The following is a 57,671-nucleotide window of genomic DNA, read 5'->3' as shown; positions in this document are numbered from 1 at the left end:
GTTGCACGTGACTCAAGAACACTGATCAATGCTGAAGGCGATGGTGTTGTTGAATATGTTGATGCAAATGAAATAACTATCAAATATGTAAGAAACGATGCAGATCGTTTAGTATCATTTGAAGGTGATAGCAAAACTTATAAATTAATTAAATTCAAGAAAACCAACCAGAATACTTGTATCAACTTAAAACCTATTGTTAAAAAAGGTCAGAAAGTTGTTAAAGGGCAAGTACTTTGTGAAGGTTATGCAACTGAAAATGGTGAGCTTGCTTTAGGCAGGAACCTTAAAGTAGCATTCATGCCTTGGCAGGGATACAACTTTGAGGATGCGATTGTAATCAGTGAACGTATTGTTCGTGAAGACATCTTTACCTCATTGCATATTGAAGAGTTTGAATTGGAAGTACGTGATACAAAACGTGGAGAAGAGGAATTAACACCGGATATCCCTAACGTTTCTGAAGAAGCTACTAAAGATTTAGATGAAAATGGTATCATTCGTATCGGTGCTGAAGTAAAAGAAGGCGATATCCTTATCGGTAAAATTACCCCTAAGGGAGAGTCTGATCCTTCACCGGAAGAGAAATTATTACGCGCTATCTTTGGAGATAAAGCTGGTGATGTGAAAGATGCATCATTAAAAACTCCTCCATCGATCAGAGGTGTGGTAATTGATACTAAGTTATTCTCAAGAGCTAAGAAAACTACTAAAGCTGAAGAAAAAGCAGCAATAGAGAAATTAGATAAGAGATATAATCTGGCTACAACCAATCTGAAAAATGAACTGGTTGACAAATTGTTCCAGATTGTAAATGGTAAAACTTCTCAGGGTATTTACAACGTTTACAAGGAATTATTATTCCCTAAAGGTGCTAAGTTCACTCAAAAAAGTTTGGCTGATTTAGAATTCGCTCACATTAATCCATACAAATGGACTACTGATGACGATAAAAATGATCAGATCAAAATTTTGATTCATAACTATGGTATCCGTGTAAACGAAGAACTGGGTGCGTACAAACGTGATAAATTCGCTATCAGTGTTGGTGATGAATTACCATCAGGTATTGTACAAATGGCTAAAGTTTATGTTGCTAAAAAACGTAAACTGAAAGTAGGGGATAAGATGGCTGGTCGTCACGGTAATAAGGGTATTGTTGCCCGTATCGTTCGTGATGAAGATATGCCGTTCCTTGATGATGGAACTCCTGTTGATATCGTGTTGAACCCACTGGGTGTACCTTCACGTATGAACCTTGGACAGATCTACGAAACTGTATTGGCGTGGGCCGGTAAAGAACTGGGTGTGAAATTCGCAACTCCGATCTTTGATGGTGCTAAGCATGATGAAGTTGAAGAGTGGATCGCTAAAGCTGGTGTTCCTGCTTCAGGAAGAACTTACTTGCATAATGGTTTAACGGGTGAGAAATTCGACCAGCCAACTACAGTAGGTATTATCTACATGCTGAAACTGGGTCACATGGTTGATGATAAGATGCACGCCCGTTCAATCGGACCATATTCATTAATTACACAACAACCATTGGGTGGTAAAGCTCAATTCGGGGGTCAGCGTTTTGGTGAGATGGAGGTTTGGGCATTAGAAGCATTTGGTGCGGCTAATATTCTACAGGAGATCCTGACTGTGAAGTCTGATGATGTAATCGGTAGAGCCAAAACTTATGAAGCAATTGTAAAAGGCGAAAACCTGCCGACTCCAGGTGTACCGGAATCATTTAATGTATTGGTACATGAGTTGCGCGGATTAGGTTTAGATATTACGTTAGACTAATGTTGAATTTTTTAATGTCGGAATGGGACCTGGTAAGTCCGGAGCCCATTCCGGCTTTTTAAATTTTCAAATTCAAACAACAGAGCTATGTCTTACAAAAAGGATAATAAATTAAAAAGCAATTTCACCTCGATTACCATTAGTTTGGCATCGCCGGAGGCTATTTTAGAGCGCTCTAGTGGTGAGGTGTTAAAACCTGAGACTATTAATTATCGTACTTACAAACCAGAACGTGATGGTTTGTTTTGCGAGCGTATTTTTGGTCCGGTAAAAGATTACGAATGTCACTGTGGTAAATACAAACGTATCCGTTATAAAGGTATTGTTTGTGACCGTTGTGGTGTTGAGGTGACGGAGAAAAAAGTACGTAGAGAGCGTATGGGACACATCAATCTGGTTGTTCCTGTTGCACATATCTGGTATTTCCGTTCATTGCCAAATAAAATCGGTTATTTATTAGGCCTTCCTACCAAAAGATTAGATTTGATCATTTACTACGAACGTTATGTAGTTATTCAATCTGGTTTAATGGAAGAACAGGGTATCCAGTACATGGATTTCCTTACTGAGGAAGAGTACCTTGATATTCTTGATAAATTACCTAAAGAAAACCAATACCTGGATGATAAAGATCCTAATAAATTCATCGCCAAAATGGGTGCTGAAGCATTAGAGGATTTATTAAAACGTATTGATTTAGATACTTTATCTTATAACTTACGTCACCAGGCTGCAAACGAGACTTCTCAGCAACGTAAAAATGAAGCATTAAAACGCTTACAGGTTGTTGAGGCTTTCCGTGGTGCAAGAACACGTATTGAGAATAATCCTGAATGGATGATTATCAAAATTGTTCCTGTTATTCCACCGGAATTACGTCCGTTAGTACCTCTTGAAGGTGGTCGTTTCGCTACTTCAGATCTGAACGATCTGTACCGTCGTGTGATTATCCGTAACAACCGTTTAAAACGTTTGATCGAGATTAAAGCACCAGAGGTTATTTTACGTAACGAGAAACGTATGTTACAGGAAGCTGTAGATTCGTTATTCGATAACTCACGTAAAGTAAATGCGGTAAAAACTGAAGGTAACCGTGCCCTGAAATCTCTTTCAGATATCCTGAAAGGTAAACAAGGTCGTTTCCGTCAGAATTTATTAGGTAAACGTGTGGATTATTCTGCGCGTTCGGTAATTGTTGTAGGTCCGAACCTTAAATTACACGAATGTGGTTTACCTAAAGATATGGCTGCTGAGCTATTCAAACCGTTTATCATTCGTAAGATGATTGAACGGGGAATCGTTAAGACAGTTAAATCTGCAAAGAAAATCGTTGACAGAAAAGATCCGTTAGTATGGGATATTCTTGAAAACGTATTAAAAGGACACCCTGTATTACTGAATCGTGCGCCTACACTGCACAGATTGGGTATCCAGTCTTTCCAGCCTAAATTGGTGGAAGGAAAAGCAATCCAGTTACACCCGTTAGTGTGTACTGCATTCAACGCCGATTTTGACGGTGACCAGATGGCTGTGCATTTACCTTTAGGTCATGCTGCTATTTTGGAAGCCCAGGTATTGATGTTAGCTGCCCACAACATTCTGAACCCTGCAAATGGTACTCCGATTACTGTACCTTCTCAGGATATGGTTTTGGGTCTTTACTATATTACTAAAGGCCGCAGAACTGATGAAAAACGTGTGGTTAACGGACAGGATTTCTCATTCTATTCTCCTGAAGAAGTTATCATTGCTTACAATGAGAAACGTATCGATCTTCATGCATTTATCAAAGTAAAGGTAAATGTTAAAGATTCTGACGGAAATATTGTTAATAAACTGACTGAAACTACTGTAGGTCGTGTACTGTTTAACCAAATGGTTCCGGAAGAAGTAGGATATATCAATGAATTGCTAACTAAAAAATCACTGAGAGATATTATTGGTGAGGTAGTTAAGGTTACTGGTATGGCTCGTGCATCAAGATTCCTTGATGATATTAAAGAGTTAGGTTTCCAAATGGCATTCAGAGGTGGACTATCGTTTAACTTACAGGATGTTAACATCCCTGCAGAGAAACAGGTTCTTTTAGAACAGGCTTCTGCTGAAGTTGAAGAGGTAAGGAATAACTATAACATGGGATTCATTACCAACAATGAGCGTTACAATCAGATTATCGATATCTGGACTCGTATCAATAACCGTTTAACATCATTCGTGATGACTCAGTTATCGAGCGATAACCAAGGATTTAACTCGGTATATATGATGCTTGACTCTGGAGCACGTGGATCTAAAGAGCAGATTCGTCAGCTTTGCGGAATGCGTGGTCTGATGGCGAAACCTCAGAAATCAGGTTCAGGTGGTGAGATTATTGAGAATCCGATTCTTTCAAACTTTAAAGAAGGACTTTCAGTATTAGAATACTTTATCTCTACCCACGGTGCGCGTAAAGGTTTGGCGGATACAGCGTTAAAAACTGCAGATGCTGGTTACCTTACCCGTCGTTTACATGACGTTGCTCAGGATATGATCGTGAACGCAACTGATTGTGGTACTTTAAGAGGTATGTACACTACTGCACTGAAAGACAACGAAGATATCGTTGAACCATTATATGACAGAATCTTAGGCCGTATTTCACTTCATGATGTATTCAATCCTCTGGATGGTAAATTATTAGTAAGTGCTGGTCAGGATATTGATGAAGATATCGCAAAAGCAATCGATGAGTCTCCTTTAGAAGGTGTGGAAATACGTTCTGTATTGACATGTGAAAATAAAAGAGGTGTTTGTGCGCTTTGTTACGGACGTAACCTTGCAACAGGTAAACGTGTTCAACGTGGAGAAGCTGTCGGTGTAATTGCTGCACAGTCTATTGGTGAGCCGGGTACACAGTTAACATTACGTACGTTCCACGTGGGTGGTACCGCATCAAACATTGCTGCTGAATCTCAGATCAATGCTAAGTTTGATGGTATCATCGAATTCGAAAATGTTCGTACTGTAGCAAATGATACAGGTGAGCAAGGTGTGAAACAAATTGTTTTAGGCCGTTCAGGTGAATTCAAAATCGTTGAAAAAGGTACTGGTAAAGTTATCATGACCAATAATATCCCTTACGGTTCATTCTTATATGTTGAAGAAGGTGCTGAAGTAACTAAAGGTGATAAGATTTGTTCATGGGATCCATATAACGCGGTTATTATCTCGGAATTTGCAGGTAAGATCGAATTTGATGCCATCATTGAAGGTGTTACCTACCGTGAGGAATCAGATGAGCAGACTGGTCACCGTGAGAAAGTAATTATTGATACACGTGATAAAACTAAAAATCCATCAGTAAGAGTATTAGATAAAAAAGGTGAGTTAATCAGACAGTATAACATTCCTGTTGGTGCTCACGTTTCTATCGATGATGGGGAAGCAGTCAAAACTGGTCAGATCTTAGTTAAAATCCCTCGTGCTACAGGAAAAACAAGAGATATTACGGGTGGTTTACCACGTGTAACTGAATTGTTTGAAGCACGTAACCCTTCTAACCCGGCTGTAGTAACCGAGATTGACGGTGTTGTAACTTTAGGTGGTGTGAAACGTGGTAATCGTGAGATGACTATCGAATCAAAAGATGGTGAGATCAAGAAATATCTTGTACCATTGTCTAAACACATCCTGGTTCAGGATAATGACTTTGTAAAAGCTGGTATGCCATTATCAGACGGATCAATCTCTCCTGCGGACATTTTAGCAATTAAAGGTCCGGCTGCTGTACAGGAATACCTGGTGAATGGTATTCAGGAGGTTTATCGTTTACAAGGTGTAAAAATCAATGATAAACACTTCGAGGTGATTGTACACCAGATGATGCAGAAAGTTCATATTGAAGATCCGGGAGATACTACATTCTTAGAAAATAACTCTGTAGATCGTTGGGATTTCATGATTGAAAATGATGATATCTATGACAAGAAAGTTGTTGTTGATGCTGGTGATTCAAACACGGTTAAACCAGGTCAGATTCTTTCTCTGCGTAAATTAAGAGATGAAAATTCTCAGTTAAAACGTAAAGATTTGAAACAGATCGAAGTTCGTGATGCAAGATCAGCAACTGCAAGTTCTGTATTGCAAGGTATTACACGTGCGTCATTGGGTACGAAATCATTCATCTCTGCAGCTTCCTTCCAGGAAACTACAAAAGTATTGAACGAAGCTGCGATTGCAGGTAAACGTGATAATATGCTTGGATTGAAAGAAAACGTAATCGTTGGTCACTTGATTCCTTCAGGTACTGGTGTTCGTGGATACGAACGTATTATCGTTGGCTCACAAGAAGAGTATGACAAATTATTAGCTTCGAAACAAGAAGAAGAAATAGAAGCGTAATTTAAATAGTTAATTTTTTTTAATCCCCCTGATCATTTTCAGGGGGATTTTTTTTGTTTATTATTTCACTGCTGCTTAAAATAAATCTAATTTGGCTACCTGCCTAATCATTTAAAAAAGTAGTTTTGTGCTATGGAAAACGAAAACAACGACAATCAAATCAATATTGAACTTTCTGAAGAAGTAGCGGAAGGTATATTCTCAAATCTTGCAATTATTACTCATTCCAATACTGAATTTGTACTGGATTTTATCAGGGTAATGCCAGGGGTGCCAAAGGCAAAAGTAAAATCAAGAATCATTCTGACCCCGGAGCATGCTAAAAGATTAATGATAGCTATGCAGGATAATATAGAGAAGTTTGAGTCAATTAATGGCCGAATTAAAACTCAGGAAGAACCATCTGGATTTCCAATGAATTTTGGTGGACCAACTGCCCAGGCTTAGTATTTTAAGACATTCCCTCTAAGAGAAACACCATATAAATTTTATCCAAAGCCGGATGTGATTTATATGGTATTATTAAAGAGGTAATTTATTTGTTTTATTGATTGAATCCGCCACAAAATTGATAATGGTATCAGATTGATCAGGACTGAACCAATGAATTTGTTCGTCCCTTCTGAACCAGGTTAACTGACGTTTTGCGAACCGGCGGGTATTTTGTTTAATCTTTTCTACGGCAATATCATAAGTAATAGTACCATCCAGATAGTCAAAAAGCTCAGCATAACCCACAGTTTTCAAGGCATTAAGCTCTCTGAAGGCCTGTAATGACTCTACCTCTGCTAAAAGGCCTTCCTGCAGCATGAGATCTACTCTATGGTTAATCCGCTCATAAAGTAGTGATCTTTCCATATTCAACCCAATCTTGATGATATTAAAGGGTCTTTGTTTTTTGCTGTTTGTTAAAAATGCAGAGACCTTTTTTCCTGTAGACAGGAAGAATTCCAGTCCTCTGATCAAACGCTGGGTATTTGCCTGATCTACTTTGGCATAATATTCGGGATCTGCCACTTCAAGCTGTGCTTTGATAGGTTCCAGACCTTCTGTTTCAAATAATAGATTCAGCTGATTTCTGATTTCCATATCGGTATCAGGTAACTCATCGAATCCTTTGGTTACAGCATCCAGATACAAGCCAGATCCACCAACCATAATGGCCAGATCATGTCGCGTAAATATTTCATCTAAAACCTCAAGTGCCTGTTTCTCGAAATCTCCTGTACTAAAAAGAGTAGTGATAGTGTGGGAATCAATAAAATGATGTTTAGCTGCTGCAAGCTCATCAGCATGAGGTTTTGCTGTCCCTATAGACATCTCTCTGAAAAATTGTCTTGAGTCAGCAGAGATGATTTCAGTGTTGAAATGCCGGGCCATCGTAATAGCTAAAGCTGTCTTACCTATTGCCGTTGGCCCTGCAATTACAATTAATGTTTTATTTTTTGCCATTATATGGCTTAATAATCTTCTTTGCTGTCATATTCGTCTTCATGGTAATCCTCGTCTTCAGAGAAGTCATCTGAATCTGATTCATCATCAGCGTCCTCATCTTTTTCTGAAGATGTGGTAATACCTCTGCCATCCATAGCTTCGATTTCCTCCGTATCTTCAGGAACAAAGTCCATTTCATTCAGGAAATCGAAATCATTTGAGATTGGATTATTAACTACAACCTCTGTAGGAATATTATTGGCATCGAAAATTTTAGGTGCCTCTCCAATACTTTTGAAAAGAACGGGATATTCAATATTGGGGTCTGTCTGTAAAATAATCTTGATCAGTTCTACATGGAATTCATAAGGACGGTCAAAATTGTATATATAGTAGAATTTCTGATGAGGATCTTCAATAAAAGCACTTAATTTCGCTTTTTCCATTAAAGCAACACCACGATCAACTTTCTTTTGAGTAGGGAGATAGGCGATTTCGTCTCCTTTGATCCAGTGATCAGAGCTCACATAAAAAGAAGAAGATTTTTCGGCACTATAACCGGTTGTGCGATGTAAAGCTTTATGTAAATCTTCAAAAGTTTGTGTTGATTTGATATCGATCTCTCTGATTACTTCATCGTAATCGTCAAAACTAAGTCTGAATCTGTAAATTGCCATTTGAGCTGTATTTCTAATAGTATAAAATTATAAAATAAAATATGGTTTTCATTTGAATATATTTTATTTTATGAGATATGACGCCACTATGAGCTGTAATTCTGCGAATTAGCTCAGCAGTGGTAACATTGTTTATTTAGGTTCTTTTGTTACGGGGGTTAGTCCAAACTCTTTTCCCTTACGCAGCATAAATGCTAACGCTTCATCAGGTGAATTTGTTATTTCGCCTTCCAGAATTGCTTCACGAATTGCGTTTTTGATCATACCTACCTCTTTACCGGCAGCAAGGCCAAATACTTCCATGATATCATTTCCTGAAACTGGAGGTTGCCAGTTTCTTATTTTGTCCCGCTCTTCCACATCTTTAAGCTTTTGCTTAACCAGCTCGAAGTTATTACGGTATTTCTTTATTTTATATTCATTTTTAGTGGTGACATCTGCGTTGCAAAGTAACATCAGACTCTCAATATCTTCACCAGCATCAAATAAAACTCTTCTTACAGCAGAATCAGTAACGACTTCCTGTGCAAGTACGATAGGACGCAAATGCAACTGAACAAGTTTTTGAACAAACTTCATTTTCTCGTTCAACGGTAGTTTCAGCTGTGCAAAGATCTGCGGAACCATTCTTGCACCCTTATCTTCATGACCATGAAAAGTCCAGCCATGATTTTCTTCAAAACGCTTGGTTGGCGGTTTAGCTATATCATGTAATATGGCTGCCCAGCGTAACCAAAGGTCTTCTGTTACTTCACAGATATTATCAAGGACCTGCAGGGTATGATAAAAATTATCTTTGTGCCCCTTTCCATTGATTACTTCCACGCCAAATAAATTAGCCATTTGTGGAAATATAATGTGCAGAAGACCTGTATCGAATAAATATTTAAAACCTATGGAAGGAACAGGAGAGAGTATAATTTTATTTAATTCATCAGTGACTCTTTCTTTGGAAACAATACTGATTCTTTCTTTTTGTTTTGCAATGGCAGCGAGTGCCTGCTCATCAATTTTGAAATTCAGCTGAGTAGCAAAGCGGATAGCACGCATCATCCGTAATGGATCGTCTGAGAAAGTGATCTCTGCATCCAGTGGGGTACGTATTAATTTGTTATTCAGGTCTTCAACACCGTTAAACGGATCAACCAGCTGACCAAAGTTTTCTTTGTTTAGTGAAATAGCCAGCGCATTGATAGTGAAATCTCTTCTCAGCTGATCATCTTTAATAGTTCCGTTTTCTACAATAGGTTTACGGGAATCAGCACGGTAGGATTCTTTTCTGGCTCCGACGAATTCAAGTTCAAGATCCCGGTATTTTAACATAGCCGTACCGAAGTTTTTAAAAACAGTTACTTTGCTTTTTAAATGTTTTCCGGCTAATTCAGCAAATTCAATCCCATTCCCTAAAACCACTACATCAATATCCTTTGATGGTCTTTTCAGAAAAATATCCCGTACGTATCCACCAATCACATAGGCTTCGATATGATTTTCATCGGCAATGCCAGCCAGCACTTTAAAAACTGGATGTTCTAGATTTTTTTTCACTAATTATATGTTGTTTTGAGCTTGTAGGCTCATGATGATTTTATTGAATCTGCAAAAGTAGTAAAACTTACTTTCTAATGAAGGAAAATTGACCAGATGGACTTAATTTCATAATGGTTGAAGGTTTTTTCTTAATTCTGAGTTCCTGCTCCCAGTCTACCACATAGTCTACGGCCGTTTTAATTTCTTCATCTATTTCATCAAAAAAAACTGGTGTCGGTTGTCCGGACAGGTTTGCGGATGTAGAGACTATTGGTTTTCTGAAACGTTGTAGTAATTGCTGGACAAAATCATGTCTGATCACTCTTATACCTACGCTTCCATCGGCATTAATCACATTTTTAGCCAGGTTTTTTGCCCCTGAAAAGATAATGGTTAATGGATGTTCTGCATATTCAATCAGATCATAAGCTACCTCAGGTACTTCATTTATATAACTTTGTATTTTTGAATCATTATCCAAAAGAATAATAAAACTTTTATCAGATGAGCGCCCTTTAATGGTATTGATTTTTTCAACTGCAGCCTCGTTCGTTGCATCACATCCTAAACCCCAGACTGTATCAGTAGGATAGAGGATTACGCCTCCATTTTTCAAGACGGTTAATGCCTTGTCAATTTCCGTTTTTAGCATGATGTAAATTTATTAAATAATCTTTGTTATTAAAGCTTTTCTTGACCGTGGGAGATCATGTTGCTGTAAGAATCCATCAGTTGACGGGCTAATATTGAAGTATTGAATTTCTGTGCGTATATTAACCCTTCTTCTTTCATTTTGGCGGCCAGATCCTGATCTCTTAAAATGGTGTTTACCGCATTTGCCAGCGCAGATGCATCATGTGGATTTACATACAGACTATGAGGACCACCAGCTTCTTCCAGGCAGGAACCTGTGGCAGAGACAACCGGAATTTTACCGTAAAGAGCTTCAATAACCGGGATACCAAATCCTTCATAAAAAGATGGATAAACGAATACTGTTGCTAACTGGTAGATAGAAGGGAGATCAGAGAATGGAATATCTTTCAGAAAAATGACTCTTTCGCTCATTCCGAGGTTTTCAATCTCTGCTATTACTTTTTTTGCATAAGCTTGTTTTTTACCAACTACCACTAACTTAAATTCAGGGTCGATTGCTGGTAATGCTTGTACCAGGGTTAATAAGTTCTTTCTGGGTTCGATAGTCCCTACATTCAGCAGGTATTTTTCAGGGAGATTATATTTTTTGCGTACACTATCTTTAAAATCCTGACCAATAAGCTGTTTGAAAGAGTCGTCACAGGTTTGATAAATGACTTCAATTTTAGAAGGATCAATATGATAAAACTCAATAATATCATTTTTTGTCTGTTCACTGATCGCAATAATATGATCTGCATTTTTACAGGCATATTTACTTTTGAAGTTGTAAATAGTACGGTCTATGAACTTATAATATTGAGGATAACGCAGAAAAATAAGGTCATGCATTGTGACTACCGTTTGAATAGAAGAAGGCATCCCAACCGGGATTTCATTACTTAATCCATGGTAAATTGCAATGTTGTCCTTTTTTAATTGCTTTTTGATCCCGAAAGTTCTCCATAAGATGGACGGAGATGATTTTTCAGGCAGTGCAAGATGAATATTCTTCCGTTTAAAAAAAGAAGAAATCTGTCCGGTGTTTTTGACCTTTGGACTGTAAACAAAGTATTGGTTTTGAGGGAAAAATTCTGATAACTGTAAAACAAGAGATCTGCTGTAATTACCTAAACCGGTCAGATTATTAGCCGCCCTTTTTCCGTCAAAACCAATATTCATTAAACTGCTACGTTATTTTCTCTTAATGCATCATTGAGTGAAGTCTTTTTATCTGTAGACTCTTTACGTTTTCCGATGATCAGTGCACATGGAACCTGATATTCACCTGCAGGGAATTTTTTAGTATAACTTCCTGGAATCACTACTGATCTTGCCGGAACAATACCTTTATATTCAACAGGACTGCTTCCTGTAACGTCAATAATCTTAGTTGAAGCTGTTAATACTACGTTTGCACCTAAAACGGCCTCACGTTCTACACGAACACCTTCTACTACGATAGCTCTTGAACCAATGAAACAATCGTCTTCAATGATAACCGGAGCAGCCTGAATCGGCTCTAATACACCACCAATACCAACACCACCACTTAAGTGTACATGTTTTCCGATTTGTGCACAAGAACCCACGGTAGCCCAGGTATCAACCATTGTACCACCATCTATATAAGCACCGATGTTCACATAAGAAGGCATTAAAATTACACCTTTACATAAGTATGATCCATAACGTGCACTTGCACCAGGAACAACTCTTACACCTAGTTCCTTGTAATTGGTTTTTAATTTCATTTTATCATGAAATACAAATGGACCAACTTCAATTTCTTTCATTTCTCTGATAGGGAAATAAAGGATAACAGCTTTCTTTATCCATTCATTGATACCCCATGAATTTAGAATTGGTTCTGCAACACGGAGTTCACCTTTATCAAGTTGCATAACAACAGTCTCGATCGCTTCACAATATTCAGTATACTCTAATAAAGTTCTGTCTTCCCAGGCAGCCTCAATTAACTTTTTCAACTCTTTTATCATTATCAATTTTATTTTTTCACAAAATAAATCAATTTTATGTATTGCGCGATCTTTTACTTATGTATTTTTGATTTTTTATGGCAGAGCAGGAAAAATTAAGGATAGATAAATACTTGTGGGCAATAAGATTGTTTAAAACAAGAACTTTAGCGACTGAAGCTTGTAAAGCTGGCCGCGTTAAATTTAATGGTCAGAATGTGAAGGCTTCTGTAGTTGTAAAGCCAGGTGATGTTTACCAGGTATCTAAAGGAATCGAGAAAAAAGTAATTGAGGTAGTTGAGCTCTTGTATACCAGAGTAGAGTCGAAGATCGCGGTTACCAAATATAAAGATATTACTCCCCTTGAAGAGACTCAGGGTTACAAGTCAATGTTTCATTCACCGGTTTTAATACGGGACAGAGGAGCGGGCAGGCCAACCAAGAGAGACCGCAGGGAAATCGATGATCTGACGGGCAGCCTTTTCGAAGATGATAAAAAAGATGATTAAATAAAAAAGGCCTCCGGATTCCGGAGGCCTTTTTTATGCGCTGTAACAGCTTATTTTTTGTCGGCTTTATAACCATCGTTAAGACCGGTGATAACTTCACTTGTAACGTCCAGAGAAGGATCAGCGAATAAAATTGCGCTGTTGCCTTTCTGGTAAGTCAATACCATTTTGTAACCTTTACCTTTAGCATATACTTTCAGGTAATCAGCAATTTTGTTATATAATTTTTCCTGTTCTGCACCTTGCTCATTCTGTAAAGCTGCACCAGCATTTTGCTGATAGGCTTGTAATTCCTGTTGTTTACGCGCTAATCTTTGTTCAGTTGTAGCTCTCTGATCAGCAGGTAAAGTGTTTTGAGTTTGCTGATATTGTGCAACCTCACGTTGAAAAGCCTGTGTTTTAGCAGCAAGATCAGTTTGAGCAGCTTTAGATTTAGCATCTAATTTAGTCTTAAGATCTTTGAAGTACTGGTATTTGGTTAATAAAGAATCCGAATTTACATAAACGATAGGCTCGTTAGCTTTAACTGCTGTTGCAGCAACGTCAGTTTTTACCGCAGTATCAGTCGCAGTTTTGTTGTCTTTATTCTGGCATGAAGCCATTACTGAAACTAATGCTACAGCGGTAGCCAGTGTGCTTAGTTTGAAGGATGTTCTGTTCATTTATGCAATTATTATTTTGTGGTTTTTAATTCTTTTTCAGCATTAATACCCGTTTCAGGTCTAAACTGAAGGGGTAAATTTTAGCAAATATAAAATTTCCAATTTAGTATCCTAAATAACTTGTTTTTTTTGGGTCATTAATACACTTTTTAAATCAAATAGTTATCCACATTTGCCTTTAATTGGCCATAATTGGTTATTTTTGAATCTTATTTTTTATTAACATTTATGAGCGAAGAAAAAGATCCAAAGTCAAATTATTCGGCAGATAATATACAGGTATTAGAAGGTTTAGAAGCGGTGCGTAAGCGCCCTTCAATGTATATAGGTGATACAGGTGTTAAAGGATTACACCATTTGGTTTATGAGGTAGTAGATAACTCTATCGATGAGGCTTTAGCCGGACATGCCAATACAATTACCGTAAATATTCTTAAAGATAATTCTATCAGAGTTGAGGATAACGGTCGTGGTATTCCGACAGGGATCATGCAAAAAGAACAGAAATCGGCATTAGAGGTTGTAATGACAGTATTACATGCCGGTGGTAAGTTCGATAAAGACACTTATAAAGTTTCCGGAGGTTTACACGGTGTGGGGGTAAGTTGTGTGAATGCACTATCAACACATTTGAAAGCAGAAGTACACCGTGAAGGAAAAATCTGGGTACAGGAATATGCTCAGGGTAAACCGCAGTATGAGGTTAAGACTGTTGGTGAAACTGAGAAAAGAGGTACTGTAATCACTTTTACTCCTGATGATACGATCTTTACGCAAACTACAGAATATCGTTATGATACACTGGCTTCACGTTTAAGAGAGTTATCTTTCTTAAATAAAGGAATCAGTCTGACACTGACTGACGAACGTGAAGTAGATGAGCAGGGAAATTTCCTTTCTGAGCTTTTCCTTTCTGAAGGCGGATTAAAAGAATTTGTTCAGTTTCTGGATGGGGGTCGTCCTTCATTAATTGCTGAGCCTATTTATGTAGAGGGACTTAAAAATGGTATCCCTGTAGAGCTTGCTTTGCAGTACAATGACAGTTATGCTGAAAATGTACACTCTTATGTAAATAATATTAACACCCATGAAGGTGGTACACACATTGCCGGTTTCAGAAGAGGTTTGACCCGTACTTTGAAAGCTTATGCTGATAAGTCTGGTTTATTGAAGAATGTGAAATTTGAAATTACAGGTGATGATTTTCGTGAAGGTCTTACTGCAGTAGTTTCAGTAAAAGTACAGGAGCCGCAATTTGAAGGGCAGACCAAAACCAAATTAGGTAATACTGAGGTAATGGGAGCAGTGGATATTGCAGTTGGTGAGGCATTGGGTATCTATCTGGAAGAATATCCGAAAGAGGCCAGAATGATTGTCAACAAGGTAATCCTTGCAGCAACAGCGCGTGCAGCAGCACGTAAAGCACGTGAGATGGTTCAGCGTAAGAGTGTAATGGGCGGATCTGGTTTACCAGGTAAACTTGCCGATTGCTCAGACAGTGATCCGGAAAAATGTGAGTTATATCTTGTCGAGGGAGATTCGGCGGGTGGAACTGCAAAACAAGGTCGTGACCGTAACTTCCAGGCTATTCTTCCGCTTAAAGGTAAAATCCTGAACGTGGAAAAAGCTATGGAGCATAAAATCTACGAGAACGACGAGATTAAGAATATGTTTACAGCTCTTGGCGTAAGTATAGGTACTCCTGAAGATGATAAAGCATTAAATCTGACTAAACTTCGTTATCATAAAATCGTGATCATGACGGATGCTGATATTGACGGATCACACATTACCACACTGATCCTGACATTCTTCTTCAGATATATGAAAGCATTGATTGAGGCTGGTTACGTTTATATCGCAGCGCCGCCGCTTTACCTGGTTAAAAAGGGGAAAGAGCAGGAATATTGCTGGAATGATCAGCAGCGTGATGCAGCTGTACAACGTTTAAAAGGACAGGGTAAAGAAGAAAGTGTTCATATTCAACGTTACAAAGGTTTGGGTGAGATGAACGCAGAACAACTTTGGGATACTACGCTGAATCCGGCTAACCGTACTTTAATGCAGGCTACAATTGAGAATGCTGCTGAGTGTGATCATACCTTCTCTATGTTAATGGGTGATGAAGTAGCACCAAGAAGAGAGTTTATTGAAAGAAACGCTAAATACGCGAAGATTGACGCTTAAGAATTTCTTCGTTTAAATAAAAAGGAGGTGTCTGTAAAAGACACCTCCTTTTTTTATGACCTGATTATATTTTATAATATATAATAGGTTTTCGAATTGTGTACTGGCTCCGCAGCCATTTTGTCTTCATGATAATGTGCATCATTCAACATCTGTGATAAATCACGCTCTATGGTTTTTGAAATAGTAGTAGTCGGTGTATCCGTTGGTTTGTTTTCAAAAGGATCCTGCAGATGAATGGCCATCTTTTCAATTAATAAAAAGGCTGCTGCAATGGCAATGACTACCGGTACTTCAATATATCCGAAAAACTCAATCAGTCCGAAAGGCAGCATGATAATAAAAAGATAGATCGTCATATTGATATACTTACTGTAAGTTACAGGAAATACAGTGTTCTTAATTCTCTCAGAACCACCCATACGGTCACACAGATTTGATAAGGTAGTATCAATCTGTACCTGCTGATAAGTATTAATCCATCCCTCTTTTACTGCCATTTTGATATCCCTGGCATGAAGCTCGAGGATAGACATCGGTACATTTTTATATCTGCTGATAAATTCCAGTTCATCAGGTTTCATAAACTTATCAAGTCCAAGCATAGGGCTGGTGTTTCTAAGTGACTGACTTAACCCATAAGCCCAGGCAATTTGTCTTTTGACAAAGCGCTCCTTAAATAGTTGTATTTCTGCTGAATAATATGGATCATCAATAAAGTACAGGATCTGTCTTGTTAAAGACCTCGAATCATTTACAATTGCACCCCATAGAATACGGGCTTCCCACCAGCGATCATAAGCCTGGTTAGACCGAAAAGCAAGTAAAAGTGAAATTACAGTACCTAAAAGTGCAGGAACGGCAATTGGAATTGAGATCCTGGTGAAATGAAAGTTTTCATAGAGAACTACAATACCAACAGCATATAGTGTTACCCAAATAAGATCTTTAGCTATTTTGCCAAAGATGTAGGTAAGCGGAACGTTTTTCTTTAATAACATATAATGTGTTTTAAATAGTAATTAACTAGACTAGCTGGGCATTCTCATGCTCCAGAGAAACGGTGGTGTTTGTTTTTACTGCAGGTTTTTCTTCCATAACAGTATTGATGACCGGAATACCGGATTTATTTAAAAATACATCAGGATTTATGCTGTATTTTGAGATCTGACGGAAACTGTATGCCTCAGGACAATAGATGAAATCGACCTCATGTGCTTCTGCAAAGTTCCTGAAAGCCGCCATTGTACTACCATAGAAATATTCTATTCCGATAGCGGCGATTTTCCCCTGATGAGTTTTTTTGAAATCATAACAGGCTCTGTGAAAGGATTCGGGGATTTGTCCGTATTCCGTACTGCGTCTGGAGAGCATTAATAAATCAGAGATAGAATCTGTCAGCTTGTAGGCATGAAAGAAAATGATTTTAACAGATTCATTTTTGAAATTCTTTAAAATATTCTCTGAAAGATAGACTGATGCTTCGTTGAAATCTGTGGGAATTAAAATGGTTTTCATATTGTATCTTTGATTAAGTTAATGATACAATAGTACGGCCCGCAGATTGCAGCCGTATAAGAGTGAGATTAGAATGAGATTAGAATTGCAAGGTTCAGGTCATTAAAAGAACAGCCGCTGATTAATGAGAGCGGGGTAATAAAATACTCATTTCAGTACCTGATTCCTGAACGGTTTTGATTGCAATACTACCCTTATGGAGACGGATGATATTTAAGGATAGCGGCAGCCCTACACCATAACCATTATAGCGTGTCGTGTTAGAAGCGCGGAAAAAGGGTTCAAATACATGCTGCAGTTCATCTTCCGGAATTCCGATACCCTGATCCTTTACACTGATGACGATATTAGTACGGGTTACCGATAAGCCCAGTTCAACAACGCGGTTGTCAGAATATTTACACGCATTATTTACAATATTGGTTACTGCAAGCTTAATCAGGTTTAAATTACCATGAAGGTTAATACTTTCAGGGTTTTCCGGAAGTTTGGAAAGATCTATCTGAATCTGGTTGTCCGGGTTCACCAGGTCAATTGATGCTTTTACATCCCAGATCAGTTCATCCAGACGTATTTCTTCCCAGCGTTGCTTTTCTCCGTCAAACCCGGATTGTGCTAAACTGAGTAAACTGGTGAGTATGTTTTCCAGCCGTTCCGCTTCAGTTTGAATAGTTGCTATGGATTTCTGAAGTTCGGGATCAGCATTCGAAGATCTGAAAACAGCTAGTTCCGCTTCCCCGCTGATTACCGTTAAAGGAGTTCTAAGTTCATGAGAAGCATTGCTGATAAAATTATTCTGTGTTTCAAATGCAGTTTCCAGTCTGTCCAGCATATCATTAAAGGTCTGGGATATCTCTGCAATTTCGTCATTACTTTTGATCTGTGGCAGGCGCTGATGGAGATTCTCCGCACTGATTCCTTTTGCCTGTTTAATTAAGGCTCTGATCGGTTTAAAAGTAAAATCAGAGAATTTTCTTCCTACAAAATAGGACAAAGCAACAGAAAGAAAGAAACCTGCAAATAAGATTCGCTGTAAATCCTTTAGTTCTCTGTATCCATAAGGATCTTTGGCAGAAATAATAACGATATAACCATTCGATCCTTCTTTTAAATATTTACCCGCATAAAAGGTATTGTCATTTCTGTATCGGGCAATCAGACCGGATTCAATATTCTTATAAAAGCTGGCAGGCAGATGCACTCTTTTGTCAAACGCTATCTTATTAGGTTTATCGGCTAAGAAAACATGTTCATTTTCCTGAGGCAGCCGTTCCAGGTATTTTTGTCTTGCTTCCCGGTATTCAGCGGTATTAGTTCCGGTAGCAACTTTGATCTGACTGGCAATATTAATCCTTGCTTCCAGTCTTTTGTAGAAATCCTCAAAAGCAAACTCATTTGCAAAATACCAGACAAATCCGCTCAATAAGGAGATAATGATTGCAGATAAAATGGCAAATAAGAAGGTGATACGGGTATTTAAACTCATTATATTGATTTTTCTTTTAGCAGGTAGCCCAGCCCAACCACGGTATGAAGCAGCGGCACACTAAAACCCTTGTCTATTTTCTTTCTCAGGTAATTTACATAAACATCAACTACATTGGTTCCCATATTGAAATCAATATCCCAGACATTTTCAAGGATATCAATCCTGGACAGGGTTTTGTTCTTATTGCGGGCAAAAAATTGAAGCAGACGATATTCAGTGGCTGTAAGGATAATTTCTTTTTGTGCCCTGATAACTGTTTTTGCTGAGATATTGATATGTAAATCACCAATAGTAATGATTTCGTCCGCCTGTTGGAAACCAGCATATCTTCTCAATAACATGCGGATTCTGGCACTGAGTTCAGCGATTTTGAAAGGCTTTACCAGATAATCATCCGCTCCGTTATCCAATCCGGTCACTATGTTTTCAGTACTCCCGAGTGCGGTAAGCATAATAATTGGAGTTTGCGGATGATTCTTTTTGATTTGTTTACATAAGTCCAGTCCATTAATTCCCGGAAGCATGATATCAAGAATAATCAGGGAGAAAGAATGTGCTGCAACCATTTCCAGAGCAATAAATCCGTCGGGTGCAAAACTTAACTCAAAACCTTCACTGCTTAAACCTCTTTTCAAAACTGACACCACATTTGGTTCGTCTTCAACAATAAGGAGTTTCATAAGCAGGTAGGTTATTTAGAAGCAAATTTAAGCAGAATAAGCAAATTTAGCCTGGTTTCGGATAAAATAGAATCTTTAGCTTTTTATAATTGATTTTTGCCTGGTATTTGTGAAAGATATCACTTCCAATAATCGCAGCAATTTTGGGATGCCCCATTAATACATAGGCATCATTCACCGTTTCCAGATCCAGTGCTACCGCAGGATAGGATTTAATAATCAGTTTACCGATTTTTAGTTTTGGAATAACGGCCTGTATAGTACTTGAGGTGGTAAACAGCGTAGTTGCATTGGTGTCTCCCATATCAGGAATAACAATGTTGTCGCTGTTCTGTTCAATGAACGTTTTGTTAAATACAGATCTTGAAGCACCAGTGTCCACTACGGCCCAGTGTTTCTCTCCAAAAACAACGATTTCCACCAAGAGGTGGAAACCGTCATCATTTAAGTTTATTAAAGTAAGAGGGACTGCAATTGTGCGCATTAAATAAGCTTCATTTCTTTAAGCACATTATTCATTGCTCTGACCGCATCAGCACTTTTATTAAATGCCGCTTTTTCTTCTTCATTCAGATTGTAATCTATAATTTTTTCCCAGCCATTACGACCTACAATTACAGGAACACCCAGGCAGATATCACTCTGGCCATATTCGCCATCAAGCGCTACACAACAGGTAAACAGTTTTTTCTCATCACGAACTATGCTTTCCACAAGCGCAGCACCGGCAGCACCAGGCGCGTACCAGGCAGAAGTACCCAGTAAACCTGTCAGTGTTGCACCACCCACCATAGTGTCAGCAGCAACTTTAGCCAGTACATCAGCAGATAAAATATCCGTTACCGGTAAGCTCTGATAAGTAGCATAACGGGTTAACGGAATCATCGTAGTATCACCATGACCGCCAATTACAAAGCCCTGAAGGTCGTTTGAATTACAGTTTAAAGCAACACTCAGGTAATACTTAAATCTTGCACTGTCCAACGTACCACCCATACCAATGATTCTGTTTTTAGGCAGCCCCAGTGATTTAAGAGACAAATAAGTCATTGTATCCATTGGATTACTGATCACGATAATAATCGCATCAGGAGAGAATTTTAATATATTTTCAGCAACGCCTTTAACAATACCCGCATTGATGCCAATCAATTCTTCGCGGGTCATCCCCGGTTTACGCGGAAGCCCCGAAGTAATTACAGCTACCGCAGAACCAGCAGTTCTGCTATAGTCATTAGTTACACCAGTGATTTTTGTGTTAAAACCCAAAAGTGCGGCAGTCTGCATCATGTCTATCGCTTTACCTTCGGCAAAGCCTTCTTTGATATCTAACAGAACTAGTTCTTCTGCTAATTCTTTTCTGGCAATATTATCTGCACAGGTAGCACCAACTGCTCCTGCACCAACAACTGTTATCTTCATGGATTCAATTTTTAAATTGTAATAAAATCTTCATCAGATCTTCCAGCCCAAGTTATAAAATTTAAGGCACTATTTGAAAATGCTTTTTAAAACTTTATCAGACCTTCTTGGTTTTATGAGAAAGAATTTACATTTGCTTAACGTCTGTTGAAATTTGTAAATTGATTATGGTCTATAAATCTAAATGGAAATCATCCATATTTAATAAGGGAACGCTATGTTAGAGAATAAGCCTGTTGAAAAAGTTGATATAATGTCTTACGCAGGTAAATGGTATTCACTATATTCAATACCCGCCTTTATGGACAAAAACTGGAATGAGACCACTGAAACCTATGTGATTCATCCGGATGGCTATTATGCTGTCTTTACCACCTATAAATTGCCGGGAGATAAAGAAACAAAATACGTAAGGTCAAAACTTATCGTCGTCAGGGGAACAAATAATGCGAAACTCAAAGCACAGTTTGTATGGCCGTTAAAGGTCGATTACTGGGTTATAGAGCTTGGAGAAGATTATTCTTACGTAGTTGTCGGGCATCCAAAACACAAGCACCTTTCCATTATGTCGCGTAAGCCGGAATTGCCCGCAGCGCTGCTGGATGAAATTATCGGCCGCTGCCAGGAAAAAGGTTATGATATTACAAAACTTGTCTCACAGCAACATAAAGCAGCAGTGAATAAGGGACATGCGCACTCTTCCTGAGATTTTATCATCTAAATTTCAACGGCCTCTTAAAAAACCGTAATTTTGTACCTCGATTGTTTGAGGAATAGTGTCCAGAGAACATAGATTCATAATTGCCCTTCTATGTATTTAATTTTTGATACCGAAACTACAGGTCTGCCGGCCAATTATAATGCACCCGTATCCGATACCAATAATTGGCCCAGGTGTATTCAGATTGCCTGGCAGTTACATGATGCGTTAGGAAACCTGGTTGAACACCAGGACTATCTGGTTAAACCCGATGGATTTAATATTCCGTATGATGCAGAACGTATACACGGTATCTCTACAGAGCTTGCTGCGGAACAAGGTATTGATATCCGGGAAGCCCTGGATAAATTCAACATTGCCCTTTCCAAAGCAAAATTCATAGTAGGACAGAATATTGGCTTTGATGTCAATATTATGGGGTCTGAGTTTTACCGGATGGGCGTAGAAAGCCCGATGGCTCAAATGCCGGTTCTGGATACCTGTACAGAAGTTACCGCTAACTTACTGAAGATTCCCGGAGGCAGAGGTGGCAGATTTAAATTGCCAACCCTGACCGAATTACACAGTTATTTATTTGGAGTTCCATTTGCCGAGGCCCATAATGCAACGGCGGATGTTGAAGCAACCACCCGTTGTTTCCTTCAGTTACTGAAAATGGAAGTTTTTACTCCCGATCAGCTTCAGGCCGATCAGGAGTATATCCGTTCATTTATAGCCCATCAGCCGGCTGTTATACCCAGTGCAGGTATTCAGCATATCAATCTTAAAGCCGCTTCTGATGAAATCCGGAAAAGACAGGCCAAAGCTGAAGGGCCCGGTGTTTCCAGACAAACTTTAAAAGACAATCAGCAGGAGCTTAAAGATGCGACTTTTGTTCACCTGCACAACCATACGCAATTTTCGGTATTACAGTCTACAATCAATATTCCAGGTTTGATAGCTGCGGCAGCGGCCGATAAAATGCCTGCAGTAGCGATGACAGATCATGCCAATATGATGGGTGCCTTTCACTTTGTGAATCAGGTGCTTAATCATAACAAAGGAGTTGAAGCCAGGAATAGTGCAGCAGCAGAAAAAGGAGAGGAACCTTCAGAAGTTCCGATTACTCCCATAGTAGGCTGTGAGTTTTTTGTCTGTGAAAACCATCTGGATAAATCCCGTAAAGACAACGGGTATCAGATCGTGTTTCTGGCCAAAAATAAGACCGGTTATCACAATCTGGCCAAGATGTCTTCCATTGCCTATACCAAAGGATTTTACTATGTCCCAAGGATAGACAGGGAGGTTATAGAACAATATAAAGAAGACATTATTGTGCTTTCAGGAAACCTGTATGGTGAGATATCCAGTAAGGTGCTGAATATGGGAGAAAACCAGGCAGAAGAAGCTTTAATCTGGTGGAAGTCACTGTTCGGTTCTGATTTTTATATGGAGATTATGCGCCATAGTCAGGATGACGAAAATGTCGTGAACAAGACGCTGATCTCTCTGGCCCAGAAACATGATGTTAAGCTGATTGCGACCAACAATACCTATTATATCAATAAAAAGGACGCCAATGCACATGACATTTTATTATGTGTGAAAGATGCTGAAAAGCAGGCAACTCCTATAGGCAGAGGCAGGGGCTACCGTTACGGTTTGCCCAATCAGGAATATTATTTCAAATCTTCTGAAGAGATGAAAAAGCTGTTTGCGGATCTTCCGGAAGCAATTTTGAATATTCAGGAAATTGTAGACAAAATACAGACCTATAAACTGGCCAGAGAAGTTCTCTTACCTAAATTTGATATTCCAGAACAATTTCTGGTTGCAGAAGATGAGCAGGATGGAGGAAAAAGAGGAGAAAACAAATTTCTGCGTCATCTTACCTACGTAGGCGCAGAGAAAAGATACGGGGAGCTGACTCCCGAAATTATAGAACGTCTGGATTTTGAGCTTCAGACAATAGAAAAAACAGGTTATCCCGGATACTTCCTGATTGTACAGGATTTTATCAGGGAAGCCAGAAACCTGGATGTTTCCGTTGGCCCCGGACGTGGTTCTGCTGCGGGTTCAGTAGTTGCTTATTGTTTGTGGATTACCAATATCGATCCAATCAAGTACGACCTCCTGTTTGAGCGTTTCCTGAATCCTGACCGTGTATCCATGCCCGATATTGATATCGACTTTGATGATGAGGGCAGGGGCCGTGTAATGGACTACGTAATCAAAAAATACGGTGCAAACCAGGTTGCACAGATCATTACCTATGGTACAATGGCGGCCAAATCTTCTATTAAAGATACTGCCCGTGTACTGGATCTGCCTCTTTTTGAAGCAGATAAAATAGCCAAGCTTATTCCCAATCTGAAACTCGCTAAAATATTTAACCTCGATGAAAAATCACTCAGAGGAGCCTTGCGTGCAGATGAATATGAGAAGGTGGTTGAGCTTAAAGATATAGCAGATTCAAAAAGTCTGAGTGCTGAAACTATACAGCAGGCCAGAATACTGGAAGGCTCGCTGAGAAATACAGGTATCCATGCCTGCGGAGTAATTATTACTCCGGATGACATTACCAATTATGTTCCTGTGGCTATGGCCAAGGATTCAGATTTGTATGTAACACAGTTTGATAACTCGGTAGTAGAAAGCGCCGGGTTGCTGAAAATGGACTTCCTGGGGTTAAAAACGTTAACCCTGATCAAGGATACCGTTAAGCTGGTACGTTTAAGGACAGGTATCCAGCTTGATCCTGATGATTTCCCTATTGACGATGTCAGGACTTATGAGTTGTTCCAGCGCGGAGAAACGATTGGTATTTTCCAGTATGAGTCTACCGGGATGCAGAAATACATGAAAGAATTAAAGCCTACCGTATTTGGAGATTTAATTGCCATGAACGCATTGTATCGTCCAGGACCTCTGGAGTATATCCCGAGTTTTGTCCGCAGGAAAAATGGGGAAGAAGAAATAAAGTACGATCTGGATGCCTGCGAAGAATATCTGAAAGAAACTTACGGAATTACCGTATACCAGGAGCAGGTGATGCTTTTATCGCAGAAGCTTGCCGGTTTTACTAAAGGTGAGGCCGACGTTCTGCGTAAGGCTATGGGTAAGAAACAGAAAGACGTTCTGGATAAGATGAAGCCTAAATTTGTTGCCCAGGCAGCAGAAAAAGGACATTCTCCGGCTATTTTAGAAAAGATATGGAAAGACTGGGAAGCTTTTGCTTCTTATGCCTTCAATAAGTCTCACTCTACCTGTTACGCGTGGATTGCCTATCAGACCGCTTATCTGAAAGCACATTACCCTGCCGAATATATGGCTGCGGTACTGACTAATAATATGAGCGATATTAAGCAGGTGGCCTTTTTTATGGAAGAATGTAAACAGATGGGCGTACAGGTATTGGGCCCGGATGTGAACGAATCCATTCTTAAGTTCTCTGTAAATCCGCAGGGAGAAGTACGTTTCGGGCTTTCAGGAATTAAAGGCGTTGGAGAAAAGGCGGTAGAAAGTATTATCGAAGAACGTAACAGCAATGGATTTTACCAAAGTATTTATGACTTTGCCAGACGCTCCAATACCAGGACGGTCAATAAGAAAGCCTATGAAAGTTTTGTTTATAGCGGGGCTTTCGACAGTTTTGGATTTCACCGGGCACAGTTCTTTTTTATTGGTATAAATGATAAGCTCAATGGTATCGAAAAGCTGATCAAGTATTCAAATGATTTTCAGAATAGTGAATCTTCTGCACAATCATCTCTTTTTGGAGGTACAGTAGCAGATATGATTAATGAGCCAACTTTACCGGTTGCTAATGAATGGACGCTGATTGACAGATTAAAATATGAGAAGGATGCCATAGGAATTTTCCTGAGCGGGCACCCGCTGGATAATTATAAATTAGAGCTGAAAGAATTTTGCCAGCACAGTGTCCGTCACCTGTCTATCGTGAATAAAATACGGATGGGTGATACCAATGAAGACGTATTGGCAGAGTTTGAGCAAATCAAAAACAGGGAGCTGGTAGTAGGCGGGCTGGTTGTTATTTCTGCTCAGCGAATGACTAAAACCGGAAAACCATTTGGGACCATTGTTTTTGAAGATTATAATGACAGTTGTGAGCTGGCCTTATTCGGAGAAGACTTTGTCAAATTCAAGCAGTTTATGACTGATGGTTATTTTCTGCAGATCCGCGGCAGGGTGGGTGAAAGATTCCGTAAAGAAGGAGACTGGGAGTTTAAGATCACTTCTATAGCCCTATTGTCTGATTTAAGAGATAAACTGGCTAAAAGTCTGACTATACAGATCCCGATTCATGGAATCAATGATCAGATTATTGCGCAGATTCTGGCTATGATTGAAGAAAACAAAGAAAATACAGAGCAGCAGAACTGTCAATTGAATTTTACGATATACGACAGAGAGCAGAATGTTTCTCTTGATCTTCCTGCTAAGTCGCTGAAAGTCAATCCTGATAACCAGTTTCTGGATCAGTTGAAAGCCTTGAATGTGGTGAATTATAAGTTGAACTAATGTCATTTTGGCATTAGAAAATATGGTGGCATTACAATTGATTATATCTTTGTGTAAATAAAAAAAAGAAATATGGCTATAGAAATCACAGACGCAAACTTCGAGGAAGTTGTGTTGAAATCAGATAAACCCGTTTTAGTAGACTTTTGGGCAGAATGGTGTGGTCCATGTCGCATGGTAGGTCCGGTAGTAGACGAGATCTCAAAAGAATACGAAGGAAAAGCAGTAGTGGGTAAAGTAAATGTGGATAACAACCCGCAGATTTCTACTCAGTTCGGTATCCGTAATATCCCTGCGTTATTATTCTTTAAAAATGGTGAAGTAGTTGATAAACAAGTTGGTGCAGTTCCAAAATCAGTATTGTCTGGTAAACTGGATAAACAATTATAATCAACCCGATATATATATCAGAAAAAGCATCCGCATTCCGGATGCTTTTTTTATGCGCGGATAATTTATTCTCCGGATAATTTATCTTCCTGATTTTCTTCTGGGATATTCTCCTCTGCGGTAAGCAGCTGATCGCTACGGAAGCAAAACAATGCAATAACAGTCAGTACAGCTATCTGGATATAAGAGATTTCTACCGGATGCCCCTTATTCAGATCAAACAGCCCTGCTTTTGCAGCTATGCAGATCATTACGGCCAATGTAAATAACCATTTAAAATTCCTGGTACTGCTGGTCAGGCGGCTTAAATGCAGATGCTTTAATGTCAAAGCTCTCAGTGCAGTAATTAAAAGCACTAAAAAAAGAATGCATAACAATATATACTTAAGAAAACTCACCATTGGTATAGGCTTGAGCTGGATAATACCACTAAAAAAATAGGCTGAAGAGACCAGACCGCTAAGAAACAGCAATGAATAAAAGATAACAATGCCCCTTAACAGAAGACGGTGAATAGTGGCCGGAGAACCCGGTGGATCAGTATATTTATTCATGTTGTTTATCGCTGGCAAGTTAGTTTCTTTTGTTAAATTTACAAAATGGCCTCCTTTACCAATCAATCTGAATATCAGTTTAACAGTAATCTGGAATTACTCGCCAGGCAGGTAGTGGAAGGATTTATCACTGGTTTGCATAAAAGCCCATTTCATGGATTCTCTGTAGAATTTGCAGAGCACAGGGCCTATAACAGCGGAGATAATGTCAGAAACATTGACTGGAAACTATATGCCAGAACAGATAAGCTATATACCAAAAGGTACGAAGAAGAAACAAATCTGCGCTGCCAGTTTGTAATTGATACCTCCTCTTCTATGTATTTCCCTCAGGGTGGTTATAATAAGCTGACCTTTTCAGTACAGGCGGTTGCCGCATTGATTGAGCTGCTTAAAAAACAAAGAGATGCCTTTGGTCTGAGCCTGTTTACCGACCAGCTGATATTAAATACACCGGCAAGATCAACAACAGTGCATCAGAAATATTTATTTACGCATCTGGAAGATGTGTTAAAGGCACCTGGGATGAACGTAGGGACAGGATTGGAACGTTCGCTACATCAGGTAGCAGAATCTGTTCATCAACGCTCTATGGTCGTTATTTTTACTGATCTGCTAACCGCGGGCCCTGAAGATACCAATCAGGAAGCTTTATTTTCCGCTTTGCAGCATTTGAAATTTAACAAACATGAAGTGATCATTTTTAATGTCACTGATAAGGCTAAAGAAGTGAACTTCAATTTTGAGAACAGGCCATATCAGTTTGTTGATCTGGAAACCGGTGAATTGATAAAGGCAAATGCCGCCACGGTCAAAGAAGCTTATTTGAAATCTTTTGGAGATTATCGTAAAATGCTGATGCTGAAATGTGCCCAGTATAAAATAGACATGGTTGATGCAGATATAGCGGCTGGTTTTTCAGCCGTACTGGCGGCTTATCTGATCAAAAGACAGAAGATGAATTAATTATTTTTTTCCGTCCCTGTATCTGCTCAGTAATTCTCTTTTGAAGGTCTGTTCAGCTCTGTAATATTTACCTACTACTTTTATTGGCAGGCTGCTTTTGAATTTATTGTAATACTTGCGGTCAATATTCAGGTCTTTCTGTTTGAAGTTGAGTTCGTTATTGATCAGGCTTTCTACTTCAGTATCCGAAAGATTTTCAATTTCCGTGCTCTTTCTGAAACTGATCATGTTTTTTCTGCGCTCCTGGCGTAATTCGGCCTGTTCACTCTGCATAGAATTGTAGATTGGCCAGAATATCTTTGCTTCCTCGGGAGTGAGTTCCAGTTTTTCTTTCAGATAAGTGCTTTTATAAGCTTCTATTTCTTTACCTCTGCCTTCGTTTCTTTGTGCAGAAACCAGGAAGGGGAGGCATAATAGAAAAGCGATGGCAAGTAGATTCTTCATAATATGTAAATTATAATGCTGATGACAGATCACTCTGGGAATAATTGTTTAGAATATAAGTTTCCAAATCTGCATTTGCGGTATTGTCATTCTGTATATCCACATTATTTCCTTCTATATGATCAATAATGTCCTGTTCGTTTATATCATATAACATTTGCTCACTGGCCATATCAGCTGCTCTGTTTTCAGCATTAAAATTCTGCTGATTCAGATAAAGACCAAATGCAGTCACCAATATGAAACAGGCTGCCGAAGCATATTTAATCAGGTCATTATGCCATAGGCGAATGAGCTTGGGCTCACGTTTGAGCGGAAGATCAGTCCCGGTCGTTTTTGCCAGTATACTGGCCTGCAGTTTTTGGAAATATAAATCAGGCGTATGAAAACCTTCAGTCTTCGGGAGGTTTTGTAAACGGCTTGCAGCTGTTTCAGCTAAAATATGATCCTGCAAATGATCAAAATATTGTTCAGGTACGGTAAATCCGGCTACAGGAATAGCTTCTCTGAGCTCAGAGACATAAATAACATTATGAATCAGCTCAGGTAAGGTATTAAAATATTGTTCCGGTACACTAAATGGATTTTCCTTTTTAAGGGAAGCCAGATAAGGGGCCTCTTGTTTCCATTCATTGTCATCTACATCGTGTATCATTATTGATAATTTAGCTATTGCAGAATTATAACATCAGGGATTTCCTGAATTTGTATGTTATATGGATGCTTAAAATCATAAAAGGTTTAAAAGGTAATGTCATCATTTAGCATAAAAACTTCTATTTTTTTTACTGCAATGTGAAATGAGGCTTTTAATGCACCTACTGAAGTACCCAGTATTTCAGAAATTTCTTCATACTTGAGTTCATCATAATATTTCATATTAAATATCAGCCTTTGTTTTTCCGGAAGGATGAGCAGGGCCTGCTGTAATTTCATCTGGATTTTATCGCCGTTAAAGTAAGAAGAGGCAATTAAACTTTCTGATAGTTCATCAGAAACATCATCCAGGGGAATATTGTTGCGCTGTTTTTTCTTATTTAAGAAAGTGATACAGTCGTTGGTCGCAATCCTGTAGATCCAGGTATAAAGTTTGGAATCATTTCTGAATTTGGACAGGTTTTTCCAAACCTTAATGAAGACCTCCTGAACCAGATCATCCGCATCATCATGATCAATCACCAGACGGCGGATATGCCAGTAGATCTTTTCCTGATATTTGATAACAAGCAGGTTAAAGGCTTCATTACGCGTGCTCTCTACAGAGAACTTTGCTAAAATTTCATCATCTTCAACCTGCTTCATTGATTATTTTTTTCTTTTGATTACTTTCTGAGCCGCTTCAACAATGTTAATTGTATCCAGACCATATTTAGTCATCAGCTGATCAGGTGTTCCGCTTTCACCAAAACTATCATTTACAGCTACAAACTCTTGCGGAGAAGGAAGCTCTGTTGTTAACAGACGTGCAACACTTTCGCCTAAGCCACCAAATTTATTATGCTCTTCGCAGGTAACCACACAGCCTGTTTTTTTAAGTGACTTTAAAATAGCCTCTTCATCTAACGGTTTAATAGTGTGAATGTTTATAATTTCTGCATCGATTCCAAGTGCAGCTAACTGCTCACCAGCTTCAATAGCTTTCCAAACCATGTGTCCGGTTGCAATGATAGTTACATCAGTACCTTCGTTAACCATCCATGCTTTACCAATTTCAAATTTCTGATCAGGATCAGTAAAAACAGGAATGCTTGGTCTGCCGAAACGCAGGTATACAGGTCCTTCATATTCAGCAATGGCAATTGTTGCTGCTTTAGTCTGATTGTAATCACAAGGATTGATCACTACCATACCAGGCAACATTTTCATCAGACCTATATCTTCCAGGATCTGGTGAGTAGCACCATCTTCTCCTAAAGTTAAACCAGCATGAGAAGCACAGATTTTAACATTTTTATTTGAATAAGCTACAGATTGTCTGATCTGGTCATAAACTCTTCCAGTAGAGAAGTTGGCAAAAGTACCGGTGAAAGGAATCTTTCCTCCGATAGTCATTCCAGCTGCTATACCGATCATATTTGCCTCAGCAATTCCTATCTGAATAAATCTCTCAGGAAATTCATCTGCGAAGGCATCCATTTTCAGGGAACCTTTCAGATCTGCACAAAGGGCAACCACATCCGGATTTTTCTTGCCGGCTTCATGTAAACCAGCACCAAAACCAGAACGGGTATCTTTCTTTTCTGAATATGTATATTTTTTCATTAGTCTCTATTGTCTTTTAGTGGTTATGAAGCTATCATGTGCAAGCAATTAAATCTTTTCACTTTATGCTGTGCTGCACCTGATGGTTTCATTAGTCTCTGTTTTTTTTCGAAGGATCTGTTACAACCGGACCGCTTCGTGTTTTTTGATGAAGCCTGCTTTATTTCCTGCAGGTTTCACGGTTATAAATTAATAATCCCCTAAAGTTTCTTTGTTCTGATCTAAAGCAGAAGCCAGTTGTGCATCATTAGGTGCAGTACCATGCCATTTATGTGAACCTACCATGAAATCTACTCCATGACCCATCTGTGTACTCATTAAGTTTAAGATAGGTCTGCCTTTACCGGTAAGTGATTTGGCATATTCCAGTGTTTTAACAATGTCTTCCATGTTATTTCCATTAGAAGTGATTACATGCCATCCGAAAGCTTCAAATTTTGCCTGTAAACTCTCTAATGATAATACTTTTTCAGTAGGACCATCAATTTGCTGTCCGTTATAATCAATAGTAGCAATCAGGTTGTCAACTTTATTGTGAGGCGCAAACATAATTGCTTCCCAGTTTTGTCCTTCCTGTAATTCACCGTCTCCATGTAAACTGAAAACCAGTGAATGATCTTTATTTAATTTCTTGGTTAAAGCTGCACCGATTGCTACAGACATACCCTGACCTAAAGATCCCGAAGCAATTCTGATACCAGGTAAACCTTCATGAGTTGTCGGGTGACCCTGAACACGTGAGTTTAGTTTTCTGAAAGTAGCCAGTTCGCTAACTTCGAAATAACCCGCACGGGCTAGTACGCTATAAAATACCGGAGAAATGTGACCATTAGAAAGGAAGAATAAATCTTCGCCTTTACCATCCATTTTAAAATCTGTGGAATGGTTCATGGTCTCAAAATATAAGGCTGTCATAAATTCCGCACAGCCAAGTGATCCGCCCGGGTGTCCGGACTGGCAGCCATGCACCATTCTTACAATATCTCTTCGTACCTGAGAAACAATGTCCTCTAATTCATTGATTGTATGTTTCATCTAATTATTTATTGTCTTCTTATCTATTGATAGCAAATATAATTATTGCTGTCATTTATTATTTTTTGTAAATACAAGAAATACCATCTGAATGTGATATTTTCCTTTCAGCTGGTATAAGTGCCTTTTTATTTTTAAAATAAACAGCTTCTTAACTATTTAATAACTCAAGGATTTGTGCTGTAGAGTTTTTGGTGTCAACTTTCTTAATGATATGGGCAATTACCCCATTTTCGTCAATGACAAAAGTAGTACGGTTGGTTCCCATATATTTTTTGCCATACATGTTCTTTTCTCCCCAAACGCCGTAAGCTTCCACAATTTTTTTATCCGTATCTGCCAGTAAGGTAAAAGGAAGACTATGCTTGGCGATAAATTTCTGATGTGATTTCTCATCATCAACACTTACACCCAAAACCTCAATACCTTTAGCTTTTAGTCCCTGATAATTATCTCTGAAATCACAGGCTTCGGCAGTGCATCCCGGAGTACTGTCTTTCGGGTAGAAGTATAAAACCACTTTTTTACCTTCAAACTGTCCAAGTGTAACTGTGTTTCCATCCTGATCTGCTGCGGTAAATTCAGGGGCTTTCTGACCTTCTTTTAATTCACTCATATTATCTTATAAAATTAATTGAATACGTTTTACTATTTCCTTTCAGGTCTTCCACAACCAGTTTCAGCTGATGCTGTCCGCTTGAAGTACGTTCATCAAAAGAATGCCATAAGGTAGCAGTTTTCGTATCAAACTCCATTAATACCCAATTTCCGTCAATATAGCCATTAAAGCTTTTAATTCCCGAAAGATTATCACGGATTTTGAAAATCATCTTTACTGTCCCAGCCATGTTTTTGCCCGCTGCGATGTTTACCGGGATTATTGTTGGAGGAATAGTGTCAATAGTGATATAGAAGCTGCCGAAATTTCGCGGCGTAGCTTTCACATAACCATTATCATATACACCGCCCTGAGAGGCACCGCTGGTGCTGACAATAACAGCCTTATCTTTCAGTGCACCCAGACTGGCATCAGCTTTAATCCACAGATCAAAACCAACATGCAGCGGAGTCAGGTTATTATGGATCTGATAAACCGGTGAATAAGCACCTTTGGCCGGCTCTGGCTTAACTTTATATACCAGATTGAAATCATTGTATAAGGTACCTTTTGGCAGTACGACTTTAACGCCTGCGGCCGAAAATTCATTTTCCTTGTTATAGAAACAAGGTACACCATCCGGCTGGTCAGGCGTAGAAATTACAGTTTGTCCATCTGATTTTACTGTAAACGGCAATATGCTTTTATTCCCTTTGGCATCAGTGACAATATATTTAAGCTCATGCACCTGCTGATCCTTCAACTCAATTCTGCCGTTATTAACCAGGTTACTATAAATCTGCAGCGGATTTCCAGGGTCAGTGAAACTTTTCTGGATACTTCTTCTGGAGGTTATCAGTGCCGGATAATCAACATGTGAATTAATCGCCTTGCTGTTTTCGAAAGCAAACTTTTCTAAAGAGGAAGTATAAATGGTTTTCCCGTCCACTTCCAGTTCAATAGAATATACGCCGTTAATTCCTGAAGCACCGTTATGTCTGTCTGTAGTAGTAATGCCAAATCCGGTTTCTCCACTGATGATAAGCGGCCCGGCTTTGCCCAAAGTATATTTTCCTGCTGCGCCGGTAACCGGGATCAGTGTTTTCGGGGTATACTCATTAAAAGGTTTTTTATTCAGCTTATATTGATACAATGCATAAATAACCGGTGGGATATTGTCTGGTATCTGAATACCGAACAGTTGCGGGTTAATCGTATTCTCTGTTTTGGAATCCCTGATTTCAAAATGAAGATGGGGACCACCAGAGCTTCCGCGGTTTCCTGAATAGGCAATTACATCGCCTTTATGTACCGGAAACAGGTCTGCAGCAGGAAATTCATCCAGTTCAAATGTTTTCTTCTGATATTCCAGAGTCTTTACCGCTTCAGCAATTTTGGGTGCAAAGCGGGATAAGTGACCATAAACAGAAGTATATCCGTTAGGATGAACTATATATAAAGCCAGGCCAAAGCCACTGTTCTGAACACGCATTCTGGAAACATAGCCATCGGCGATGGCGTGTACCGGATAACCTTCACGCTGATTGGTACGAAAATCTATTCCTGAATGAAAATGATTGCCTCTGAGCTCTCCGAATGAGCCTGCCAGTGCCGGAGGAACAATATCCAGTGGCGGACGGAAATCGACCAGCGGATACTTATTATTACTAAAAATCTGTTGAGCCTGAGTACTGATTGCAAATACAAAAAGAAGAAACAGGAAAATACTTTTTTTGATCATCAAACTTATTTTATATCAAAATTCAGGAATTGTTCTTCACCTATCCATGCTTCCAGTTTATCACCCTGATGAACCTGACCAACACCTTCTGGTGTTCCGGTAAAAATCAGATCACCTTTTTTCAACGTAATGTATTGCGAAACGAAAGAAATGATTTTTTCAAAGGAGAACAGGATATTTTTAGTGTTTCCGTTCTGGCAGGTTTCTCCGTTTATTTTGAGTTCAAATTGTAAATCGTTCAGATCAGCTATCTGGGTTTTAGGAATAAAATGGCTTACTGCAGCTGAATTGTCAAAGGCCTTGGCCAGTTCCCAGGGTAATCCTTTCTCTTTAAGTGAAGACTGCAGATCACGCGCGGTAAAATCTATACCTAAACCAATTTCATCAAAATAACCGGAAGCGAATTTTTCTGCAATATGTTTTCCTTCTTTATTGATTTTAAGCACAACTTCCAGTTCATAATGAATGTCTGAAGAGAAATCTGGAAGGTAAAAAGGTTTATTGTCTTTAAGCACAGCCGTTTCTGGCTTCATGAAAATTACAGGACTTGATGGGAGAGGGTTATTTAATTCTTTAGCATGTGCAGCGTAGTTACGGCCAATAGCAATTATCTTCATAATAATAGGTATAAAAAAATAGTCTTTTATGTTAACATGCAGAGTGCATGATGCGTAAAAGTAAATTATATCCTGTAAAAAAAAGATTAAGAAGGAAATTAAAGCAGGATCTTAAAGAATAGAAATGCGTTTTACCACTGTTTCTGAACCTGCAACAAAACGAAGGAAATAGATTCCGCTGTTCAGACGGTTTGGAATAGTAAAGGTCTTGGTTTGTTCACCGGCAGATAAACGTTCGTTGGATAAGGTTACAACTTCGTTACCCAGCAGATCCATGATTTTAATAGACAGATTAGACTCCCGTTCCAGACGTATAGTCAGATTAATCTGATCATCAACCGGATTTGGATAAACTTTAAGTACGGTAAGAATTTTATCGGGTCTGCCACTACCTGATCTGCCATGGGAAAGCAGACTGTTATTTGGCGTTAGTGATGAACCCGGTAAATAACTTGGTTTGTACGAAGGGACATCACCTCTGATCTGAGGAGTCCTGACAATTCTTTTGTATTTGGAATTGACATTGATACTGTCACCTCGCTGAGCAAAAACTGTACTTCCACAGCATACACTGATGCAAAAAATGCAAATTATGTAAAGGCGTGAGATCGTTTTAGTTTTTGTATTCATCTATTGCAACAAAAGTAATGAATAATTCTACAGAATAATTAAAGTTTTTTTTGTTCTGGACAATATTTAACACATTTTAACAGTTGTCAATTTTGAAAAGTTGTCTTAGTGTATTTTATACGCAGATTTTGCAATTTAAAGGTGATCTTTTTTTTTAGATTTTTAATTTCTTCCTCTAAATTATCTATCCTGTTAACTGATTTCTTTAACTCTTCATTTTCTTTTTTCAGGTCAATCAGATGAAGGGTTAACTCCTCAATTTTCTTAAGCAGTTTAGTGTTCATATCTCCTATATTCTGCCCGTTTTCGGCTATTTCTTTAGCTGACGGGATTTCAGGAAGATGTTTGTTGACTTTTACATAGGCTTCAATATTTGCCAGAGACATCGGGGTATAGTCATTTTCAAATACATAATCCGGCCAGTTTGTAGCTTCTACTTTTATTTCCCGGGCACGGATTCCACCAAAAACTCTGCTGGCCGTCAGCTCTGACATCATTTCCCATTTCCCATTTGGCGATTCCGTTAGCCGTCCAGATTACATCACTTGAACGGTTTCCTGTCACAGCAGCATTGTCAAGAATTAAAGCATTTCTGGATCCGGTTAATTTATTAGATGCTCCCCTGATATGGAATGGACCAGCAGGATCGATTGTGCCAACTCCGGCGTTTCCTTCTGTGCCGAATTTATTGGTTTGAGCAAAAGATAACTGGCAGGCGAATGTTAAAATCAGAAGCGTTAAAGATGATTTCATAAAAATTCTAAATTATATCGCGAAACTACATTATATAAACAGGATAATAATGCTGTTTTTATACATAAGCATAAATAAATATGACATAGTGTTGCGTTTTCGGTAATTGTTTTTATAATTTACGGGTTGTAATCCGGAAGGCAAATACCTCTGTCCGGTGAGCAGTGAAAATCAACCAACTATACCAAATTTCTATGAAAAAAACATGTTTACTATTATTCCTGTGCATGATTGCCGGGACGCTTACCCTGCACGCCCAATGGTCAGTCGGCCTTGAGGCAGGTTACAACAAAAACTACATCTTTACCAATACCGGCTTTCGGGCCTTTACAGCGTATAAACCTATGGAAGGTTTTAACATTGGTATTCCGGTAAAATACACGCTGAATAACTGGTTTGCGGTACAGGCTGATCCTCAGTTTATCCGTAAAAGTTATAAAATGGAACGTTCGGGTTTTTTTGAGGGAGTTTATCAGAAAAACACGAACAATTATATCCAGTTACCTTTGATGGCGCACTTTATTTTTGGTGGTCAGAAAATAAAAGGCTTTTTTAATCTGGGTGGATATGCCGGTTACTGGTCGTCATCGCACATTAAAGGAACACAACTGGATCCTTTTTCAAAATCAAATGAGCTTCCGGATGATTTTCAGTCTAAAAGACTGCTGGATTTTGAACCAGGATATAATTATGATGAAAAGTATGAATTTGATAAACGTAAAGATCGCAGAATTGAACTCGGCTTACTTGCAGGAGCTGGTGTGAGTTATCAGCTTAAACCCCGTTATGAATTATTTGCAGAAGGCAGATACTACAGGGCACTGACAGATCAGCAGAAAAGCTATATGCTTAATCAGATTCCGCGTTATAACGACACCTTTACTATACAGGTGGGGTGCATGTATCGTTTAGGCAAATAAGCCCTATCTTAATTTATTTATCATTATTACAACCTTATGAAATCGACCTATCTTTTCTTATATAAAAATATGTTCCAGGTTATCCTGGGTATTTTAATCATTGGCACAACTGCTTCTTGCCGTAAAGAGCTGCCACAAGTCAATCAGCCAGAACGTTATATTTCCGGTAATTTTAGCGAGGCTTTTGAGGCTTATTGGAATGGGATGAACAATAATTATATCTTCTGGGATATAGACCCGACCAACTGGGATGAGGTATACAAAAAGTATCAGCCATTATTTGCCAAAATGAATATCAATGATTCTACGGATGTGAGAAAGTCTTATACCTATTTTAAGGAAATGACCTCACAACTGGTTGATTCGCATTATGCCTTACAGATCAATAGTAAATATGTGAAAGATTCTGCAACTTACATCAGTCCATCTGGTTTAAGGCATCAGAAACAGCCGGACTATCACGGTAATATCAATCCTAATTTCTTTTACAGTACTATTCCTCCAAAATATCTTGATCCGGGTTTTGTGAAAGGTTTTGTTAACTTTTCTGATGGAAGTCAGTTCTTCGCGATAGCCGGAAAGATTAAAAACAATATTCTTTATCTCCACTTTAACAGTTTCAGGGTTAATTCCGTTTTGAATGGTACAACTCCGAATAATGCTCAAAAAGCATTAAAGTATTATTTTGATCAGTTGAAAAATACGCCAAATCTTAAAGGACTGATCCTGGATGTAAGAAGTAACGGTGGTGGTGCACTGGCAGATCTGGACGTACTTGTCGGTGCTCTTACAGATAAAGCTTATGTGATTGGTGCTACCAGATCAAAAGGCGGAATGGGCAGGTTGGACTATACACCATGGGTACCAGCTTCCGTGCATCCTGCTAAAGATGCTAAAGCATTTACTGCACCGATAGTTGTCCTTGCAGATCTGAATTCAGTAAGTATGGCAGAGATGACTACTATGGCATTAAAAGCATTACCGACCAATAACGCAACCTTTGTTGGAGAACGTACCTGGGGTGGGAATGGGCCATTGTTAAGTAACGATGATTTTTACAACGGCGGGCAGTTTAAAACAGATTTCATGAGTCTGGTTTATACCTCAACACTGATGATGCGTTATAAAGATGGTAAAGTTTACGAAGGACTTGGTTTTCCGCCTGATGTAGAAGTGAAATATAACAAAGCAGCATTAGACGCAGGAACGGATCCGCAACTGGAAAAAGCGATCAGTCTGATCCCTCAGTAAGCTATAATACACAATCAATAATTCCCGGCCGTCCTCTGTTTTCAGGAAAACAGAGGACGGCTTTTTTTATTCTTTTGGCAGGCTTTCATTGCAGGAGGGCAAATGGTCAATAAAGAATAAGAAGTCATCTGGTTTCTAATGAGCCTATCCCTGCACATCATATCCGCTATATACTGGTTAATATTGAAGCGGGGTTGATACGGGGTTGATACGGTGTTGAAACGCCTCGACCCGTATCAACACCGTATCAACCCCGCTTCAATACCGTATTAAACTATAACAAAGTATAAAGGAGGTATATTGTAATTATATTGTTGTACTAATGGAATTATATATCTATATTGTTAATATGATATAGTTAATATAAAATATAAATTATGGCAACATTTTCAGGAGGATTAAATGATGGCTTTAGAGGCAGGGTGGGAAATACAGTAACTTATATGCTAAATGGAAAGCTCGTCAAGAGAACAATTGGTTTGCGTACAGATAAACCAACAGTTCCGGTATTACAGAGCAGACAGGTTACTGCGTTGATTACAGCTTTCCTTAAACCCGTTAAAGAGTTTATTACTATTGGATTTGAACTGGCAGGAAGAGTTAATTTAAAAAATTATTATAATATAGCCAGCTCGTATAACAGGGTAAATGCAATCTCTGGTATTTATCCTGAACAGCAAATAGATTTTGCAAAAGTTTTATTTAGTCAGGGGCAAATGCCGCTTACGCCAAACGTTTTTGTAAGCAGAACAGAGAATGGTTTAACCTTTAACTGGGACGTGAATTTTACTGCTGCTGGTATAAAGGGAAATGATCAGGTTATGCTGATGGCTTATGATCCAAAGCGTCGGGGTACTGTATTTCAATTAAATGCTGGCAGAAGAAACGAAGGGATAGCACATTTATCAATGAGGAAAAGGAAAAAACCGTTGTTGCTCGAAACTTACATTTCATTTATCTCTGAAAACCGGAAATGTGTTTCGAATAGTATTTATACGGGGCAGGTTATCTGGTAGCAGAATTAAGTTTATTTCAGGCATTTTATAATTTATTTAAATTAATCAATATGGCAATATTAAAACAGGGTTCACTAGGAATATTTACCGGGAAAATCGGCGCATTGGTAATTACCAAGTGGAAAGATAAATATGTGGGTAAAAGTAAGCCAAAGCCTTCTGCAAAGAAGGCCAGTGCTTTGCAACTTAGTCAGCGGACAAAGATCAGGCTGGCTGGTAAATTTATGCGGAGGTTTAAGTCTGTTGTAAGTTTTAGTTTTCAGAAGGTACCAAAAAACATGACCGCTATGAATTATGCCATGTGGTATAACCTGCGTGATGCAATTAGTGGGGAGTATCCGGATTTTACTATGGATTATGCAAAGGTAAGATTGAGTGAACCGGCGGATTATGCAACTGAAATTGATAACGGATATAATGTTGCAGTTACAGTGTCAGGAGCAAGAATAAGTGTTGCCTGGGAGGCGGATGAGCTACCTGATAACGACGAAACAAAAGCTACGGACAGAGCGTATTTCTTTTGCTTTCATCCTGAGAAAAATAGATTTGTTTCTCTGGAGAGTTCGCAAAGAAGTGATTTAAAGATCGATCTTAATTTACCGGACTTATTTGCCGGCGAGGTACATATGTGGCTTTTCTTTGCATCTGATAATCTGAAATATGTGTCGCAGACAGAGTATTTGGGTGAGTTTGTGATCGGTTTTTAATTGTTGGATGAAAAATTTAAAGCGGGTGAGGCGAAACAAAGGATTATTTCTTATCTCTATTGCTCATCATTCGACGAAAATTGAGGGTTCAATTTTAACGGAACTTGAAACACGAGTTTTATTAGAGGATGGACTGACACCTGGTAACAAAGCCTTGAATGATAGCCTTATGGTTACTGATCATTATGCCGCATTACAATTTGCACTAAAAGAAGCAAGAGCAAAACGGCCTTTATCGGTTGAGTTGCTGCAAGAAATAAATTCCCTCGTTATCAGAAATACCGGAAGTGTATATAATACGATGCCAGGTACAGTTGATGCCCGTGATGGAGAATTTCGAAAAGGTAACGTTGTTGGCGGAGATATGTACTTCCCTAACTATGATAAAGTTGTTTCGCTGGTTAACGATATGGTAGAGAAGATAAAAAGGTTAATGAAGAAGTCGTTAAAACTGGTTGATCAGATAAATCTTTCTTTTGATACACATTTTAATCTTGTAAATATTCACCCCTGGTATGATGGGAATGGCCGGACCTCAAGACTGATGATGAACTATGTACAGGCATTTTATGATCTGCCTCTTGCAATTGTGCACAATGAAAGTAAACCTAAATATATTACTGCCCTGAATGAATCTTTGGACAAAGATGATATTAAGATTTTTCGGGAGTTTATGGGAAAGGAATATGAACAGCTGTTAAAGGTGGAAATCAAAAAAATTGAAGACATGGACAAGCCAAAACGAGGTAAAGGTTTTACTTTGATGTTTTGAAATGGGATTTAAGTTTTACCTCAAGTCCCATTTGCACAGTATTTCTTAATATTGTCTGAAAAATAAACGCATCACCTGATCATTTCCGAAGACAGTTTTTTATCAACATGTCTGCACTTTGTTCTTTGTAATTATAGGACAATGACAACTATCCTTTAAAAGAATTTCTAAAAATTATGAGTTAGATAAACGTAATTACCAGCTTGTGAATGCAGTTCTTACCCATTTGTCTGTGTCAGTACACCAGTATAGGTAGCCACCTGCCAAACGTACTTCGTTTTTAACTCCGGTGGCTGTTGCAGAAGCGGGGGCGACAATCCCTGTGCCTCTTAATACAGCGACTCTATCTAACATCAATTTAGTGACATAACTGTATGCAGTTTTATTTGCTGAATAATCTTCGATCTCTTCCAGTCCTTTAGCAACAGAATAGTAATCCTGGACAAGTAATCCTCTTTCAGTTAATGCCAGCCCTCTTTGCTGCCCCGCAGGGCTGGATAATGACATTGATACACTAGTTGGAAATACTTGTATTGTACCATACTGATTTGTTGAGCTATTATTATAAAACATCCAGGAACCATACTCACCACTTGTATAAAAATTACCCGTTGCCGTACGACCCGTTTGTTTAACAGTTAACGCTCCGGTTATATTTTGATCAGCTATAAAGTTATTAGTCTGGTTTAAATTCGCTTTCAGATCTAATCCCCGTACAATCGGTGAATCTGCAGTACCTTCAAGGTCACCAGAAAGCCTTATTTTGCCTTGAGTAAAAATAGTGGCAGAAGGAACTGTAGCGGGATCGCCTTTAGGTCCGGGTGTTAAAGAAATTGAACTTATGAGATGATCTACCTCTGATTTGGTGTAAAAATTACTTAAATCGGCTGGACTGGCATCTTTCCAGGTGTCTGTGATCGGATTGTAAATGCGTAATTTTTGTAAAGTAGTATTGTAAACTAGTTTAGCTGTATTTGCTCCTGCTATACTGGCATTTAAATCATCCGTTGATGAAGTTGGAATACCCAGACGTTTGATAACTGATAAATATGCGTCGCTTTGAGTAAAAGAAGCGTCCGATCTTGTTTTTAATACCGGAGAGATTTGTGCAAATGCCGTTAAATTATTTAACAGTATCGCCATAAATAGTAATTGTTTCATTTTTGTGTGTTTTAGTTGATGAATATTTTTGTGTCCAGCCCATCCAGATCCCATTCAATGGATTCGGTAGAACCGTCAGGGTTGTATACCATTCTGTAGTCAGAAACAGGCTTCCAGACCTGGGTTTCGGGTACTTTTACCTGTGCCGATGACCGGGCGACAGTTCCGTATTTTTGCTGAAACTCTTCTGTCCAGTTTATCCGGTAGACCTGCTGTCCGCTGATCAGTATAGGATCTTCGCGTTCTATAAGGTCCTGTAACCTGTTAATGTCCGCGGTGTAATCTTTAAGTGCTGCCAGTTTTTGCTTTTCCGGAGTGGAAAAATCATTGCTGGATAAATCTTTCCCCTCTTGTTTATCTACTTTGTTCTGGATATTGTGGGCATAAGGATCGGTTAGGTGGGCAGTAAATGCTTCTGCATCAGCTTTCTGATCGAACCTTTTATCCAGATTTTCAATGGAGCTTGTGGGGATGGTATCATCCTTATGCCAGAAAGAATCCCATGTATCCCAGAACTGTGCCTGAGTAGGTTTTAAACCAGTCCTAAACCAGTTTTTTATCGTGTTTAAAATTTGCTTTGCCATGATTAATTTTTAGAGTGTATTGATTACCGGATCCAGGTTTTCTGATTGGCAAAACTGTAGGAATTTGTTTATTTAAAAAAACATTAAATCAATCATTGTCAGTTTTTTAGCTGTTTTTGTGTGGGTTTTATACAGGCATTGATGTTCAGATTTACTGACCCGGAACCGGGTCATCAGCAATATGTGTTACCTTACTAATTTCTATAATCGTAATTCGATCTAAAAAAGAAACCCGTCTCCTGATCATTTCAGAGGACGGGTTTCTTTTTTAGTCTCAGCGCTGTTAATCCACACTATTCTTCACATTCAGCTTGCTATGGTGAAAACCATACAGGAAATAAACGACCAGCCCGATAACCAGCCAGATGCCAAATCCTATCCAGTTGGATATACCCAGTTCACACATCATATAAAGACAGCTCATTAATCCCAGTACAGGGATCAGAGATAAGTTTTTGGTGATACAGTAATAAGTAATTACTAAACACATGACAAAAAAGATCCACATTGGGATTTTATGTTTAAATAAAGCCCAGCCGCTTTCAAATTTCTTGTCAGCACTGATCGTACTTCTATCTATAAAGCTCTGATATTGTTCTGTGGTCAGGCCGTTCAGATAAGCTTCAGCATCAATATTCTTTTCTACCACATTTAATAATTTCTGCTCTGCTTTAATCTCCGTCTGGATAGTAGCCAGTTCAGTTTTATTCAGTGAAGTCAGTAAACTTATCGGATCATGTACTTTAGTTTTATTGGTGATAAATTCCGTCGTCTCTGTCTTGAAGAACACAAAGCCAGAAATGATCACACCAATGAATACTACAGGAATAATAAATTTTGAATTCACATAAGGAGTTCTGAATTTACCTCTCTGGATATCAGGTTTGTTTTGTAAAACCAATACTCCGGCACATACCAGTACAAAAGCGAATAAAGTACCAATCGAACATAAATCTGTAACGATAGTCAGGTTCATAAACAAAGAAGGAACGGCAACGACAAAACCAACTACAATAGTTGCAAATGAAGGTGTCTTATAAACCGGGTGGATTTTAGAAAATCTTTTGGGTAATAGCCCGTCGCGGCTCATGCTCATCCAGATTCTGGGTTGTCCCATTTGAAAAACAAGCAATACACTGGCCATAGCAAATACTGCACTGACAGCAATGATTCCGCTCATCAGTTTCAGGTTGATATGATCAAATACAAAAGCCAGCGGATCACCCACTGCAAGCAGGTCATATCTTACAATCCCGGTTAAAACCAGTGCAATAGCTACGTAAAGGATAGTACAGATAATAATTGCCCACATCATCCCTCTTGGTAGATCTCTCTGCGGGTTTTTACACTCTTCAGCAGTGGTAGAAATAGCATCAAAGCCTATATAAGCAAAGAATACAGCCGAAACACCTTTGAGAATACCAGAAACACCATTAGGTGCAAAAGGATTCCAGTTTTGAACATCAATATAGAATATACCTACAGAAAGAACCAGTAAGATTACAGCCAGTTTTACAATGACCATGGCGTTACTGGCATTTTTAGACTCTTTCATTCCTCTGTAAACCAGCCAGGTTATCAGGATGATAATACCTAAAGCAGGTAAGTCAGCGACGATATGGAAACCACCAATGGTAGGAGCTGTAGTCCAGGCGTTATTCGCAATGCGGGTTGCATCATCCAGGTTAGCAAAGCTCTTGCCTGCATTTAATAAAGCTTCAGCATGTTTATGCCCGTTAAATGCTGTCAGATAATCCATCGTCATCCAGTCGGGCAGATTGATACCTTTGATGCCTAATGCGGGGATCTGAATGGAGGAGAGCAGTCCCGTAAAATAATCAGACCAGGAGATGGCTACAGTAATATTACCAATAGCATACTCCATAATGAGCGACCACCCGATAATCCAGGCCACCAGTTCTCCAAAAGCAACATAAGAATAAGTATATGCACTCCCCGAAACAGGAACCATAGAAGCAAACTCTGCATAGGCAAATGCTGCAAAACTACAGGCTACAGCGGTGAAAATAAATAAGAAAATTACCGCAGGACCTCCGTCGGCACTTGCTTTTCCAATTGTACTGAAAATCCCGGCACCGATAATTGCGGCAATTCCGAATGCAGTCAGGTCTCTTACACCGAGTGTTTTATTTAAAGATGCGCCATGATCACCATAGCCCTTTTCGGCATCTTCTAGTATTTTAGTGATAGACTTTTTTCTGAAAAGATTTTCAAACATAATGAGCTATTCGGTTAGATTATTTCGCTGAAAGTATAAAAAATATTATAAAACTAATCTAATTTGTCCAATTCATCTTTTACAAATGAAGCCAGCTCTTTTATATAACTGCTGCTAAAGTCAAATTTAATACCAGCAGTTTCGTAGATCTCGTTCATCGGTTTGGTATAGCCAAGTGCCAATGCATCAAGATATTGCTGTAAAGCTTTCTCCGGATTCTCTTTGTAGTTTTTCCAGATCGCAATAGCTCCTAATTGTGCAATCGCATATTCTATATAATAAAAAGGAACCTGGAAAAGATGCAGCTGTTTTTGCCAGATATTTCCGAACTCCTGTTCCAGACCTTCCCAGTTTGAAAAACCTGAACCAAATCTTTCATAGATCTGTTTGAAGGCAACCTCTCTGTCAGCGGCATTATGTGTCGGGTTGGTATAAATCCAGTGCTGGAACTGATCAATTACAGCTACCCATGGCAAAGTTTTCAATACATCCTGTAATTGTTCTTTTTTTGCACGGATGAGGTCAGCTGGATTATCAAAATAAATATCCCATTTATCCATAGAAATCAATTCCATACTCATAGAGGCCAGTTCAGCAACTTCCGAAGGGCAGTGTTTGAAGTCATTAAGCTCCAGATCTGCAGTCAGAAAAGTATGCACTGCATGTCCGCCTTCATGAACCATCGTGGTCAGATCTCTTAATGAACCTGCCGAGTTCATGAAAATAAACGGAGCACCTGTTTCTGCCAGCGGATAATTATATCCCCCCGGTGCTTTACCTTTTCTGCTTTCTACATCAAACAGGTTATTTGCTTTCATAATAGAAAGCATCTGGCCTAATTTAGGATCAATTGCAGTAAAGGCAGCTATGGTTTTTTCAATCAGCTCCTGGCCATCTTTGAATGGTTTTAAAGCTGCTTTACCCGAAGTACTTACTTCCATATCCCATGGCTTCAATACTTCAAGACCCAGTAATTCTGCTCTTTTCTCTGCCTGTTCTTTTAAAATAGGAACAATCTCTTTTTCGATAGCCTCATGGAAAGCATAACAGTCTTTTGGACTATAGTCAAATCTGCCCAGCGCCTGGAACATATAATCCCTGTAGTTTTCGAATCCTGCATTCAGTGCAACCTGATGACGCATGGCAACTAATTCATCAAATACAATGTTCAGTGCATCCTTGTCTACCAGGCGACGTTGTTGTATCGATTCCCAGGCCTGCTGACGCACAGCTCTGTCTACATCTTTAGTGAGTACGCCTGCCTGTTCCAGTGTATATTCCTGATCATTAATGACCACGCTCATGGCACCGGTGATAGCCTGATATTTTTGTTGAGTGATTTGCTGTCTGGTAAACAATTCAACGTTTTCCTCTCTGTAAATCTCCAGGGCTTTTTTGATCGCTCTTAAATAAACAAAGTATTTAGTCTGATCCAGCTGATCTGTAAAAGGACTGTCAACCAGTTTCTGATTCAGCAGGTTTGCAACAGGGGAGATCTTTGGTTCAATCTCGGTTGCGAAATACTGAAAGCTGGTAACCAGTTCTTCATTGGCTGTATCACAACTCATTTTAATATATCTCCAGGCAAAATCTTCTTCCAGTGCCGCCTCAAGCTCACTTTTGTCTCTGAGCCATTTTTCCAGCTCTGTAACGCTGGTAATTTTTCTGTCCAGCAGTTCATCCAGGACAGGAGAAAGATTTTCCCATTTGATTTCAAGATCCTGAGGAATATAGGTTCTGGTTTTCTTTGGTATAATAAGATTGATCATCGGTCTAGAATTTGAATATTGTTCTTAAAAAAGCATCCAGCAAAAAGCAGGCTGCAAAAATCACTGAGGCTAATCCGTTAGTGGTGGCAAATGCTTTGTTCACTTTACTGATATCATTTGGTTTGACCAGCAGGTGCTGATAAATCAGCATCGAACAAAAGAAAGTCACACCCAGGTAGTAGGCCCAGCTGAAAGTAGAAAATACGATGGGTAAGATGACACAGATGGCAGACAGGACATGCAAAAATTCAGATAACCTGAGTGCTTTTTTCCTGCCGATAGCAGAAGGAATAGAATGCAGATTTTCACCTTTATCAAACTCTTCATCCTGCAGGGCATAAATAATATCAAAGCCGCTTACCCAGAACAGGACGGCAAATGAATACAATACCGGCACCAGGGCGAAAGATCCTGTTACTGCAATATATGCACCGATAGGAGCAAGTGATAAACCCAGACCCAGTACCAGATGGCATAAAGCTGTAAATCTTTTGGTATAGCTGTAAAACAGGACAACAAACAGGGCGACAGGGGAAAGGTATAAACATAACCTGTTAATGAAAGCTGTGGTGATAATGAAAAGCACACAGTTGACGATAACAAATATCAGCGCTTCGTTTGCAGAAACCTTTCCGGCCGGGATGTCCCGCATATTGGTACGTGGATTCTTCGCATCAATATCTCTGTCCAGATACCTGTTAAAAGCCATGGCAGAGTTCCTGGCAAAGACCATACAAAGGAGTACTAATAACAAAATCACCCAGTTGAAAGGGTGATCTGTAGTGGTAACTCCTAAAAAGAAACCAATCATCGCAAATGGTAATGCGAAAACTGAATGTGCAAAAAGCACGAGTGAAAAATACTTCTTCATTTAAAGGTGCTGTTATTAATCTTCGTCAGGCGTCAGGATCGGCATTGCAAAATCAAGATTGGTCTGCTCTATAAAATTAAGGATCTCATCTCTTCCTACCAGTTTTTCTGCCGAAGTAGAGAAGATTGGCGGAATCTCTTCAAACCAGCCTGAAAGTTCTTTTTTGAAAAGAGCGATATTCTGATTGGTTTTAGTTACAGACTGTTTATCTGCCTTGGTGAATGCCAGAACGAAAGGGATTTGTATCTCACCCATCCAGCAGCAAAACTCAATATCTATCTTTTGCGGCGGAAGGCGGCTGTCAATTAAAACGAATACACATTGTAAACTTTCTCTCTTGGTAATGTAGTTGCGGATAAATTTCTCCCAGCTTTCACGGCTGTTTTTAGAAACTTTCGCATAACCATAACCCGGTAAATCGACGATATACCACTTTTCATTAACCAAAAAATGGTTGATTAATTGTGTTTTTCCTGGTTTTTGGGACGTTTTTGCCAATCCGTGCTGGTTAACCAGCATATTAATCAGGGATGACTTTCCTACGTTAGAGCGGCCAATAAAAGCATATTCGGGCATGTTGGCTACTGGCAGTGCCGATATCTTGGTATTACTGCAAATAAATGTTGCTGATTTTATAATCATTTGACAAAGGTAGAAAATTAGTTTTCAACAATACTTATCTTTGCTGCACACCATGAACGAAAAAATAACTCCATACCAATCCGCTACGATCACAAAAAAGGAACAGGTAACCACAATGTTTGATAACATTGCCGGAACTTATGACTTCCTGAATCATTTTCTTTCTGCAGGAATAGACATCCTATGGCGTAAAAAGGCCATTCGTGAATTGTCGGCATTAAAACCACAGCATATTCTGGATGTAGCCACAGGAACAGGTGACTTTGCTTTTGAGGCTATCAAAATACTTCATCCTAAAAAAATAACAGGCGTAGATATTTCTGCCGGAATGCTTGAAGTGGCCCGGAAAAAGATAACAGAACGTAATTTACAGGATGTTTTTAGTGTGGAAATCGGAGATTCAGAAGGTCTTAAATTTGAAGACAATCATTTTGATGCGATTACTGTTGCATTTGGTGTAAGAAATTACCAGAATCTTGAACAGGGTTTAGCCGACATGCTGCGGGTATTAAAACCAGGTGGAAAGGTGGTGATCCTGGAATTCTCCAAACCGACCATGTTCCCGGTTAAACAGCTGTATAATTTTTATTTTAAATACGTATTGCCGGTATTTGGAAAGATATTTTCAAAGGATGCCAGGGCATATACTTATCTGAATGAATCAGCAGTTGCATTTCCCGATGGAAAATCTTTTATTGCAGTAATGGATAAGGTAGGTTATCAGACTACAAAACACAGGCCGCTGACATTTGGTATCAGCACAATATATACCGGAATAAAAGGTTAATACATTCAGATGAAATTAAAACTAAGCCTTTTGGCGCTTCTTCTTTTACCATTTGCTGCTGTCCGGGCTCAGAACTGGGGCGGTGGGGTAGATGATGAGTTAGTCCATTTTGGCTTTACTTTCCAGTATACAGGTGCTACTTATAAGGTTAAGAAAAAAGCAAACTGGAGAGACCCTTATGTGTCCAATACAGGAAGGGGGACGATTACAGATTCACTGAATGCAATGTATGGCAAATCATCTCCGGGTTTCGGAATTGGTTTTGTAGTGAATGGCAGAATCAGTAATCATATAGATCTGAGACTGACGCCTACACTGGTGTTTACAGACAGGCTGATGGAGTATGAATATTCTACTGCCAGGATACCGGCATACAATCCGGTATTTAATAGTGTGGAGAAGAAAGTGGTAGCCACAATGGTGGAATTCCCGCTGGGCATCAAGATCAAATCCAACAGAAGAAATAACTTCAGGGCTTATATGTTATATGGAGCAAAATATTCTATGGATATTGCATCCAAGAAAAAGACAGATGATTCTGATAAGGACGAAGAGTATAAATTGCTTAAAAACCGGAAGAGCTATTTTTCTGCTGAAGCAGCATTTGGGATGGATTTATACTTCGAATATTTCAAAATGTCTCCTGAAATCAAATTGTCTTATTCACTAAATGATATTTTGGACAGGAAAGAAGTAAATCCGTTCAATAACCCAATAGATAAATTAATGTTGCGTCATGTGACATTCAGTTTATTTTTTGAGTGATGCACCACAGGTGAAATTTAATAGCTTTGTCTGGAAGGACCTCTATAGCTCCTGCTCAGGATAGAATAATTGAATACTGCATCCTGAGCTTCATCACAGATAAAAAATAGATAAGCTAATGAAAACTGCATTAATTACAGGCGCAACTTCGGGTATAGGAAAATCATGTGCACATTTATTTGCACAGCAGGGATATCAGCTGGTTCTGGTAGCCAGAAGAGAAGATAAACTGAATGAAATTGCCAGACATCTGGCGGATAAATATGCAATTGAGGTTAAAACCCTGATCGCGGATGTAAGAAATAATGCTGTTTTAACAGCTGTGCTGGAAGGATTGCCACAGCAATGGAAACAGATAGATGTACTGATCAATAATGCAGGTTTAAGCCAGGGACTGGATCCGATAGATAAAGGAGACACAACTGACTGGGATACCATGATTGATACGAATGTAAAGGGACTACTTTATGTCACTAAAATTGTTTCAGGCTGGATGATCTCTGCTAAAAAAGGTCATATCATTAATATAGGCTCCATTGCCGGTAAAGAGGTTTATCCGAACGGCAATGTTTATTGTGCGACAAAACATGCAGTTGATGCCCTAAATAAAGGAATGCGTATGGACCTGCTTCCACATGGAATCAAGGTAACTGCGATTAATCCCGGAATGGTGGAAACGGAATTTTCAGTGGTCCGTTTTAAAGGAGATGAAGACAAAGCTAAAAAGGTTTACGAAGGACTGGAGCCTTTGCTTGCACAGGATATAGCAGATGCGATATGGTTTGCAGTAAGCCGCCCTGCGCATGTAAACATTAACGATATGCTGATTATGCCTGCTGCACAGGCTTCCGCAACACTGGTAAATAGAAAATAGAATAAAATTAAAAGAATATGGTATCAACAATTATAGATCAGGAAATAAAAAAAGCAATGTTAGCTAAAGATCAGGCTGCATTGAGAGGATTACGTGCAATTAAAGCTGCTTTATTGGTGGCAAGAACTGAAAAAGGGTCTGCAGAAGAAATTACTGAAGATGCAGAAATGAAAATCCTTCAGCGCCTGATTAAGCAAAGAAAAGAATCATCAGATATTTACAAACAACAAGGCAGAGAAGATCTGGCTGTGATTGAAGATGAAGAAATTGAAGTGATCAGCAAATTCATGCCACAGCAATTAAGTAAAGAAGAGGTGGAAGCACTGATCGCTAAACTGATTCAGGATACAGGTGCAAGCTCAGTGAAAGATATGGGGCGTGTGATGGGATTGGCAAATAAAGAACTGGCAGGTAAGGCAGACGGCAAATTGATAGCTGAAATTGTTAAAAATCAATTGGCATAAATTGTGTTAGAGGCTATCTGAAAATATTTTTTTTAAAATTAACAGTTTTTTTTGTTTAAAATTAAATCAGGCGACTAACTTAGTAGCGTATCTTAAAGAAGCAATGATGAACCGGACACCATTGTGGTAATTTTACTCCGGGAAACATTTACAGAAATATATAACATATACATGAAATACGAAGTAATAGAAGAGGATGGGTTTAAGTATATAGAGGCTGGAAAAGGCGAGACCCTGGTATTACTTCATGGTTTGATGGGAGAGTTGAGCAACTGGGAGCCGGTTATTGATCATTTCAAAGATAAGTACCGTATACTAGTGCCGATTTTACCTATATACGAATTACCAATTCTTACATTGGGTGTTAAAAGTTTAGCCAAGTATATTCATAAATTTATTAAGTTTAAAAAACTTGGTCAGGTAGTTCTTATCGGTAATTCATTAGGCGGACACCTTGGTCTTGTGGTTACAGCAGGACATCAGGAAAGTGTTAAGGCGTTGGTGCTGACGGGTAGTTCCGGTTTGTACGAAAATGCATTTGGAGGCACTTTCCCAAGAAGAGAAAGCTATGATTATATCCGTGAAAAAGTAGAATTTACCTTTTATGATCCTGCTATCGCTACTAAAGAAATGGTAGATGAGATTTATAAAACGGTAAATGAACGTTCAAGAGTTATTCGTATTCTGGCGCTGGCAAAATCGGCTATCCGTCATAATATGGCTAAAGAACTGAGCAAAATAACTATCCCTGTATCTTTGATCTGGGGTAAAAATGATCAGGTAACTCCACCGGATGTAGCTGAAGAATTTCATCAGCTGCTGCCTAATTCAGAGTTGAACTGGGTTGATAAATGCGGGCATGTACCGATGATGGAGCATCCTGAGATATTTAACAATTATCTGAATAAGTTTTTAGATAGAATTTTATTAAAATAGACATGTTTGCATCTGAACTCATATCTCACTCAATTCCACCGTTACAGACTACTGAAACGGTGCATGTTGCGTTGGATAGAATGGCAGAGTTCAAACTGAATCATTTACCGGTTTTAAATAATGGATCTTTTCTGGGTATTATTGCCGAAGATCATTTGTTGGAAATCAGAAATGTGGAAGAGCCGATCGGTGCGCTTTCTTTAACTATTCTGAATCCTTTTGTCTATCAGGATGTACATGTTTATGATGTCATCAGAATATTTGATCAGCTGAAACTATCTTTAGTACCTGTACTTGATTATAAAAAGAACTATCTGGGGGTTATTTCCATACATGATTTATTAAAATATACCTCAGATATCTTTGCTGTTAAAGAACCGGGCGGAATCATCGTGCTGGAGATCGGTAACCGCAATAACTCTTTATCGCATATGGCTCAGATTGTTGAAGCCGATAATGCACAAATCTTATCCTCTTACGTGCAGAACTTCCCGGATTCTACACGGTTAGAGGTCACGCTGAAAATTAATAAAACTGAATTATCTGGTATCATATCCGCTTTTGAGAGATATGATTACCAGGTTAAAGCGGTCTTTAACAGCACTACAACAGACAACGGAACGGAAGACAGATATAATTTGTTAATGAGTTATTTAAATGTTTAATTCATTCCTGTAACCATTCAATATCCTATATTTATCTAATGAAGATTGCAATTTACGGCAGAGAGTTTAATAATAGCGTTTTACCCTTTGTACAAGAAGTTTTTAATGCCCTGGAACATTATGGGATTGAAACTATTGTTCATCAGGAATACAACGATTTTATTGAAGATAAAGTCAAACTTCCTGCCAGTCTCCAGACTTTTTCCAACCATACAGAACTGCGTGATCAGGCAGCTATTCTGATCAGCCTGGGTGGGGATGGAACACTGCTGGATACCCTGGCTTTAATCAGGGACTCCGGAATTCCGGTTATCGGAATTAACTTTGGCAGACTTGGTTTTTTAGCCAGTATCAACAAAAATGAGATTAGAAATGCAATTGAGGCATTGATCAATCAGGAATATTCACTGGACAAACGGACTTTACTGAATGTTGAATCCAAGAATAACCTTTTTGGAGATGAGAATTTTGCACTGAATGATATCACTATTCACAGACGGGATAACACAGCCATGATGATTATTCATGCCTATATGAATGATGAGTTTATCAATTCATACTGGGCAGACGGTCTGATTATAGCCACACCAACAGGTTCAACGGCTTATTCATTGAGCTGCGGTGGCCCTATTATTTTTCCAAGTGCACAGAATTTTGCCATTACTCCGATTGCTCCGCATAACCTTAATGTCAGACCGGTTATTATTCCTGATGATGTTACCCTGCGATTTGAAGTGGAAGCAAGAAGTACCAAGTTTCTGGTATCCTGTGACTCCCGGACGGCCACTGTAGACAGATCTGTCAAAATAACGGTGAGTAAGGCAGCTTTTCATGTGAACCTGATTCGTTTGAATAATGAAAGTTATCTGACTACCTTGAGAAACAAATTACTCTGGGGAATTGATACCCGTAATTATTAAAATGATTTTAACCCGGCTCAAAAATGAGATTTAAAAAGATAATATTTTCTGTTGTTCTAAGCTGTATTTTTGCCGGCACTGTCAAGTCCCAGACTACAGAACTGGGCATTAATGCCGGTGCTGCAGGATATATTGGTGATATCAATCCCGTTAACCTTTTTAAGCCAAGTGGTATTGCTTTTGGTGCCTACGTGAAGCGTAATCTTGATCCTTACTGGGCAATAGGTTTGCATTATAATTACGGAAAAATCAAAGGCGATGATGCGAATTCTGATGACGCAAGCTTAAGAACCCGTAATCTTAATTTTTCAACTTCGCTGAATGAACTGAGTTTACAGGTGGATTTTAATTTCCTGGAATACTTTTCCGGAGGCGGGGTAAAGAACTTTTCTCCTTATATTTTTGCCGGAATTGGCGGGGTGGTATTCAATCCAAAAGCTAAATATAACGGGGAAACCTACGAGTTAAGGTACTATGAAACTGAGGGTAAAAAGTATAAAAACTACGCTTTCAGTATTCCTTACGGAGTGGGCATGAAGTACAGGATAGGGGAACGCCTGGGGATTTTTACCCAGCTGGGATACCGGACTGCAAAAACAGATTACCTGGATGATGTTGGAGACAGATATCCAATGGTACCAGTTTATGGAAATAACGGGACCAATCTTTCTGATCCTTCTGTTCCGCCAGATCCGGGTAATCCGGGGCGTACCAATTTTGCTCCTGGTGGTCAGCGTGGTAATTTTGTTAAGAATGACACTTACTTTTTTGTACATATAGGACTTTCCTATACGTTTACTTCCGACAAATGTTACTCTTTTTAATGTTTGTCATTCACATTTTATATCATAAAATCGGTATATCCTTCGTTTAGGCTGTAAGTTTATGATAGAAATAAACAAAATATCTTATAACTTTGATGCTTTCTAATGTGCCATTCTTCTGTATGTTAGACATTTTAGCCATATTTGCACAAATAAATGGGATTTAAAGAACAAATCGATACTAGTCGCTTACCGGAACACATCGCTATTATTATGGATGGGAATGGAAGATGGGCTAAAAATCAAGGTAAATTCAGGTCTTTCGGCCATGAAAGCGGAGTAATATCTGTAAAGGATATTGTGGAAGGATGTGCTGATATTGGTGTAAAATATCTGACAATTTATGCCTTTTCTACTGAAAACTGGAACAGACCAATTGACGAAGTCAATGCACTGATGGAATTGCTTATTGCAACCATCAACAATGAAACTGATACCCTTAATAAAAATAATATCAGGCTGAATGCCATCGGCGATATCGCTTCTTTACCTCAGCAATGTATTGATGATCTGAAGAGCGCTATGGAAAAAACGGCTGGAAATACCACCTGTACTTTAACTCTTGCATTGAGTTACAGTGCTAAATGGGAGATTCTGGAGGCTGCAAAGAAAATTGCACTGATGGTAAAAGATGGTCAGATTACGGTGGATGAAATTGATGAGGCAAAGTTTTCGTCTCAATTAACAACCGTAAATATTCCCGATCCTGAGTTAATGATCCGTACCAGCGGAGAGCACAGAGTGAGCAATTTTCTGCTTTGGCAGATGGCTTACAGTGAACTCTATTTCACCGAAACTTTATGGCCTGACTTTAGAAGAGAAGACCTTTTTGAAGCTATTGTAGACTACCAAAAGCGCGAACGTCGCTTCGGTAAAATTAGTGAACAGTTGAACTAATTTTACTTTTAACACTTTTTAACATGTGTTTAAATTAACTTAGCAACGTTTTTTAGATTGTAAATGAAAAGAATATACCAACTCATATTATTGCTATTGATCGGGTCTCCGGCAATGGCACAGATTACCCGTCCAAAGTCCAATCCCAATACCCCGAGCTTTAAAGTTGGTGGTACTGATCTGGACTATTTTCAACCTAAAGAATATATTATAGGAGGAACTACTTTAAGCGGCGCTAAGTTTATTGATAAGGAAGTTATTATCACACTTTCCAAGTTAATTAAAGGTGAAAAAATCTCACTTCCCGGTGAAGCAACTTCTAATGCAATAAAGACTTTATGGGCACAGGGGTTATTTGATGATATTGAACTTGATATCTCTAAAATGGTGCTGGATACTGTTTACTTCGACATCAAGGTGGTTGAAAGACCACGTTTAAGTTCTTTTGAACTGAATGGTCTGAGTAAATCACAAAAGACCGACATTACTGAAAAGTTGAATTCCAAGTCAGGAAAGACGATTATCAACGAAAATACGTATAACAGTACTACGGGAATCATCAATAAATATCTGGCTGAAAAAGGTTACTTCTTTACTAAAATTGACTATAAAACCAAGCCTGATCCGAACATGGAAAATGGCGTTGTACTACAGGTTTTTGTAGACAGGGGAAATAAGGTAAAAGTGCATGAAATCAATTTTACCGGTAACAAGGATTTTAAAGCTTCAACACTGCGCAAGTATCTGAAAAAAACTAAACAGCAGGCTTTCTATAAAGTATTCGGTTCGGGTAAATTCAGCAAGGAAAAATATAAGGAAGATAAAGAAAAGCTGATTGCTAAAATGCAGGAAAAGGGTTACCGTGATGCGGTAATTATCAAGGATACAACTTACCAGTACAATAAAAAATCTGTTGGTATCAAGATTGATTTATACGAAGGTCCTAAATATTATGTAGGTAATATCACCTGGGCTGGAAATGCAAAATATGCAACCAAAGATCTGGCTAAAGTATTGGGTATTGAAAAAGGAGAAGTTTTCAGTGAAGAAAAACTGAATGCGAAACTTCATGGTAACGGAGCAGAAAGTGATGACGTTTCCAGCATCTATCTGAATGATGGTTACCTGACTTTTAACGTAGAGCCGGTTCAGACAAAAATATACAATGATACGGTAGACCTTGAGGTAAGAATTTATGAAGGTCCTCAGTATACCAATAACAGAATTACTGTTAAAGGAAATACCATTACCAATGACAGGGTTGTGTTACGTGAGGTACGTACAAGACCAGGTGATAAGTTCTCTAAAGATTTACTGGTACGTACAGTTCGTGATCTTGGACAACTGGGTAACTTTGATGAGTCTAAAACTGTACCAACTCCGAAACCTAATCCTTCTGATGGTACTGTTGATATTGAATATGCGGTAGAAGAAAAACCTTCTGACCAGGTAGAATTATCAGGTGGTTTTGGTGGTGGCCGTGTAATCGGAACTATCGGATTAACCTTTAATAACTTCTCTTTAAGAAATATATTAAATCCAAAAGCTTACAAGCCACTGCCAAAAGGTGATGGTCAGAAGTTAAGTCTTCGTGGTCAGACCAATGGTCAGTACTACCAGTCTTATAGTTTCTCTTTCTCTGAGCCATGGTTAGGTGGAAAGAAACCGGTAAGTTTTGGGGTGAGTGCATTTACTTCACTTTCATCCAATGGTGTTGCTTCAGGAGAGACTGCACAGAGAATCCGTCTGAACGGGGTAACTGTTAGTTTGGGAAGAAGACTGAAATGGCCTGATAACTATTTCCAGATATCACATGCAGTCAACATGCAGCAGTATATCCTGAATAACTATCCTGGTTATTTATTCAGCACCGGAACTTCTTATAACCTTAACTTAACACAGGAGATCAGCAGAGATTCAAGAAACTCTCCGATTTTCCCGACTGAAGGTTCTTACTTTAAATTTACTATACAGGCAACTCCACCTTATTCGTTATTGAATAAAGTGAACTATGCAACAGCATCAGATAAACAACGTTATAGATTTACAGAGTACCACAAATGGAAATTTGAAGGTCAGTGGTTCCAGAGATTAGCAGGTAAACTGGTTGTTAAAGGTCAGGCACAGTTTGGTTTCCTGGGTTCATACAATCAGGCAGTTGGTCAGTCACCATTTGAAAGATTTAAACTGGGTGGTGATGGTATGCAGGGATTTGATTTCCTTCAGGGATCTGAGATTATCACAATGCGTGGTTATGCTAACAATGTGGTTACTCCGGCAACTGCAACAACAAGTCAGCAGATTCAGACAGCGCAAAATTCAGGAAGTCCTATTTTTGCTAAATATGTAATGGAATTAAGATACCCGGTTATTGCAAGTCAGCAGGCAACTGCTTATCTTGTGGGATTCGCTGAGGGTGGTAATACATGGAATAAGTTTGCAGATTTCAATCCTTTTAACGTGAGAAGATCTGCA

Annotated in this window: 55 protein-coding genes (2 of these 55 cut by a window edge); 24 read left to right on the top strand and 31 right to left on the bottom strand. The window is 38.9% G+C overall.

The features are described 5' to 3' along the window. The 3 genes from rpoB to PL_RS11455 all read left to right on the top strand — a co-directional run. Window positions 1-1,794, top strand: partial view of a DNA-directed RNA polymerase subunit beta gene (gene rpoB / locus PL_RS11465; protein WP_041882683.1) — the 3' portion only. The gene continues 2,010 nt to the left of window position 1, outside the view; 1,794 of the gene's 3,804 nt are visible here — the last part of the coding sequence; its start codon lies off the left edge, out of view; its stop codon occupies window positions 1,792-1,794. Between the two features lie 87 nt (window positions 1,795-1,881). Further along, window positions 1,882-6,174 carry a DNA-directed RNA polymerase subunit beta' gene (gene rpoC / locus PL_RS11460; protein WP_041882685.1) on the top strand — a complete coding sequence of 1,431 codons (4,293 nt, stop codon included), beginning with the start codon at window positions 1,882-1,884 and terminating at the stop codon, window positions 6,172-6,174. A gap of 132 nt (window positions 6,175-6,306) precedes the next feature. After that, a complete protein-coding gene (locus tag PL_RS11455; RefSeq protein ID WP_041882686.1) occupies window positions 6,307-6,621 on the top strand; it encodes a DUF3467 domain-containing protein in 315 nt (104 codons plus the stop codon). A 75-nt stretch (window positions 6,622-6,696) separates the two neighbouring features. On the opposite strand, the gene miaA is transcribed toward PL_RS11455, so the two are convergent. The 6 genes from miaA to PL_RS11425 all read right to left on the bottom strand — a co-directional run bounded on the left by miaA (window position 6,697) and on the right by PL_RS11425 (window position 12,451). After that, window positions 6,697-7,626, bottom strand: a complete 930-nt coding sequence (miaA, locus tag PL_RS11450; protein WP_041882688.1) for a tRNA (adenosine(37)-N6)-dimethylallyltransferase MiaA — start codon at window positions 7,624-7,626, stop codon at window positions 6,697-6,699. Window positions 7,627-7,634: 8 nt separating this feature from the next. Continuing rightward, window positions 7,635-8,285, bottom strand: coding sequence for an IS1096 element passenger TnpR family protein (locus PL_RS11445; RefSeq protein WP_041882689.1), 651 nt, complete (start codon window positions 8,283-8,285; stop codon window positions 7,635-7,637). A 132-nt stretch (window positions 8,286-8,417) separates the two neighbouring features. Continuing rightward, window positions 8,418-9,833 carry a CCA tRNA nucleotidyltransferase gene (locus tag PL_RS11440; RefSeq protein ID WP_041882690.1) on the bottom strand — a complete coding sequence of 472 codons (1,416 nt, stop codon included), beginning with the start codon at window positions 9,831-9,833 and terminating at the stop codon, window positions 8,418-8,420. A gap of 67 nt (window positions 9,834-9,900) precedes the next feature. After that, on the bottom strand, window positions 9,901-10,467 hold the full coding sequence (locus tag PL_RS11435) for an L-threonylcarbamoyladenylate synthase (protein ID WP_348621737.1): 567 nt from the start codon (window positions 10,465-10,467) through the stop codon (window positions 9,901-9,903). Window positions 10,468-10,496: 29 nt separating this feature from the next. Further along, window positions 10,497-11,633 carry a glycosyltransferase family 4 protein gene (locus PL_RS11430; RefSeq protein ID WP_041882691.1) on the bottom strand — a complete coding sequence of 379 codons (1,137 nt, stop codon included), beginning with the start codon at window positions 11,631-11,633 and terminating at the stop codon, window positions 10,497-10,499. After that, window positions 11,633-12,451, bottom strand: coding sequence for a 2,3,4,5-tetrahydropyridine-2,6-dicarboxylate N-succinyltransferase (locus PL_RS11425; RefSeq protein ID WP_200890746.1), 819 nt, complete (start codon window positions 12,449-12,451; stop codon window positions 11,633-11,635). The genes PL_RS11430 and PL_RS11425 overlap by 1 nt, the downstream gene beginning before the upstream one ends. Window positions 12,452-12,528: 77 nt before the next feature. On the opposite strand from PL_RS11425, the gene PL_RS11420 reads away from it, so the two are divergent. Then, window positions 12,529-12,939, top strand: coding sequence for an RNA-binding S4 domain-containing protein (locus PL_RS11420; RefSeq protein ID WP_041882693.1), 411 nt, complete (start codon window positions 12,529-12,531; stop codon window positions 12,937-12,939). Window positions 12,940-12,989: 50 nt separating this feature from the next. Here PL_RS11420 and PL_RS11415 read toward each other — a convergent pair whose 3' ends face one another. After that, window positions 12,990-13,601, bottom strand: a complete 612-nt coding sequence (locus tag PL_RS11415; protein ID WP_041882694.1) for an OmpH family outer membrane protein — start codon at window positions 13,599-13,601, stop codon at window positions 12,990-12,992. A gap of 228 nt (window positions 13,602-13,829) precedes the next feature. Between PL_RS11415 and gyrB the strand changes: the two genes are divergently transcribed. Then, complete coding sequence (gene gyrB / locus PL_RS11410) at window positions 13,830-15,788, top strand: DNA topoisomerase (ATP-hydrolyzing) subunit B (RefSeq protein WP_041882772.1); 1,959 nt, start codon at window positions 13,830-13,832, stop codon at window positions 15,786-15,788. A gap of 71 nt (window positions 15,789-15,859) precedes the next feature. Here the strand turns inward: gyrB and PL_RS11405 are convergent, their stop codons facing one another. The 6 genes from PL_RS11405 to mdh all read right to left on the bottom strand — a co-directional run bounded on the left by PL_RS11405 (window position 15,860) and on the right by mdh (window position 20,897). Then, window positions 15,860-16,789 (bottom strand): bestrophin family protein, encoded by a 930-nt coding sequence (locus PL_RS11405; protein WP_041882695.1) that lies wholly within the window; start codon window positions 16,787-16,789, stop codon window positions 15,860-15,862. A 25-nt stretch (window positions 16,790-16,814) separates the two neighbouring features. Then, window positions 16,815-17,306, bottom strand: coding sequence for a hypothetical protein (locus PL_RS11400; RefSeq protein WP_041882697.1), 492 nt, complete (start codon window positions 17,304-17,306; stop codon window positions 16,815-16,817). 121 nt (window positions 17,307-17,427) lie between these two features. Beyond that, the gene (locus tag PL_RS11395) at window positions 17,428-18,792 is read right to left on the bottom strand and encodes a HAMP domain-containing sensor histidine kinase (protein ID WP_041882698.1); all 1,365 of its coding nucleotides are present in this window, start codon (window positions 18,790-18,792) and stop codon (window positions 17,428-17,430) included. Beyond that, window positions 18,792-19,475: a response regulator transcription factor gene (locus PL_RS11390; protein WP_041882700.1), complete on the bottom strand. Its 684-nt coding sequence runs from the start codon at window positions 19,473-19,475 to the stop codon at window positions 18,792-18,794. The genes PL_RS11395 and PL_RS11390 overlap by 1 nt, the downstream gene beginning before the upstream one ends. Before the next feature lie 46 nt (window positions 19,476-19,521). Further along, window positions 19,522-19,959 carry a retropepsin-like aspartic protease gene (locus PL_RS11385; RefSeq protein WP_041882701.1) on the bottom strand — a complete coding sequence of 146 codons (438 nt, stop codon included), beginning with the start codon at window positions 19,957-19,959 and terminating at the stop codon, window positions 19,522-19,524. Next, window positions 19,959-20,897: a malate dehydrogenase gene (gene mdh / locus PL_RS11380; RefSeq protein ID WP_041882703.1), complete on the bottom strand. Its 939-nt coding sequence runs from the start codon at window positions 20,895-20,897 to the stop codon at window positions 19,959-19,961. The genes PL_RS11385 and mdh overlap by 1 nt, the downstream gene beginning before the upstream one ends. 217 nt (window positions 20,898-21,114) lie before the next feature. On the opposite strand from mdh, the gene PL_RS11375 reads away from it, so the two are divergent. The 3 genes from PL_RS11375 (at window position 21,115) to trxA (ending at window position 26,532) form a co-directional block, all read left to right on the top strand. After that, complete coding sequence (locus PL_RS11375; RefSeq protein ID WP_041882704.1) at window positions 21,115-21,603, top strand: lipocalin family protein; 489 nt, start codon at window positions 21,115-21,117, stop codon at window positions 21,601-21,603. A 105-nt stretch (window positions 21,604-21,708) separates the two neighbouring features. Next, complete coding sequence (gene dnaE, locus PL_RS11370; protein ID WP_041882706.1) at window positions 21,709-26,142, top strand: DNA polymerase III subunit alpha; 4,434 nt, start codon at window positions 21,709-21,711, stop codon at window positions 26,140-26,142. Window positions 26,143-26,214: 72 nt separating this feature from the next. Further along, window positions 26,215-26,532, top strand: a complete 318-nt coding sequence (gene trxA / locus PL_RS11365; RefSeq protein WP_041882707.1) for a thioredoxin — start codon at window positions 26,215-26,217, stop codon at window positions 26,530-26,532. A 65-nt stretch (window positions 26,533-26,597) separates the two neighbouring features. Here trxA and PL_RS11360 read toward each other — a convergent pair whose 3' ends face one another. Further along, window positions 26,598-27,086, bottom strand: a complete 489-nt coding sequence (locus tag PL_RS11360; RefSeq protein ID WP_041882711.1) for a hypothetical protein — start codon at window positions 27,084-27,086, stop codon at window positions 26,598-26,600. 45 nt (window positions 27,087-27,131) lie between these two features. On the opposite strand from PL_RS11360, the gene PL_RS11355 reads away from it, so the two are divergent. Further along, window positions 27,132-28,052 carry a DUF58 domain-containing protein gene (locus PL_RS11355; RefSeq protein ID WP_041882712.1) on the top strand — a complete coding sequence of 307 codons (921 nt, stop codon included), beginning with the start codon at window positions 27,132-27,134 and terminating at the stop codon, window positions 28,050-28,052. On the opposite strand, the gene PL_RS11350 is transcribed toward PL_RS11355, so the two are convergent. From PL_RS11350 to PL_RS11300, 11 genes are all read right to left on the bottom strand, one after another. Then, the gene (locus tag PL_RS11350) at window positions 28,053-28,496 is read right to left on the bottom strand and encodes a hypothetical protein (protein WP_041882714.1); all 444 of its coding nucleotides are present in this window, start codon (window positions 28,494-28,496) and stop codon (window positions 28,053-28,055) included. 10 nt (window positions 28,497-28,506) lie between these two features. Next, window positions 28,507-29,151 (bottom strand): hypothetical protein, encoded by a 645-nt coding sequence (locus tag PL_RS11345; RefSeq protein WP_041882716.1) that lies wholly within the window; start codon window positions 29,149-29,151, stop codon window positions 28,507-28,509. Window positions 29,152-29,237: 86 nt separating this feature from the next. Then, complete coding sequence (locus tag PL_RS11340; protein WP_041882717.1) at window positions 29,238-29,798, bottom strand: RNA polymerase sigma factor; 561 nt, start codon at window positions 29,796-29,798, stop codon at window positions 29,238-29,240. A gap of 3 nt (window positions 29,799-29,801) precedes the next feature. Next, the gene (locus PL_RS11335; RefSeq protein WP_041882718.1) at window positions 29,802-30,758 is read right to left on the bottom strand and encodes a transketolase family protein; all 957 of its coding nucleotides are present in this window, start codon (window positions 30,756-30,758) and stop codon (window positions 29,802-29,804) included. A gap of 189 nt (window positions 30,759-30,947) precedes the next feature. Beyond that, entirely contained in the window at window positions 30,948-31,793 is an 846-nt protein-coding gene (locus PL_RS11330; RefSeq protein WP_041882720.1) for a transketolase, read from the bottom strand. A gap of 151 nt (window positions 31,794-31,944) precedes the next feature. After that, window positions 31,945-32,409 (bottom strand): thioredoxin-dependent thiol peroxidase, encoded by a 465-nt coding sequence (bcp, locus tag PL_RS11325; RefSeq protein ID WP_041882722.1) that lies wholly within the window; start codon window positions 32,407-32,409, stop codon window positions 31,945-31,947. 1 nt (window position 32,410) lies between these two features. Next, complete coding sequence (locus tag PL_RS11320; RefSeq protein ID WP_041882723.1) at window positions 32,411-34,132, bottom strand: M23 family metallopeptidase; 1,722 nt, start codon at window positions 34,130-34,132, stop codon at window positions 32,411-32,413. A gap of 5 nt (window positions 34,133-34,137) precedes the next feature. After that, window positions 34,138-34,749 (bottom strand): fumarylacetoacetate hydrolase family protein, encoded by a 612-nt coding sequence (locus tag PL_RS11315; protein ID WP_041882724.1) that lies wholly within the window; start codon window positions 34,747-34,749, stop codon window positions 34,138-34,140. A 111-nt stretch (window positions 34,750-34,860) separates the two neighbouring features. Beyond that, window positions 34,861-35,379 carry a T9SS type A sorting domain-containing protein gene (locus tag PL_RS11310; protein ID WP_235324542.1) on the bottom strand — a complete coding sequence of 173 codons (519 nt, stop codon included), beginning with the start codon at window positions 35,377-35,379 and terminating at the stop codon, window positions 34,861-34,863. A gap of 86 nt (window positions 35,380-35,465) precedes the next feature. Beyond that, window positions 35,466-35,876, bottom strand: coding sequence for a hypothetical protein (locus PL_RS11305; RefSeq protein WP_348621724.1), 411 nt, complete (start codon window positions 35,874-35,876; stop codon window positions 35,466-35,468). Continuing rightward, a complete protein-coding gene (locus tag PL_RS11300) occupies window positions 35,782-36,132 on the bottom strand; it encodes a hypothetical protein (protein ID WP_052496333.1) in 351 nt (116 codons plus the stop codon). The genes PL_RS11305 and PL_RS11300 overlap by 95 nt, the downstream gene beginning before the upstream one ends. 194 nt (window positions 36,133-36,326) lie before the next feature. Between PL_RS11300 and PL_RS11295 the strand changes: the two genes are divergently transcribed. The 5 genes from PL_RS11295 to PL_RS11275 all read left to right on the top strand — a co-directional run bounded on the left by PL_RS11295 (window position 36,327) and on the right by PL_RS11275 (window position 40,798). Further along, window positions 36,327-37,052, top strand: coding sequence for a porin family protein (locus tag PL_RS11295; protein ID WP_041882726.1), 726 nt, complete (start codon window positions 36,327-36,329; stop codon window positions 37,050-37,052). A 36-nt stretch (window positions 37,053-37,088) separates the two neighbouring features. Then, window positions 37,089-38,303 carry a S41 family peptidase gene (locus tag PL_RS11290; protein ID WP_041882727.1) on the top strand — a complete coding sequence of 405 codons (1,215 nt, stop codon included), beginning with the start codon at window positions 37,089-37,091 and terminating at the stop codon, window positions 38,301-38,303. Window positions 38,304-38,680: 377 nt separating this feature from the next. Beyond that, on the top strand, window positions 38,681-39,319 hold the full coding sequence (locus tag PL_RS11285) for a DUF6266 family protein (protein WP_041882729.1): 639 nt from the start codon (window positions 38,681-38,683) through the stop codon (window positions 39,317-39,319). Window positions 39,320-39,369: 50 nt separating this feature from the next. Next, on the top strand, window positions 39,370-40,026 hold the full coding sequence (locus PL_RS11280; RefSeq protein WP_041882730.1) for a DUF6266 family protein: 657 nt from the start codon (window positions 39,370-39,372) through the stop codon (window positions 40,024-40,026). A 7-nt stretch (window positions 40,027-40,033) separates the two neighbouring features. After that, window positions 40,034-40,798, top strand: coding sequence for a Fic family protein (locus tag PL_RS11275; RefSeq protein WP_052496335.1), 765 nt, complete (start codon window positions 40,034-40,036; stop codon window positions 40,796-40,798). Window positions 40,799-40,993: 195 nt separating this feature from the next. On the opposite strand, the gene PL_RS11270 is transcribed toward PL_RS11275, so the two are convergent. The 6 genes from PL_RS11270 to yihA all read right to left on the bottom strand — a co-directional run bounded on the left by PL_RS11270 (window position 40,994) and on the right by yihA (window position 48,064). After that, window positions 40,994-41,959 carry a hypothetical protein gene (locus PL_RS11270; protein WP_152620323.1) on the bottom strand — a complete coding sequence of 322 codons (966 nt, stop codon included), beginning with the start codon at window positions 41,957-41,959 and terminating at the stop codon, window positions 40,994-40,996. Between the two features lie 11 nt (window positions 41,960-41,970). Continuing rightward, window positions 41,971-42,543: a hypothetical protein gene (locus PL_RS11265; protein ID WP_041882733.1), complete on the bottom strand. Its 573-nt coding sequence runs from the start codon at window positions 42,541-42,543 to the stop codon at window positions 41,971-41,973. 283 nt (window positions 42,544-42,826) lie between these two features. After that, complete coding sequence (locus PL_RS11260) at window positions 42,827-44,782, bottom strand: amino acid permease (RefSeq protein WP_041882734.1); 1,956 nt, start codon at window positions 44,780-44,782, stop codon at window positions 42,827-42,829. A gap of 53 nt (window positions 44,783-44,835) precedes the next feature. After that, window positions 44,836-46,551, bottom strand: a complete 1,716-nt coding sequence (locus PL_RS11255; RefSeq protein ID WP_041882736.1) for a M3 family oligoendopeptidase — start codon at window positions 46,549-46,551, stop codon at window positions 44,836-44,838. Window positions 46,552-46,555: 4 nt separating this feature from the next. Beyond that, on the bottom strand, window positions 46,556-47,422 hold the full coding sequence (locus tag PL_RS11250; RefSeq protein WP_041882738.1) for a UbiA-like polyprenyltransferase: 867 nt from the start codon (window positions 47,420-47,422) through the stop codon (window positions 46,556-46,558). A gap of 15 nt (window positions 47,423-47,437) precedes the next feature. Next, window positions 47,438-48,064, bottom strand: a complete 627-nt coding sequence (yihA, locus tag PL_RS11245) for a ribosome biogenesis GTP-binding protein YihA/YsxC (RefSeq protein ID WP_041882740.1) — start codon at window positions 48,062-48,064, stop codon at window positions 47,438-47,440. Between the two features lie 52 nt (window positions 48,065-48,116). On the opposite strand from yihA, the gene ubiE reads away from it, so the two are divergent. From ubiE to bamA, 10 genes are all read left to right on the top strand, one after another. Continuing rightward, entirely contained in the window at window positions 48,117-48,851 is a 735-nt protein-coding gene (ubiE, locus tag PL_RS11240) for a bifunctional demethylmenaquinone methyltransferase/2-methoxy-6-polyprenyl-1,4-benzoquinol methylase UbiE (protein ID WP_041882741.1), read from the top strand. A gap of 9 nt (window positions 48,852-48,860) precedes the next feature. Next, window positions 48,861-49,616, top strand: a complete 756-nt coding sequence (locus PL_RS11235) for an outer membrane beta-barrel protein (protein ID WP_041882743.1) — start codon at window positions 48,861-48,863, stop codon at window positions 49,614-49,616. 118 nt (window positions 49,617-49,734) lie between these two features. Beyond that, a complete protein-coding gene (locus tag PL_RS11230) occupies window positions 49,735-50,490 on the top strand; it encodes an SDR family NAD(P)-dependent oxidoreductase (protein WP_041882746.1) in 756 nt (251 codons plus the stop codon). A gap of 17 nt (window positions 50,491-50,507) precedes the next feature. Further along, a complete protein-coding gene (locus tag PL_RS11225; RefSeq protein WP_041882748.1) occupies window positions 50,508-50,954 on the top strand; it encodes a GatB/YqeY domain-containing protein in 447 nt (148 codons plus the stop codon). 171 nt (window positions 50,955-51,125) lie between these two features. Further along, window positions 51,126-51,890 carry an alpha/beta fold hydrolase gene (locus PL_RS11220; protein WP_041882749.1) on the top strand — a complete coding sequence of 255 codons (765 nt, stop codon included), beginning with the start codon at window positions 51,126-51,128 and terminating at the stop codon, window positions 51,888-51,890. 2 nt (window positions 51,891-51,892) lie between these two features. After that, window positions 51,893-52,555 (top strand): CBS domain-containing protein, encoded by a 663-nt coding sequence (locus tag PL_RS11215; RefSeq protein ID WP_041882750.1) that lies wholly within the window; start codon window positions 51,893-51,895, stop codon window positions 52,553-52,555. A 38-nt stretch (window positions 52,556-52,593) separates the two neighbouring features. Next, entirely contained in the window at window positions 52,594-53,475 is an 882-nt protein-coding gene (locus PL_RS11210) for an NAD kinase (protein ID WP_041882751.1), read from the top strand. A gap of 23 nt (window positions 53,476-53,498) precedes the next feature. Beyond that, window positions 53,499-54,299 (top strand): DUF6089 family protein, encoded by an 801-nt coding sequence (locus PL_RS11205; protein ID WP_041882752.1) that lies wholly within the window; start codon window positions 53,499-53,501, stop codon window positions 54,297-54,299. A 156-nt stretch (window positions 54,300-54,455) separates the two neighbouring features. Then, window positions 54,456-55,196, top strand: a complete 741-nt coding sequence (locus tag PL_RS11200) for an isoprenyl transferase (RefSeq protein ID WP_041882753.1) — start codon at window positions 54,456-54,458, stop codon at window positions 55,194-55,196. Between the two features lie 63 nt (window positions 55,197-55,259). Next, window positions 55,260-57,671, top strand: the 5' portion of a protein-coding gene (bamA, locus tag PL_RS11195; protein ID WP_041882756.1) for an outer membrane protein assembly factor BamA. Its footprint extends 147 nt past the window's final position; 2,412 of the gene's 2,559 nt are visible here — the first part of the coding sequence; it begins with the start codon at window positions 55,260-55,262; its stop codon lies off the right edge, out of view.

It is taken from the genome of Pedobacter lusitanus, from assembly GCF_040026395.1.
Classification (GTDB): Bacteria; Bacteroidota; Bacteroidia; order Sphingobacteriales; family Sphingobacteriaceae; genus Pedobacter; species Pedobacter lusitanus.
This window is presented reverse-complemented; position numbering and strand designations above follow the sequence as displayed.

Bases quoted from the DNA above. Each gene is read 5' to 3' on its own strand.
- rpoC (WP_041882685.1), top strand. From the start codon at position 1,882: ATGTCTTACAAAAAGGATAATAAATTAAAAAGCAATTTCACCTCGATT.
- PL_RS11455 (WP_041882686.1), top strand. From the start codon at position 6,307: ATGGAAAACGAAAACAACGACAATCAAATCAATATTGAACTTTCTGAA.
- miaA (WP_041882688.1), bottom strand. From the start codon at position 7,626: ATGGCAAAAAATAAAACATTAATTGTAATTGCAGGGCCAACGGCAATA.
- PL_RS11445 (WP_041882689.1), bottom strand. From the start codon at position 8,285: ATGGCAATTTACAGATTCAGACTTAGTTTTGACGATTACGATGAAGTA.
- PL_RS11435 (WP_348621737.1), bottom strand. From the start codon at position 10,467: ATGCTAAAAACGGAAATTGACAAGGCATTAACCGTCTTGAAAAATGGA.
- PL_RS11430 (WP_041882691.1), bottom strand. From the start codon at position 11,633: ATGAATATTGGTTTTGACGGAAAAAGGGCGGCTAATAATCTGACCGGT.
- PL_RS11425 (WP_200890746.1), bottom strand. From the start codon at position 12,451: ATGATAAAAGAGTTGAAAAAGTTAATTGAGGCTGCCTGGGAAGACAGA.
- PL_RS11420 (WP_041882693.1), top strand. From the start codon at position 12,529: ATGGCAGAGCAGGAAAAATTAAGGATAGATAAATACTTGTGGGCAATA.
- PL_RS11415 (WP_041882694.1), bottom strand. From the start codon at position 13,601: ATGAACAGAACATCCTTCAAACTAAGCACACTGGCTACCGCTGTAGCA.
- gyrB (WP_041882772.1), top strand. From the start codon at position 13,830: ATGAGCGAAGAAAAAGATCCAAAGTCAAATTATTCGGCAGATAATATA.
- PL_RS11405 (WP_041882695.1), bottom strand. From the start codon at position 16,789: ATGTTATTAAAGAAAAACGTTCCGCTTACCTACATCTTTGGCAAAATA.
- PL_RS11400 (WP_041882697.1), bottom strand. From the start codon at position 17,306: ATGAAAACCATTTTAATTCCCACAGATTTCAACGAAGCATCAGTCTAT.
- PL_RS11395 (WP_041882698.1), bottom strand. From the start codon at position 18,792: ATGAGTTTAAATACCCGTATCACCTTCTTATTTGCCATTTTATCTGCA.
- PL_RS11390 (WP_041882700.1), bottom strand. From the start codon at position 19,475: ATGAAACTCCTTATTGTTGAAGACGAACCAAATGTGGTGTCAGTTTTG.
- PL_RS11385 (WP_041882701.1), bottom strand. From the start codon at position 19,959: ATGCGCACAATTGCAGTCCCTCTTACTTTAATAAACTTAAATGATGAC.
- mdh (WP_041882703.1), bottom strand. From the start codon at position 20,897: ATGAAGATAACAGTTGTTGGTGCAGGAGCAGTTGGTGCTACCTGTGCA.
- PL_RS11375 (WP_041882704.1), top strand. From the start codon at position 21,115: ATGTTAGAGAATAAGCCTGTTGAAAAAGTTGATATAATGTCTTACGCA.
- dnaE (WP_041882706.1), top strand. From the start codon at position 21,709: ATGTATTTAATTTTTGATACCGAAACTACAGGTCTGCCGGCCAATTAT.
- trxA (WP_041882707.1), top strand. From the start codon at position 26,215: ATGGCTATAGAAATCACAGACGCAAACTTCGAGGAAGTTGTGTTGAAA.
- PL_RS11360 (WP_041882711.1), bottom strand. From the start codon at position 27,086: ATGAATAAATATACTGATCCACCGGGTTCTCCGGCCACTATTCACCGT.
- PL_RS11355 (WP_041882712.1), top strand. From the start codon at position 27,132: ATGGCCTCCTTTACCAATCAATCTGAATATCAGTTTAACAGTAATCTG.
- PL_RS11350 (WP_041882714.1), bottom strand. From the start codon at position 28,496: ATGAAGAATCTACTTGCCATCGCTTTTCTATTATGCCTCCCCTTCCTG.
- PL_RS11345 (WP_041882716.1), bottom strand. From the start codon at position 29,151: ATGATACACGATGTAGATGACAATGAATGGAAACAAGAGGCCCCTTAT.
- PL_RS11340 (WP_041882717.1), bottom strand. From the start codon at position 29,798: ATGAAGCAGGTTGAAGATGATGAAATTTTAGCAAAGTTCTCTGTAGAG.
- PL_RS11335 (WP_041882718.1), bottom strand. From the start codon at position 30,758: ATGAAAAAATATACATATTCAGAAAAGAAAGATACCCGTTCTGGTTTT.
- PL_RS11330 (WP_041882720.1), bottom strand. From the start codon at position 31,793: ATGAAACATACAATCAATGAATTAGAGGACATTGTTTCTCAGGTACGA.
- bcp (WP_041882722.1), bottom strand. From the start codon at position 32,409: ATGAGTGAATTAAAAGAAGGTCAGAAAGCCCCTGAATTTACCGCAGCA.
- PL_RS11320 (WP_041882723.1), bottom strand. From the start codon at position 34,132: ATGATCAAAAAAAGTATTTTCCTGTTTCTTCTTTTTGTATTTGCAATC.
- PL_RS11315 (WP_041882724.1), bottom strand. From the start codon at position 34,749: ATGAAGATAATTGCTATTGGCCGTAACTACGCTGCACATGCTAAAGAA.
- PL_RS11310 (WP_235324542.1), bottom strand. From the start codon at position 35,379: ATGAATACAAAAACTAAAACGATCTCACGCCTTTACATAATTTGCATT.
- PL_RS11305 (WP_348621724.1), bottom strand. From the start codon at position 35,876: ATGATGTCAGAGCTGACGGCCAGCAGAGTTTTTGGTGGAATCCGTGCC.
- PL_RS11300 (WP_052496333.1), bottom strand. From the start codon at position 36,132: ATGAAATCATCTTTAACGCTTCTGATTTTAACATTCGCCTGCCAGTTA.
- PL_RS11295 (WP_041882726.1), top strand. From the start codon at position 36,327: ATGAAAAAAACATGTTTACTATTATTCCTGTGCATGATTGCCGGGACG.
- PL_RS11290 (WP_041882727.1), top strand. From the start codon at position 37,089: ATGAAATCGACCTATCTTTTCTTATATAAAAATATGTTCCAGGTTATC.
- PL_RS11285 (WP_041882729.1), top strand. From the start codon at position 38,681: ATGGCAACATTTTCAGGAGGATTAAATGATGGCTTTAGAGGCAGGGTG.
- PL_RS11280 (WP_041882730.1), top strand. From the start codon at position 39,370: ATGGCAATATTAAAACAGGGTTCACTAGGAATATTTACCGGGAAAATC.
- PL_RS11275 (WP_052496335.1), top strand. From the start codon at position 40,034: ATGAAAAATTTAAAGCGGGTGAGGCGAAACAAAGGATTATTTCTTATC.
- PL_RS11270 (WP_152620323.1), bottom strand. From the start codon at position 41,959: ATGAAACAATTACTATTTATGGCGATACTGTTAAATAATTTAACGGCA.
- PL_RS11265 (WP_041882733.1), bottom strand. From the start codon at position 42,543: ATGGCAAAGCAAATTTTAAACACGATAAAAAACTGGTTTAGGACTGGT.
- PL_RS11260 (WP_041882734.1), bottom strand. From the start codon at position 44,782: ATGTTTGAAAATCTTTTCAGAAAAAAGTCTATCACTAAAATACTAGAA.
- PL_RS11255 (WP_041882736.1), bottom strand. From the start codon at position 46,551: ATGATCAATCTTATTATACCAAAGAAAACCAGAACCTATATTCCTCAG.
- PL_RS11250 (WP_041882738.1), bottom strand. From the start codon at position 47,422: ATGAAGAAGTATTTTTCACTCGTGCTTTTTGCACATTCAGTTTTCGCA.
- yihA (WP_041882740.1), bottom strand. From the start codon at position 48,064: ATGATTATAAAATCAGCAACATTTATTTGCAGTAATACCAAGATATCG.
- ubiE (WP_041882741.1), top strand. From the start codon at position 48,117: ATGAACGAAAAAATAACTCCATACCAATCCGCTACGATCACAAAAAAG.
- PL_RS11235 (WP_041882743.1), top strand. From the start codon at position 48,861: ATGAAATTAAAACTAAGCCTTTTGGCGCTTCTTCTTTTACCATTTGCT.
- PL_RS11230 (WP_041882746.1), top strand. From the start codon at position 49,735: ATGAAAACTGCATTAATTACAGGCGCAACTTCGGGTATAGGAAAATCA.
- PL_RS11225 (WP_041882748.1), top strand. From the start codon at position 50,508: ATGGTATCAACAATTATAGATCAGGAAATAAAAAAAGCAATGTTAGCT.
- PL_RS11220 (WP_041882749.1), top strand. From the start codon at position 51,126: ATGAAATACGAAGTAATAGAAGAGGATGGGTTTAAGTATATAGAGGCT.
- PL_RS11215 (WP_041882750.1), top strand. From the start codon at position 51,893: ATGTTTGCATCTGAACTCATATCTCACTCAATTCCACCGTTACAGACT.
- PL_RS11210 (WP_041882751.1), top strand. From the start codon at position 52,594: ATGAAGATTGCAATTTACGGCAGAGAGTTTAATAATAGCGTTTTACCC.
- PL_RS11205 (WP_041882752.1), top strand. From the start codon at position 53,499: ATGAGATTTAAAAAGATAATATTTTCTGTTGTTCTAAGCTGTATTTTT.
- PL_RS11200 (WP_041882753.1), top strand. From the start codon at position 54,456: ATGGGATTTAAAGAACAAATCGATACTAGTCGCTTACCGGAACACATC.